Genomic DNA, 49,841 nt, shown 5'->3' with positions numbered 1-49,841 from the left:
TCAGCACTATTCAACGAGCTGGGCTATTCGTCAGAGGCTAGTCATCCTGAGCGTTCTGACCGCCCGCTTCGCTGCGACGCTTCTCTCTACGCGCTTTATTCATGCGCCCCAGTGCGAGCACCGGACCCGAAACCACGTAACACCCGAACAGTGCCAGCAGCATCACGGAAGGTTCGATCGAGATCAGCACGAACAGCAGGACGATTGCCAGCAGGAACACGAATGGCACCGGCCCCTTGAAGTCGATCTCCTTGAAGCTGTGATAGCGCACGTTGCTCACCATCAGCACACCGGCCGCTGCCACTACTACGGTCATCAATATCTTGAAGCCCAGCGATTCAGCGTCAAAGGTGTGGAACACCCAAACGCAGCCGGCAACCACCCCCGCCGCCGACGGACTCGGCAGGCCAACGAACCACTTCTTGTCGATGCTGCCGATCTGCACGTTGAAACGTGCCAGGCGCAACGCCGCACCGGCCACGAAGATGAACGCGGCGATCCAGCCAATCTTGCCGATGTCCTGCAGGATCCAGGTAAATGTCACCAGCGCAGGCGCCATGCCAAACGAAACCATGTCGGAGAGGCTGTCAAACTCTTCCCCGAAGGCGCTCTGAGTATTGGTCAGACGCGCGACTCGCCCATCCAGCCCGTCCAGCACCATGGCCACGAAGATGGCGATGGCGGCCTTGGCATAGTCTCCGTTGACGCCCGCGACGATCGAGTAGAAGCCGGCGAACAGCGCGGATAGCGTGAACAGGTTGGGCAACAAGTAGATGCCGCGACGGCGTATCCGCTTGCCGTTCTCGACCGTTTCCTCGATCACCTCGTCTTCGTCATCGTACAACGGAGACGTGGCGCCGATAGTAATGGTCTCGGGCTCTTGCTCGTGGTGGCGGTCATCCTGCGTCATGAAGCGAGTCCTTTATTGGCGAGTGCGCTCGGGCTTGATAGCCGGCTCATTCTACAGCCTAGCGGGAATCACGATAGATGCCCGCGTAAAACCCGATTCCACTGTACCAGCAATACGAAAACGGGGGCACGACCGTCGTCGCACCCCCGCTCCCTGCCTGCTGTCATCGAAAAGCGTTCAGTTCTTGCTCTTGTCGACCAGCTGGTTGGCCGTGATCCACGGCATCATTCCGCGCAGCTTGGCACCGACCACTTCAACCGGATGCTCGGCGGTCTGACGACGGCGGGCGTTCAGTGACGCATAGTTGCAGGCGCCCTCGGCGATGAACATCTTGGCGTACTCACCGTCCTGGATACGCTGCAGCGCCTTCTTCATGGCGGCGCGGGATTCGTCGTTGATGATCTCGCGGCCGGTGACGTACTCACCGTACTCGGCGTTGTTGGAGATCGAATAGTTCATGTTGGCGATGCCGCCTTCGTACATCAGGTCGACGATCAGCTTGAGCTCGTGCAGACACTCGAAGTAGGCCATTTCCGGTGCGTAGCCCGCTTCGGTCAGGGTTTCGAAGCCGGCCTTGACCAGCTCGACCGCGCCACCACAAAGCACCGCCTGCTCGCCGAACAGATCGGTTTCGGTCTCGTCCTTGAACGTCGTTTCGATGATGCCGCTACGACCACCGCCGATGGCCGCCGCGTAGGAGAGCGCAATCTCCTTGGCTTGGCCCGAGGCATCCTGATGGATGGCGATCAGATCCGGGATACCGCCGCCACGGACGAACTCGGAACGCACGGTGTGACCCGGCGCCTTGGGGGCGATCATGATGACGTCGAGATCGGCGCGTGGCTCGACCTGGTTGTAATGGATGTTGAAGCCGTGAGCGAAGGCGACGGTAGCACCCTCTTTCAGATTCGGCTCGACATCCTGCTCGTAAATCACTTTCTGGTTCTCGTCGGGAGCCAGCATCATCACCACGTCGGCGGTCTTGCACGCTTCGGCAACGCTTGCCACCTTGAGCCCGGCGCTCTCCGCCTTGGCAGCAGAGGAGGAGCCCTTGCGCAGGCCGACGGTCACATCGACGCCGGATTCCTTCAGGTTGTTGGCATGAGCGTGCCCCTGAGAGCCATAGCCGACGATGGTGACCTGCTTGGCCTGGATCAAGGATAGGTCACAATCTTTATCGTAATAAACGTGCATATGTCGAACTCCGAATCTGATGAGCGTATCGCTCGAACGTCTTGCTAAAACGGTCCTGCTAGAAACTGTCTCGCTAGAAGCCGTGCCGCTGGAACTGATGCGGCTAAAAAACATGTCAGCGTTGATAGCCATTGGCGACGTCTAGTGCGACGCGCTTCAAGACTCCGTCGATGACGAAATCAGAGCCTGGCGCCACGATAAGCCAGGCAATGTGTTGCGTAAAACGCTATATTTGCAACGCAACATCCCAATAAATGAAATAACGACGACTTGTATGGACTACCGCCCGCTCATCCAATTCCTGGCCCTGGCCGAACACCTGCACTTCGGCCGGGCAAGCGATGCCTGCCACGTCAGCCCGTCGACGCTGAGCCGTTCGATCCGCCAGCTGGAGGAAACGCTCGGCGTCATCCTGTTCGAGCGCGACAACCGCCATGTCACGCTGACGCGGGAGGGCCAGCTATTTCATTCCTACGCCCGGGAGACTCTGGAACAGTGGCAGGCGATGCAGTCCACGCTGATGGCGGAGACTCGCGAACTGGCCGGCGAGATCAGCATTTACTGCTCGGTCACCGCCAGCTACAGCTTTCTCTATCGATTGCTGAGCGAGTTCCGCCTGCGTCATCCGCGTATCGAAATCAAACTGCACACCGGCGATCCGGCGGACGCCATCGCCAGAGTTCAGGCCGAGCAAGAGGACATCGCCATCACCGCTCGCCCGCGCAGCCTGCCGGACGCACTGGCATTCAAACCGCTGACGACGTCGCCGCTGGTGTTCATCGCCCCCCGTGATGGCGCCGACTGGCTACCGGCCACGCCGGAAACGCCGACGCCTTCGCAGTGGAAAGGCGTGCCGATGATTCTGTCCGAATCCGGTCTGTCGCGAGACCACGCCGATACCTGGTTCCGGGCCATGGGCATCAGTCCGCGTATCTACGCCCAGGTCGCCGGCAACGAAGCGATCGTCAGCATGGTCGGGCTGGGGTTCGGGGTTGGCATCGTGCCGCGCATCGTGCTCGACAACAGCCCGCTGCTGGACCGCATCACGATCCTGCCGGTCAAGCCGGAACTGCCCCACTACGACGTCGGCCTGTGCGTGCTCAAGCGCCGCTTGAAAAGTGCGCTGATCGAGGCGCTATGGGCCCAGCTACCCAACTGACCCGGCCCCGACGCGCCTGAAAACGCAAAACGCCCGCCAGAATCGCTTCTGCCGGGCGTGGGTCTGGCGATGGATGGTAACTAGAGCGTGAGCAGCTTGTCGCCACGGGCAATGCCCGAAACGCCGGTCCGCGCGACCTCGAGAATGCCGATCGGCGCCATCGCCTGGACGAAGGCGTCGAGCTTGCCGGCGTCGCCGGTGATCTGCACGGTGTAGACGCTCGGGGTGACGTCGACGACCTGCGCCCGGAAGATATCCGCCGTGCGCTTGACCTCGTCGCGGGCCGCGCCCAGCGCCTTGACCTTGACCAGCATCAGTTCGCGCTCGATGTGATTGCCCTCGGTCAGGTCGACCAGCTTGACCACGTCGATCAGCTTGTTGAGATGCTTGGTGATCTGCTCGATCACCCGGTCATCGCCCACCGTGGTCACGGTCAGCCGCGACAGCGACGGATCTTCGGTCGGCGCCACGTTGAGGGTTTCGATGTTGAAGTTGCGCTGGGAGAACAGCCCCACCACGCGGGACAGAGCGCCGGGTTCGTTTTCCAGCAGAATCGAGATGATATGGCGCATCAGGTCCGCTCCGTCTTCGAAAGCAGCATGTCACGCATGGAGCCCAACGGCACCTGCATCGGATAGACGTGTTCGAATGGATCGACATAGATATCGAGGAACACGAGCTCATTGGTGTCGGCGAAGGCGCGTTCCAGCGCCGGCGCCAGCTCCTCATGCGTCTTCACCGTGATCGCGGTGAAACCGTACGCTTCGATCAGCTTGGCGAAATCCGGCAGCGACTCCATGTAGGAGTGAGCGTGGCGGGACTTGTAGTTCAGATCCTGCCACTGGCGCACCATGCCCAGCGAGCCGTTGTTGAGGTTGACGATCTTGACGCCGACATCGAACTGCTTACACGTCGACAGCTCCTGCATCATCATCTGGAAACTGCCTTCCCCGGTGAAGCAGACCACGTCGTCCTGCGGATAACCGAGCTTGACGCCCATCGCCGCCGGGAAGCCGAAGCCCATGGTGCCGAGGCCGCCCGAGGTGATGAAACGATTGGGCTTGGCGAACTTGTAGTACTGCGCCGCGAACATCTGGTGCTGGCCAACGTCGGTGGTCACGAACGCCTCACCGCGGGTGGCGCGATAGACCGCCTCGACCACCTCCTGCGGCTTGAGCGCTTCGCCCGGTTTCGAAGGCTCGTAGAGCTTGCCTTCGCGCTCGCCACGCCAGCCCTCGATGCTCTTCCACCACTCGCCCAGCGCCTCGGCGTTGGTCGCCTCGCGCTCCTGCACCAGGCTGATCATCTCGTTAATGACGCTGCCCGCCGCGCCGACGATCGGCACATCCGCCCGCACGGTCTTGGAGATCGAACTGGGGTCAATGTCGACATGCACGATCTTGGCCGTGGGGCAGAACTTCGAGGTGTTGTTGGTCACGCGGTCGTCGAAGCGCGCGCCGATGGCGACGATCAGATCGGCGTGATGCATCGCCATGTTGGCCTCGTAGCTGCCGTGCATGCCGAGCCAGCCCAGCGACTGCCGGTCGCCCTGGGGATAGCCGCCAATCCCCATCAGCGTGGTGGTGATCGGGAAGCCGAGCCGCTGGACCAGGTCGGTCAGTGCCTCGCTGGCGCCGCCGGTGACGACGCCACCGCCGGTGTAGAATACCGGCCGGCGCGCCTTGAGCATCATGTCGACGGCCTTCCTGATCTGGCCGCTATGCCCGCGAGTCACCGGGTTGTAGGAGCGAATCTTGACCTTCTTCGGATAGACGTATTCGTAGCGCTCGGTGGGCGCGGTCATGTCCTTGGGAATATCCACCACCACCGGGCCGGGCCGGCCAGTCGCGGCAAGATAGAAGGCCTTTTTTAGCACTTCCGGAATCTGGCTGGGGTGCCGGATCGAGAAGCTATGCTTCACGATGGGGCGGGTCACGCCGACGATGTCGGTTTCCTGAAAGGCATCCTCGCCGATCAGATGGCTGGCGACCTGGCCGCACAGTACCACCATTGGGATCGAATCCATGTAGGCGGTAGCGATACCGGTGACGGCGTTGGTCGCGCCGGGACCGGAAGTGACCAGCACCACGCCGGGCTTGCCGGAAGCGCGGGCATAGCCATCGGCGGCGTGGGTCGCGGCCTGTTCGTGACGAACGAGAATGTGTTGAACGCTATCCTGACGGAACAGGGCGTCATAGATGTGCAACGCCGCGCCGCCCGGATAGCCATAGATACGCTCGACGCCTTCGTCTTTCAGAAAGCGGGCGATCATATCGGCGCCGGAAAGTAATTCCACTGGTAAGTCTCCCCTGGAAGTTCGAGTGCCGCTTCGTGGTTCCGCTTCCGAAACCGGTCCGTGAGCGCCTGGCGCTATCCACGGAAACGAAGCTCAATCACGGCGGTAAGCCGCTGTCGACCTGCGGTCGACGCCTGATGCCATATCCTGGCGTCCTGGGCCCGGGGTGGGGACCCGCACTCATAGGAACCGCTCGCGCCATGGCGCTGGCAATTCCTGACACGGCAGATAGCCGCATCGGGGTTGGCGGGAACAGGCGTTTGGCCCGCGCCCTAGGTTTCTCAACAACGCTGAGAAAGAGATCCTTCGACAGGCGGGTAGAGGTCACTGGGAATCTACCCTTCACGCAGCGGCCGGGGATCGCCCGTGGATGACTGCGCCCACAATCAGGAACCGCATAGATTCCACCAGCACCCGGGGGCTGTCAACCTTCGACGCTAGCCAGCCGCTCTTCAACGGCAACAATGTCTGAACGCCGCCAGTATCGGCGACTAAAGTTGGATCGTTTTGCGCGGCGCCATCGAGTCATCCCTGCTGTACTGAATTCGACTGCTAACGCATGACTCGCCAATCAATCGGGGTAACGCGCATGTCTCCTATCGTGAAATGGTCCGCATTCGTCGCCATGGCAGGTTTTCTGTTTGGCTTCGATACCGCCGTGATATCCGGTGCGGATAGACCGATCCAGGAGCTGTGGGGGCTGAGCGATCTTCAGCATGGCCTGTTCATCATGTCGATGGCGCTGTGGGGGACGGTACTGGGTGCGATCTTCGGCAACTGGCCGACCGATCGCCTGGGTCGCCGCGCGACGCTGTTCATCATCGGCGTGCTCTACTTCGTTTCCGCCGTCGGTTCGGCGCTCGCCACCGACCCGTTCTGGTTCTCGTTCTTCCGTCTGATCGGCGGCTTCGGGGTGGGGATGTCCTCGGTCGCTGCACCGGCCTACATTTCCGAAATCGCCCCGGCCGAACGGCGCGGCAATCTGGTGGCGCTCTATCAGTTCAACGTGGTGTTCGGCATCTTCATGGCATATGTCTCCAATGCCATTCTCGGCAGCCTGCTCGGCGACGACGCCTGGCGCTGGATGGTCGGCGTCGAAGCCGTGCCGGCGCTGGTCTATACCCTGGCGCTGCTGAAGGTGCCGGAAAGCCCGCGCTGGCTGATCCTCAACCGAGGCGATACGAAAACTGCCGCCGGTGTGCTGAGCCAGATCGATCCGCAAAGTGACCCCGCAAAGCAGATCGAGGAGATCCAGGCCGCCGATCGCGAAGACAACAAGGTCCACTCGCGCTTCTTCTCGCGCCGCTACCGCTTGCCGATCACGCTGGCGTTTCTGATCGCGTTCTTCAACCAGTTCACCGGCATCAACTTCGTGCTCTACTACGCGCCTCGTATCCTCGAATCGGCGCAGCTGGGCGATAACGCCGCCCTGCTCTCCACCGCCGGTATCGGTCTGATCATGGTGCTCTTCACCATGCTCGGCATGGCCTTGATCGACCGTTTCGGCCGCCGCAAGCTCATGTACGTCGGCTCGGTGGGCTACATCATTTCGCTATCGATCATCTCGCATGCGTTCTTCACCGATAATCTCGGCGGCGCACTGATCCCGATTCAGCTGTGCCTGTTCGTGGCCGCTCACGGCATCAGCCAGGGCACCGTAATCTGGGTGTTCATCTCGGAAATCTTCCCCAACCGCGAACGCGCCAGGGGCCAGTCGCTCGGCAGCTTTACCCACTGGTTCTTCGCCGCCGTCATCACTCTGGTCACACCGTGGGTGCTGAGCGTGTTCAACGGCGGCCCGGTGTTCGCCTTCTTCGCCTTCATGATGGTGCTGCAGATCGTCTTCGTCGCCTTCCTGATGCCGGAAACCAAGGGCGTGTCGCTGGAAAAACTGCAGCAGAAGCTGTCGCCGCGCGGGGAATCAGGGGCTTGATGACGGATAACGAAAGGCGGATACGAAGGACAGACACGAAAGACAGACATGAAAAACCCGCGACGTTGAACGCCGCGGGCGGGAAAACGGTCAGGACGCGACCGTATGTCGAAATGAATCTCGCCAGTGAACCGGCCCGGCGTCGCAGCCGGGCCGATCGTCTTACTTGTCGAACACCAGATGATCGCCGTCGGCTCGGACGCGAATGGTGTCGCCCGGCACGAATCGACCCGACAGCAGATCCTGGGCCAGCGGATTCTCAATTCGGCTCTGGATCGCCCGCTTGAGCGGACGCGCGCCGAACACCGGATCGAAGCCGACCACTGCCAGCTGCGCCATCGCCTCGTCGCTGATGTCCAGCTTGAGATCGCGCTCGGTAAGACGGCTGCGCAGGCGGTCGAGCTGGATCGAGGCGATCGCCTGGATCTGCTCCTGCCCCAGCGAATGGAACACGACGACCTCGTCGATCCGATTGATCACTTCCGGCCGGAAGTGGTTGCCCACCACCGTCATCACCGCGTCCCGCATCGCCGAGTAGTCGCTCTCCTCGCCGCCCATGCGCTGGATCACGTCGGAGCCCAGGTTCGACGTCATCACGATCACGGTGTTGCGGAAATCCACCGTGCGGCCTTGGCCATCGGTCAGGCGGCCGTCTTCCAGCACCTGCAGCAGGATGTTGAACACATCTGGGTGCGCCTTCTCGACCTCGTCGAGCAGCAGTACCGAGTAGGGTTTGCGGCGCACCGCTTCCGTCAGATAGCCACCCTCCTCGTAACCGACATAGCCGGGAGGCGCGCCGATCAGACGAGCCACGGAGTGCTTCTCCATGAACTCCGACATGTCGATGCGCACCATCGCTTCCTCGGTGTCGAACAGGAAGTTGGCCAGCGACTTGCACAGCTCGGTCTTGCCCACGCCGGTCGGGCCCAGAAACAGAAACGAGCCGTTGGGTCGATTCGGATCGGAAAGACCCGCCCGCGAACGCCGCACCGCGTTGGCCACGGCAGTGACCGCTTCGTCCTGACCGATCACCCGCTCGTGCAGTGCATCTTCCATGCGCAGCAGCTTGTCGCGCTCGCCCTCGAGCATCTTGGCGACGGGTATGCCGGTCCAGCGCGAGACGACTTCGGCGATCTCCTCCTCGGTGACGTTGGAGCGCAGCAGTTGGTGCTGAGCGGGATCGGGGCCCTCACTATCGTTGACGGCATCGTTACTATCTGCGATCTGCTGCTCGAGCTTGGGAATCACACCGTACTGCAGCTCGGACATGCGTCCCAGATCGCCCAGCCGGCGCGCCGCCTCGAGATCAATGCGTGCCTGTTCGAGCTCCGCCTTGTACTGAGCCGCACCCTGGATACTCGCCTTCTCGGCCTTCCATACCTCTTCGAGGTCGGCGTATTCGCGGCCGAGCTCGTCGATCTGGATTTCGAGATTGTCGAGTCGCTTGCGGGAGGCTTCGTCGGTCTCCTTCTTCAACGCCTCGCGCTCCATCTTGAGCTGGATCAGGCGCCGATCGAGGCGGTCCATCTCTTCCGGTTTGGAGTCCAGCTCCATGCGGATACGCGAAGCGGCCTCGTCGATCAAATCGATCGCCTTGTCCGGCAACTGCCGGTCGGTGATGTAGCGGGTCGACAGCTTGGCCGCAGCGATGATCGCCGAGTCGGTGATATCGACGCCGTGATGGACCTCATAGCGCTCCTTGAGACCGCGCAGGATTGCGATGGTGTCCTCCTCGGACGGCTCGTCCACCAGCACCTTCTGGAAGCGACGCTCCAGCGCTGCATCCTTTTCGATGTACTGACGATACTCGTTGAGCGTGGTCGCGCCGACACAGTGCAGCTCGCCCCGGGCCAGTGCCGGCTTGAGCATGTTGCCTGCATCCATGGCACCTTCACCTTTGCCGGCACCGACCATGGTATGCAGCTCGTCAATGAACAAAATGACGCGCCCTTCTTCCTTCGAGAGCTCATTGAGTACGGACTTCAGCCGCTCCTCGAACTCGCCGCGGAATTTGGCACCGGCCAGCAGCGAGCCCATATCGAGAGACAGCACGCGCTTATCCTTGAGGCCCTCCGGCACTTCGCCGTTGACGATACGCTGCGCCAACCCCTCGACGATTGCAGTCTTGCCCACGCCGGGTTCACCGATCAATACGGGGTTGTTCTTGGTGCGGCGCTGCAGCACCTGGATCGTGCGGCGGATCTCATCGTCGCGACCGATCACCGGATCGAGCTTGCCCTCGGCAGCACGGGCGGTCAGGTCGAGCGTGTATTTCTCCAGCGCCTCGCGCTTCTCTTCGGCGTTGGCATCATCGACGTTGGCACCGCCGCGCAGCTCGCTGATCGCGCTCGCGAGTCGCTTGCGATCCAGCCCCGCCTGGGTCAGTACCTTGGTAAGCCCGTTTTTCATGTCCAATGCGGCGAGCAGCACAAGCTCTATCGCGATGTACTGGTCGCCGCGATTCTGAGCTTCACGGTCGGCCAGATTGAACAGCCGTGCCAGGTCCTGACTCATGCCGACGTTTCCATCGAACTGGCCGACTTCCGGAAGGTTATCGAGATAACCGACCAATCCTTGACGCAGACGGCTAACGTCGCCGCCGGACTTCTGTACCAAGCCTTTGATACCGCTATCGCGCATTTCGAGCAGGGCCATCATCAAATGCCCCGGGTCGAGCTGATTGTGCCCGCGCCCTACCGCCAGCGATTGCGCCTCGGCCAACGCGTTTTGCAGCTTGGTCGTCATGCGATCCATACGCATATCTTCTCCTCCAGAAACCGCCACAGGTCATGGCCTGACGGTTCAGTTGTTCATTAGTTGACACTTAAATGGAGGTATGTTGAAGCTTTTCAAGCATGGCGCATGAAAAATTCGCTGCGATAGAGCGCCACAGACGAATCAAATTCATGAAAAGCCTGGCCGACATTGAACTGGCGGCCGAGAGATGAGGTGATGTCAAAAAAGACAGCCGAGAACAACGACCGGGACGCGAGTCAGCGCAACCAGATGACGCTGGCCATTCGCCCCGTATGGCCGTCGTCGCGACGATGCGAGTAGAAACGCGTGTCGCAGGCGGTACAGAAATGCCCGCCGCTGATCGAGAGAACCCCGATGCGCTCCAGCCGTAGCCGGGCGAGGCGATAGAGATCCGCCATGTAGTGGTTCAGGCGATAGGGACTGCGCTCGAAAGCAATTTCGGCTTCGGGCTGCATCGCGACGAAGGCGTCGAAGACTTCAGGACCGACCTCGAACTGCGCATTGGAGATCGCCGGTCCCATCCACACCATCACCTCTTCCGGGTCGACGCCAAGCGCGGCCACGGTGGATTCCAGCACACCGCCGGCGAGCCCCCGCCAGCCGGCGTGGGCCAGCCCGACGCGACTGCCCTGCCGGTCACAAAAGAAAACCGGCAGGCAATCCGCGGTCAGAATGGCGCAGGCGTGCCGCCGATCGAAGGCGACCGCCGCGTCGGCTCGTGGCGGCTGCTGACGGTAGGCCGGCTGGTAGTTCTGCATGACACGAGCGCCATGCACCTGATCGAGCCACAGTAGCGGACGCTCGTCGCCGATTTCGGCAACCAGTCGGTCCCGGCAGCGAACCACGCTTTGCGGATCGTCCCCGACGTGGGCCGCCGGATTGAACGCCGCGAAGTCACCCCGACAGGGCCCGGTCTCGCGGGTCGTGACGAAAGCCCCCACCGTGCTTGGCGCGGTCCAGTCGGGCAGCAGCAACGTCGGCGCCTCGCGCAGCGATGATTCGGGCGCGGTCGTCAGTGTCGGCGAACAGGTTTCAGAACTCATCGATCCGACTCCCGATCCTCGCGCAATACATCCAGCAGCAGAAACATGTCGTCCGGCAAAGGCGCCTTGCACTCGACCGGCGCCCCGCTGACCGGATGCTGGAAGCGGAGTTTGTGAGCGTGCAGCGCCTGACGCGGAAATTCTCGCAGCACGGTCTTCAGCGACTCGCTACTGCCGGCCGGCATCTTCAGGCGCCCCCCGTAAACCGGATCGCCGATCAGCGGATAGCGAACGTGCGCAAGATGCACGCGGATCTGATGCGTGCGCCCGGTTTCGAGCCGGCAGCGGACGTGAGTGTGCGCACGAAAGCGTTCCTGGACCCGGTAGTGCGTGACCGCGGGCTTGCCCGCCTCGGTCACCGCCTGACGCTGACGATCCTTGGGGTGGCGGCCGATCGGCGCGTCCACCTTGCCACCCGCTGTCATCGCGCCGACCACGATGGCATCGTACTCTCGCGATACCGTTCGCGCCTGCAGCTGTGTCACCAGGGCGGTCTGTGCCGTCAAGGTCTTAGCCACCATCATCAGCCCGGTGGTGTCCTTGTCGAGGCGATGGACGATACCGGCGCGAGGTACCGCCGCCAGCGGTGCATGGTGATGCAGCAACGCATTGAGCAGCGTGCCATCGGGATTACCGGCAGCGGGATGTACGACCAGGCCAGCGGGCTTGTCGATGACCATCACGTCGTCGTCCTCGAAAACGATCGACAACGGGATCGCCTGGGGCTCCCAGCGGGTCTCTTCCTGGAGCTGGGTATCGAGCGCTAGCCGCTCGCCCCCGATCACCTTATCCTTGGGTCGCGCCTGCTGGCCGTTGATCGTCAGTTCACCCTGTTGAATCCACCCTTTCAGGCGTTCTCGCGAGAATTCGGGGAACATTTCGGCGGCAGTCTGGTCCAGACGTCGCCCGGCCAGATGTTCGGGTATGCGCTCGTCACGCTTTAGGATGTCGGCCATACGTGGGGGTCGGTTCCGTTTCGCCGGTACGTTTCGCCGGTGCGTTTCGTCGGCGCGTTTCGTCGGTACAAGGGTTTGCTTTATAGTGAGTCGGATTCGGCGGATTCTAGCACGGCCGCCAAGGAATGGTTGATACGAGGATGATGATGCGATTTTCTGCGCGATGTTCCGCTCTGGCCGCCCTGTTGGTGGCAGGCACCTTGCTCGCTGGCTGTGCCAGCAACGAGCCCGCCCCCGACCTGCAGGAACAGGATCTATACCAGCAAGCCCAGAGCTCCCTCGATGCCGGCCGTTACACGACTGCCGTCACCCAGCTGGAAGCCCTCGACACGCGCTTCCCGTTCGGACGTTACGCCGAGCAAGCCCAGCTCGAACTGATCTACGCCTATTATGAGGTCGAGGACTGGGAAAAGACTCGTGCTGCCGCCAGCCGGTTCATTCGTCTCCATCCGGATCATCCGCAGGTCGACTACGCCTACTACATGCGCGGTCTCGGGGCCTACCAGGCAGGTCGCTTCAGCCTCGAGAGCCTGGCCTTGATCGATATTTCCAAGCGCGACCTGGGCGCATCGCGGGATGCCTACGTCGATTTCGGCGAACTGGTGCGTCGCTTCCCCGATAGCGCCTACGCCCCGGACGCCCGTCAACGCGTCATCTATCTGCGCAACGTCCTGGCACGTCATGAACTGCAGGTTGCCGATTTCTATCTGCGTAAGGGTGCCTACGTCGCTGCCGTCGAGCGTGGCCGCTGGGTCATCGAGCACTATCCGAAGGCCGAAGCAACGCGAGACGCGCTGGCAGTCATGGTGGAGGGCTATCTCGGTCTCAACATGCGCGATCGCGCCCAGACCGTACTGCAGACGTTGATTCACAACGATCCCGACAACCGCCAGCTCGATGGCGATACCTTCGTGCCCAAGCACGTCGATGTCGATCCGCCGCTGACGCTGAAAGGTTAAACGCTACGAGCTACGCGAGAAAAAGCGCCGCTTGCCGACCAGGCACGCGGCGCTTTTCATCGAGCATGCATCCTGCTAGCTGCCCGGCTGCCAGCCATTGACGATGGGGTAACGGCGATCGCGGCCGAAGCCGCGCAGCGTCACCCGTACCCCGACCGGCGCCTGACGCCGCTTGTACTCGCTTCGGTCGACCAGCTTGACCACCTGATAGACGTCGTCGCGCTCAAAGCCCGCCTCGATGATCGCCTCGGCGCTCATGTCTCCTTCGATATAACGCTCGAGAATCGCGTCCAGCACGTCGTAGCCCGGAAGGGAATCGCTGTCCTGCTGATCCGGCGCCAGCTCGGCAGAGGGCGGACGCGTAATCACGCGCTCGGGGATGGCCGGCTCCTGAGCGTTGCGCCAGCTGGCCAGACGATAGACCCAGGTCTTGTAGACATCCTTGAGCGCATTGTAGCCACCGACCATGTCACCATAGAGCGTGGCATAACCCACCGCCATCTCGCTCTTGTTACCGGTGGTCTGGACCATCAGGCCCTTCTTGTTGGAAATCGCCATCAGCAGCACGCCGCGCACCCGAGACTGCAAATTCTCTTCCGTGGTATCCGCTGCCAGCCCATCGAAGCTCTCGGCCAACGTCGCGGTAAAAGCTTCGACCATGGGGGCAATCGGCATGACTTCGTAACCGACTCCGAGCATTTTTGCCTGTTCGGCAGCATCGGCCTGGGATATCTCGGCGGTGTAGTGATACGGCATCATCACTGCATGGACTCGCTCTGGCCCCAGAGCGTCGACCGCGATGGCCAACGACAGTGAGGAGTCGATACCGCCGGAAAGCCCCATGACGACGCCCTTGAAACCACTCTTGTTGACGTAGTCACGAAGCCCGGTCACGAGCGCGCAATACAGGTTTTCTTCGCCACCCAGCAGCGGCTCACGCTCACCGACCTGAGGCGCCCAGCCATTGTCCTCAAGGGTAAAGCGAACCGGCATCAACCCGACCTGCCAGAACGGAGCGCGCACGGCGACTTTGCCCGAAGCATCGAGCACCAGCGAGCCGCCGTCGAACACCAGTTCGTCCTGGCCGCCAATGGCATTGACGTAGACCAGCGGCTTGTCCACCTCCCGCGCTCGCTCGGCAAATAGACGCTCGCGCTCGGCGGGTTTGTCGAGATGAAACGGCGAGGCGTTCAGCGTTACCAGAATGTCGGCGCCCGCTTCGGCAGATTGACGCACTGGCACTCCGTCCCATAGATCTTCGCAAATCAGGATTCCGAGCTTGGCTCCCCGGTGCTCGATCACCAGGGGCTCGCGCCCCGGTTCGAAATAACGATCTTCATCGAAGACCAGATAGTTGGGCAGGGCCTGCTTGGCGTACTCGCCGCACCACTGCCCGCCCAGCAACGCGCCCGCCAGGTTGCGACGCTGACCGTCTCGCATGCCGGGATAACCCACGATGACCAATGTTTCCGGTGCGATCTTGCCGATCTTGCAGGCCATCTCCTCCAGCGCCTCTTCCAGGCGCGACTCCATCGCTCCACGCAGCAGCAGATCCTCCGGCGGATAACCGGTCAGGAACAGCTCGCTGAACACGACCACATCCGCACCGTGTTCGATGCGGGCTTCGCGGACCGCTTCGATCGCCGCGGCGGCGTTACCGGCGACATCACCCACCATTGGGTCCAGTTGCGCCATCACCAGGGTCAGATCTTGCATGAGTAAATTCGTCTCCAGACAGATGCGGCGCTCGGGCGCCTCGTTGGCTACCGCTCATTTTCGCGCATGCCATGCGCAGAGGCAAAACCCGACGCCGCTGAACGCACCGATCGATTCAGCTTGTTGGCCGGTAGGGTCCAGGATCGACGATGGGCTCGCAGCCAATCAGTTGATCGACCAGCAGTCGCGTAGCAGCTGGCGCCAGCACCAGGCCATTGCGATAGTGGCCGGCGTTGACATGCAGTCCCTCGAATCCCGGCACCGCACCGATCGTCGGCACGCCACCCGGCGAGCCAGGGCGCAGGCCTGCCCAATGGTGCTCCACCGGACACTCGGCCAAGGCGGGGATGATGGAGAGCGCGCTGGCATGCAGCGAGGCGTAAGCCTCCTCGGTCGTCCGCTTGTCGAAGCCGACCTCCTCGAGGGTCGATCCCGCCAGCACCCGGCCGTCTCCACGGGGAATCACGTAGCGCCCGTCCTTGAGAACGACCCGCTCGACCAGCCCCCGCGGCGCCTTGAACAGGATCATCTGTCCCTTGACCGGCCGAACCGCCAGTTCGACGCCGATATCTGCCAGCAGTGCTCGCGACCAGGCGCCGGCACAGACCACCGTCTGCCCGGCGCGGATCGCACCCTGCGACGTCGCAACGCCTTGGATGGCATCTCCCTCTCGAATCAATGCCGAGACCTCGACATCCTCATGCAGACTCACATTCGGCATCTGCAACAGCCGCGCCCGCAGCGCCTGGCCCAACCGCGGATTGCGAATGCTGCCGAGCGTCGGCATCCACAGAGCATCCTCGAAACCTGGCGCCGCATTGGGCTCCTTGGCATAGAGCACATCAGCATCGACACGTGCCAGCGGTTTGGCGACATCTCGGGCCCAGGCGAGCGCGTCGGCGACATCCTCGACGCGCAGGTAGAGCAGGCCCTTCTGGCGATATTCGGGATCGATACCGGTTTCCTCGAGCAGCCGCCCGGCCAGTTCGGGATAACGACCTTCGGACCAGCTGGACAATGCCGAAATCGCTTTCGAATAACGCCATGGATAGAGCGGCGAGACGATACCGCCGCCAGCCCAGGAAGCCTCGCGGCCACACGTGCCGCGCTCGACCAACGCCACCGAATGACCGGCATCGGCCAGTTGCAGTGCCGTCATCATGCCGATGACGCCTCCGCCCACGATCAAGAAATCCTGCATGCTGTCGATATCCTGATAAAAGGACGATTCTATCATTCGCCCAGAACCCGGACGCCGCAATGGTCTCTCGAGCTTCATCTCCGCAATCCCGTAATGACCGGCACTCCGCGAGACGGCGTCAACGAGGTTTCACGTTGATCGAACTGATGATCTGCGTCGTCATTCTCGGCATTCTGGCGAACTGGGCCGCGCCGGGGCTGGCGAACCTGAGCGCGCGCATGACGCTGGACAGTGAAGTGGAACGGGTATGGCAGTTGTTGCGCCGGGCAAGACAGGAAGCCGCCAGCAGTGGGCAGCCGACCTGGCTATGCGCCAGCCTCGATGGGAAACAGTGCAGCGACAAGGCGGGCTGGGGGCAGACGCTGTTGCTGTTCGTGGATACGAATGAAAGCGAAACCCTAGACGGCGACGAGCGGATCGTCACCATCAGCCAACCCGCCGGCAACCAGGTTTCCATCACCACCAATATTGCCAGTGGCCTTGGCTACACTCCGCTGGGCTTCACCCGCGGCCGCCAATCAGGCACCTTCACGCTAACCAACCCTGCCCTGACGAGTAATGGCAAGAAGATCATCGTCCACTTCGCGCGAATCCGAACCGAAGATATCAATGACAAGATCATCGATCCGGATGACGAGAGCGAGTCCAGCAGTACTAACGGCTAGGGCCAGCAATAATAACGGCTTGGATCAGCTACAGATGTCCGGGGCCGGAGAGCGATTGCCCTGACTGTCAAGGGTCAAGCTATCGCAGGGCTCATCAGCGTCGCCGTTCACACGTTTACCGGTGATGGTATAGCGCTGCCCTGAACTCTCGATATCCAGCGTCAGTTGATATTTGGCCGGTCCGCTCTCCGGCGACTGGCTGGGAGAGAGATCGACCGACGATGGCACCACCGAGTCGGCATCCGAGCCGTAGCTATACGTCTGCGAGTAGTGCCGTTCCAGCGCCAGTGCCAGCGACTGCATGGCGGCCTGAGCGTCCCGAGTCTGCGCTCGCTCGACGTAGCGTAGATAACTGGGGATCGCGATCGCCGCGAGGATGCCGACGATCACCACCGCGATCATCAGCTCGATCAGGGTAAAGCCTCGCGCTCGCGATAGGGACTGTTTCATTTTCCCCTACTCCAAAGTTCGCCAGGCCACGCGACCCATGCGTATGTTGTTCAAAGGCGTCTCGGCGATCTTTACGATCTGACCACCGGTACTCGCGCTAATTTTTTTTTCTTGCTGGCCACTTTCACTGATCGACACCTCTGGCGTGAAAATCGCGCCCTTCGTGGCCAGACCGATAGGCACGTAGCGGCTGCCTCCATCGGTATCGTTCGAGGGATCGTAGATGTCATCGTCATCGACCGTACCGTCTCCGTTCACGTCAAGCACTGGAGAGGGAAATGCCGAGCCATACCACGCATTCAGTTCGTAGAGGTAGCCGGAGTCCTCCGCACCACACATGCCATGCCCCGGGATCAATGAGGAAAAGAGGACTCGATTTCCCCGTAATAAGGGACCGTCGACGATACGCTCATCCCCTTCCAGATCCAGATACCACCCATTTTCAGGATAAGCTTCAGTGGATACGGTTTCGAGATAGCGGATAGGCGTCGAATTGCTGTCGGTATCATCCAGATGCGCGGAAAGGAATGCACGGCCATTTAGTGAGCTACGGGCCAGCGTATCTGCACGCAGGACGTTACCGAGGTCGTCGCGAATCGCGTAAAAGCTGTCGATCGTGCCGCGATCCTGAGAGGTCGGTAAGCCACTGGTTTCTTCGGCCCCGGTGCCGAAAAAGACCATCAGCCCACCGTCGGGATGATTGCCGATTTCCAGGGTGGAAGTGAGTATCTGGCGCTGACCACCGTTCTCTGCCGTAAACAGTAGATGGATTTTATCCTTCCATGTGTCGGCGTCACTCGAGGAGAGGTCAAATCGCCAGACATTCCCTTGGATGTCGGCGCCGTAGGCAAGATCCACTCGACCATTCTCATCACGATCGACCAGAGATACGGTCGTCATGCCATTGCTACCGGTATTGGCAATGGTCGGCGTCAAACGGACCACATCGGCAGCTTTCCAGCTTCCTTTGGATCCGCCATCGACATACAGGATGTAAAGGCTGGCTTTACCTGACTCGCTGAAATAACCATTCCCGAATACCACTGCATACCGGTCGTTCTCGAGGCGAACGATACTTGGCTGATTGTAGATATATCCCAGCTGCTGCTGATCACGCGCTTCGCCAAAGACGGCAACGTCGTCTTCCGGGCCGTACTCCCACAAGGCAATGTTCTCGGCATGGGCCTGGTCAAACTGCTCTGGATGAGTGACGTCCAGAGCGAACAGCCCTTTCCCCCCCGAACCGAGCCCGCTCGATAGCAGCGAGAACCACTCACCTCCACCTTTATCGCCGTGGCGTGCATCCAACACGGTTGGACTACCATCGACGTAATAACGATGCCGATAGTCAGGGTCGGCCAGTTCCGGTAGCGCAGTGAGCAGCAGCCCGGGAATATACGCCAACGTCTCCACCCCCGACAGCGCGTCAAAAGCATGTAACATGCCGTCGTTGCCGCCAACGTAAAGCATGGGCTTTCGCCCAGCCAAACCGGTTCGGAAATCGGCGTAACTGGTATCCCCTTCACCCGGCACGTAATAAGTATTCGGCTTGTTGACGAGATAAGGCTGAGAACCGATGAAGTCCCCGAGACGGGCACTTTCCTGTCCGTTGAACCACAAGCGATTGCGGAACCCACCTCCATTTCGCTGCTCGAGCTCGGTTTCGCCACGGACGTACCCGATCAAATTGCGCAGCGACGAAGTCATGTTCAGGCCCGCATCTTCAAACGCAGCAGCAGAGAAGGACATGCCCGTACCGGTATAGGGATTGCGGGTAATGATTTGACGACTAGCCGGTAACGGCAGCTTATTTCGAGCACTCCAGACTGTCGCCGTAGTGCCATCGTCTGCGATTTTGAAGCCTTGCACGTCACCCGACCAGCTATACTGATTGTTGTAGAGCGTCTGAAATAGATAGTTGTCGACATCGCCTTCATATCCCAACGTGACACCTGCACCGGTGCGGTTGGTATTGTTGAGCACCTGGTCAAGCAGTTCGCGCAATGAATCCGCGAGTTCACTAATACGGTTAACCTCGAAGTAGGCGCTAGGCGTACCGTCGTCTTCACGGTCATCATTGCCATATTTCGCTGCGTAATAAAGCGGTGGCTGAAGCTCCTGACCCGAATTACCAGAAACAAGATAGGATGCCGTAGTAGGACCATCACCATCGTTGCAGGAATCGGCACTCGGACAAAGAGAGACAGGGTATTTATTCTGGTAATTATTGATGCCCGAATGTACGTTGAACCCATCGCTCTGCTCCACCACGATCTTATCGCGTTGATCGCCAATCCCATACCGCCCGCTGGTACCACTGAGAATGTAGCCCAGACCCAATGTCAATGATGCCGCGGAACGCGTCACCTCTGTCGTTATAGAGAGCCGATCTCCTTGAAGCCGATAGTTCAGGTTGAGTTTGACATCCATGTCGTGATCGCCGCCGAACTCCGAATCCTCCCAATCGACCTTGAAGCTGCCACTGGAACCATCGTTAGCCTGCTCGACCACCTGGAAATTGACGATGGCGCATTTGCCATTAACACCGGGTGAAGTATTAGCGCATGCTGGAATCAGTGATACGTTCCGATCGTTCCCGATCGGGATTTTGACCACTGGCACATTGGACGCCAACTGCACGGCATAGGTATCGAGCGGTCGCCCGACATGATCATCACTGCTGTGAATGACTGTTTGAGTGTGTGCGAAGCGCGCCAGGCCTGCCACGTTGTAGCTTCCCTCAAGACCTGGAGCAGTGGGGCAGAGTCCGCGAGCGTCACCAAGATTACCTAACGTTTTGGCGGTACAAAATTTGTCGTTAATGGTATTTGCGCTAGCGACTGTCTGGCCAACGAAGTACGCGCCGGACAACTTCTCGTAACTGGGATTGCCGATGATGTTGGTCTGAGATTCGATCTGCGCCTTGGATATCGGTGAAGAACTCGGTTTTCCCAAGTCATCACTGTCGAACGATATCTCGCTGGCGTTGACCAGAAGCATCGAATGGGCTGCGCACCACTTGCCGTCGAGATCATTATCCCACACCGGAGAGGTTAGCCCCGGCACGTAAGCCGTCTCAACGCTTCCCGTTCCCACGGAAAAACTGTCGGTCGGCGAAGATTCGCCTGATATGTAGCGTAGCGCTTCCAGAGCAATCTCCGCCAACGGATTACCCCAGTTGGAGCAACTGCCGTTAGTGAACGAGCCTTTTCCCCAAGGGCAGTTATCACCGGAAGATGAATTATAGTTGCCATCCTGATAGCTATACTTGGCTATCCTGAATGCATCCAGATTACTAACGATCCCGGAATTATTTCGGTTAAATATTCCCGTAGCAGCATCGAACTCATTGCCAAAATTCTCGAAATTAGCGCGTAAGACGCCGCCTTGCTTGTTATTTTTATAGGAGCCCGTAAACATGCCAAACTCGATATCATTAGCATAATCGTGCAGCAGCCCCGTCGGCTTTGAATAGGCGGAATCCGGATATGAATTGCAGTTATCACTCTCGTCCGTGTTAGCGCAGACCTCGACTCGTGCCCGATACTCTTTGGAGTCGGAGGCATTCTTCTCAGGATAATCCTTCAAATTGGATCGTTCGTTCCGCCAAGGGCATTGCCATATCTCATTACCGGCCCAAAGAGGCCATCCTGATTCGCTGCCTCCCCCATCACCTGTGGCAACACGGATCAGAGGAGGATCCGTCACTGATCCCGAATAGATATTTTCCCGCGGGTGATAAGTCGTATTACAGAAAGTGACGGCTTTTGACCCATTAAACGGAGTGCTACTATTGATGACATTTTGATCGGAGATTATCTTGTTGAAGCTGTGCGAATCCATGGGGAGAAATGCACGTTCCAGAATCGTCGTCTCCGTAGAATTATCGCGGAATCGTTTGCCACCATACAAGGCCTTACGGATAATATCGATTCGAGTCATCGTGGCCCAATTGAGAAGATTTCCGCTCCACGATTTATTACCGCTACAACTGTAGCCTTTTTCTTTCCCGTTTTCTTTACCCTTATTCTTTTCGCTTCCATTCCCAGCGCCTCCGACACGCTTGAATGCCCCACCACCCAAGCTATTGTCATAATCATAGCAGCCGCGACTGTCGAAATAGCCGTAGTATTCGATATCGCTGCGGTAAGTAGAGTCGATCGTACCATCACCATCAAGATCCACCCAATCCGTATACGCCTTGTAAAACCATTGATGATCATTCGACATAACCAGCATGCTACGTGGCGACGCATCAGCCTGAGCGCTCAAAGGAGGATAATAAGGCACATTATCATCCGCTAACACCAAGCTATTCATGAGGCAGAAAACAGTCAGCACACCCCACTTTCTAATAGACATATCGTGCCTCCAGACGCTGTATGGCTCTACCGCCTGGCCCATAGCCAATGCTGAAAATACGGAAGAAATAACGCTGCTCCAGCTTTTCCTCGGATTGACCTTTAACGGCAGGATCGGCTTTCACATAGTTATCGATAAGCTCGGGGGCGATGCAGCCGATCAGATATCGTGGTGTGGGAATGAAGGTATCGCTATCATAAAGCGAAAAATCAGCCTCGGTTCCCAGGGTTTCCAGCGATTTCCAATGGGTGTCTTGCTCGAGCTCTGCCATAGTCGTAATACTGTAGCGTGCAGCGTCCTCGCTGCAGAACAGGGCCAACTCGCTGGTGTTATTGATACTGTTTTCCGCAGAGCGCTGCGCCGCTTCCGCCGCCTGGAAAGCAATCTGGCTGGCTGCTTCATTGGTCGCGAGCTGTTGTTGCATTCGCATTGCCTGGCTAACACCGAATGCCAATAGCGAAATCAGCGCCACCAGCACCAGTGTTATCAGCAGCGCCGCGCCACGCTGAGTGTCGTAACGTGTCATTGGGCGGCGTCCGGCAGGTTGCGCAGCGCTGTGGTGAGGCTGACCAACGACCTGGCCTTGCCGTCATCGAAATTCAGGGGGTTGCCCTCCCACTCGAATACCTGCTGAAAATGACTGCCGGTAGACTCGCTCGACGCCACTATCAATCTCATTTGAATGGCTCTGACCGTGCTCCAGTCATCAACTGTCGTGAGCGTCTGCCATTGATCGGAATCGTCCAGATAGCGCCATTGCAGTGCATCCACATCGTTGAGCAACGGCAGCGCATCGTGGGGTTCGCCGCTGTCGGGATAGACCTTGCAGCGTAGGGTCCGATCAGAGAGATAGAATCGCGTCATGGCGATCGAATTGGCGTCATTGCCTCCACTGCTCGGAAAGCTCGTACCATCACAGTTTACCAATGGCTGGTTGGCGAGCTCTGGCGCGCGGTATCGAATCCAGATGTCGTCGTCCTGCGAGGCAGCGACGAGCTGGGCTTTGCCGAAGTCGGGCATCTCGCCATTCGAACCATCAGAGGCGGGGAACGTTACGTCGAAATCTTCCCACCTATCGCTGTAACCGGTCATCCATAGCTGATTCTGAACCACGCTGAGGGCGAAGCGGCGGGCGTCCTGGACATCGACGTTGGCCATCGATGTTTGATAACTCTGCCGACTGGAAATCAGATAGCTGGTCACCATCATTACCAGCATCAACCCGATGGTCATGGCGACCATCAGCTCGATCAAGCTGATGCCACTTTGCGTGCGTGGTACCTTCATAACGCCGTCTCCACGAGGATGCAGCCACCGTCATCGATCTGCGCGCCATCCTGAGGGCGGCATTCGGTTGCTGGCGGGTCACTCGCCACCCGCTGCCATAGAATCGAGACGCTCGCCATGACCAGCTCATCGGTCGACCCTTCCAATTGCAGCTGGATCACGGCATTGGGCAACTGTTCACCGACCTGCGATTGCCATTTGCCGACCAGGTTGCACAACCATTGATTGGTCGCATCGCAACCGCTGAGCGCGTTACCGCTGATAGCGAGCTTTTCGGCCGCTACTGTGTCGGTTCGCAGCTGCTCGATGAGACTGCCACTCATGGCGACGGCTATCGAGCGCCAGCGTGCGTCGATTTCCTGCCGCTGCGTGAGCAACTGCAGACTCGCCACCCCCAGCAACGCAATGGCAAGAACAAGCAGCGCGATCAAGGATTCGATCAGCGTGACGCCGTGCTCACGCCTGCCAGGTCTGAGGCGCGACGCCGACAAGCGTCTGAACGATTCGGCAGCGAGACGTCGGGATTGGATGGCGGACACGCATGACCCCGCACCAGATAGGCGGCCGCGGCGGGGGCGACCGATAAGGGTTCAGCAACCCGTCGACGAATCACGACGGGTTACATTTAATTACCCTATATCGGCCAACAGCTAAGGGAATTTAGCGCGCGTTCAGCTAGCGCTGGTAATGACACGCTCGCGCAGTTCGCGAGGCATGGAGAAGGTGATGGTCTCGGCACGTCCAGACAGCTCTTCCGGGGCACTGGCGCCGAGTGCCTGCAGTTTGTCGATGACGCCTTTGACAAGCACTTCCGGCGCGCTGGCGCCCGCCGTGATACCGATGGTCTCGACGCCTTCGAGCCAGTTCGGCTCGATCTGATCGGCATCGTCGATCAGGTAGGCTGGCGTACCGATTCGTTCGGAGAGCTCTCGCAGCCGATTGGAATTGGAGCTGTTGACGCTACCGACCACCAGCACCAGTTGGGAGTCAGCTGCCAGTTCGCGCACGGCATCCTGGCGATTCTGGGTCGCGTAGCAGATATCGTCGTTGCGCGGACCCTGTATCTCGGGAAAGTGCTTGCGCAGCGCATCGATCACCTTGGCAGTGTCGTCCATCGACAATGTCGTCTGGGTGACGAACGCCAATCGTGAGGGATCGCGCACCGGTAGCTTGGCGACGTCATCTTCGTCCTCGACCAGATAGATCGAGCCGCCGTGACTATCGTCGTAACGCCCCATGGTGCCCTCGACCTCCGGATGCCCGGCGTGGCCGATCAGAACGCACTCCTGGCCGCGCTTGGCGTAGCGCAGCACTTCCATGTGTACCTTGGTCACCAGCGGGCAGGTGGCATCGAAGATCTTGAGACCGCGATTTTCGGCTTCCAGCTGCACGGCACGCGATACTCCGTGAGCGGAAAAAATCACGATGACGTCGTCGGGCACTTCGTGCAGCTCTTCGACGAAAATCGCCCCGCGCTCGCGCAGAGAATCCACCACGAAGCGGTTGTGCACGACTTCGTGACGGACATAAATGGGCGGTCCGAAGACGTCGAGCGCACGATTGACGATGTCGATGGCGCGGTCGACGCCGGCACAGAAACCGCGGGGATTGGCCAGCTTGATTTGCATGGGAACCTTTGACATGGCGACCTCGCTTGATACGCTCGAATCTGGTGGTGAAAACCGAATCTGGATTCAGTGAGTCGTCGCTGGCTTCACTGCCAGAATCTCCACCTCGAAGGTCAGGGTACGCCCTGCCAACGGATGATTGAAGTCGACCTCGACATGACGCTCGTCGACGCTGGCGATCACGCCTGGGACTTCGCCACCGGCAGCGTCGGCGAACGACATCACCGTACCCGGCTCCACCGCGTCTTCAAAGCTGTCACGGGACAGACGCTGTACGTTCTGCGGATTGTGCTGACCGAAGGCATGTTCCGGGGTGATCTCGTAGGCACCGGTATCACCTGCCGTCATTCCCTTGAGGGGCGCCTCGAAGCCCGGCGGCAGGTTGCCGTCGCCAAGCTGGAATGTAGCCGCTTGCTTGTCACGGGTCGAGTCGACCACTTCCCCGTCCTCGAGCTTGACCGTGAAATGCAGCGTGATCTCCATACCGTCGTCGATGCGATAGTCGTGATCGTCGTGGTGGCCGTTATCGCTCATGAGTCACCCTTGGTCGAAGAGGAATCAGCCGAAGTAGATTTATCAGCCGAAGTAGATTTGGCAGTCGAAGAAGGCTTGTCCCGGCTGGCGACGGGAGCGGCTTTCGGCCGGCGCGACTCGAGCAGCGACTGCAACACCAGGCCGATCGCGCCCAGCGTGATCGCAGTATCGGCGAGGTTGAATGCCGGGTAGTACCAGTCGCCCCAGTGGAACGAGAGATAGTCGACCACATAGCCGTGCGCCAGACGATCATAGAGATTGCCGATGGCACCGCCGATGACCAGCGTCAACGAGATCGCCGTCAGCGTCTCGCCACGCTTCAATCGTGATAACCAAACCGTCAGGCCGATACTGGCGCCGATGGCGATCAGCGCGAACAGCCAGCGCTGCCAGCCCGCGTGCTCGGCCAGAAAGCTGAACGCCGCCCCGGTATTGTGCAAAAGCGTCAGGTTGAAGACCGGCAGCACTTCCAACGGCCGGCCATAGTCGAGATGGGCCGTGGCCAGCGCCTTGACCCCGAGGTCGAGCACGACGACCACCAGCGATAGCCACAGCCAACGCAGCGGACGGTGCATTGGAGGTGTCCGCTCGGTGGATTGATAAGACACGGAATCAGGCAAAGCGGCGTACCTCACCCGGACCGTCCGGCAGATTGGCGATCGAGCGCGCCGACAGCGTCGGGTGGTCCGGGTTGGCGCCCACATCGGGACGACGCTCCCAACTACGTTCATCTTTCTCGTACGGGCTCATGCGAACCGCCATCTTAAGGCCATCCAGTTCGGTGGCCTTGGCCTCACCCGCCTTCTCCAGCGGCTCGAGCGTCGCCTCGGACGTGATCAACACGAAACGCAGCTCGTCCTCGAAGCGTGACAGCAGCGCATTCAGCGAGTCGTCTACATAGAGTGTCACTTCGCTATCCAGCGCGCCCTTGATGATGCCAGCGTTACGCGCATCTTCGAGCTGCTTGTTGACCGCTTGCTTGACCGCGATCACCCGCTCCCAGAACTGGCGACCCATTGCAGCGCTTCCACTCTGAGTGGCGGCCGTGTCTTCGGGCAGCGTGGCAAGCCCGTCGTAATAGGTCTCGAGGTGCACGCTCGACCCGCGCTCGCCGGGAATGTTCTCGTAGATTTCCTCGGCGGTGAACGACAGGATCGGCGCCACCCAGCGCGCGAGAGCCTCAACGATATGGTACAGCGCGGTCTGACAGCTGCGCCGAGCCAGCGAATCGGGCTGGGTGGTGTACTGGCGATCCTTGATGATATCGAGGTAGAAACCGCCCATGTCTCGTGCGCAGAAGTCGTGAACCTGCTGGTAGACATCACGGAAACGATAGTCGGCATAGGCCTTCTGAATACGCGCCTGCAAGTCGGCGGCGCGATCCACCGCCCAGCGATCCAGCGCCAGCATGTCGTCGAAAGCCACGACATCACGGGTCGGCTCGAAGCCGGCCAGATTGCCGAGCAGAAAGCGCGAGGTATTGCGAATCCGCCGATAGACGTCGGCGGTACGCTTGAGGATTTCGTCGGAGACCGCCATCTCGCCGGAATAGTCGGTGGAGGCGACCCATAGTCGCAGGATATCGGCGCCCAGCTTGTCCATCACCTGCTGTGGTGCGACCACGTTGCCCAATGACTTGGACATCTTGCGGCCTTTCTCGTCGACGGTGAAACCGTGGGTCAACAGCGACCGGTAGGGAGGATGCCCGTCGATGGCACAGCCGGTCAGCAGTGACGAGTGGAACCAGCCGCGGTGCTGATCCGAACCTTCGAGATACAGATCCGCGCACGGCCCCTGACCCAGCCCTTGGAAAACGGAGGCATGCGAACCGCGCAGCACGTGCCAGTGGGTGGTGCCGGAGTCGAACCATACATCGAGGGTATCGGTGACTTTCTCGTAATCGTCGGCCTCGTCGCCCAGCAGTTCGCTCGGCTCGAGCTTGAACCAGGCGTCGATGCCCTCCTGCTCGACGCGCTGGGCGACGGTTTCCATCAATTCGACCGTGCGCGGATGCAGCTCGCCGCTCGCCTTGTCGAGAAAGAACGGGATCGGCACGCCCCAGTTGCGCTGACGCGAGATGCACCAGTCCGGACGATTGGCGATCATCGAGTGCAGTCGCGCCTGACCCCAGGCGGGGATGAAATCGGTCGCATCGACGCCTGCCAACGCCTTGTCGCGCAACGTTTTGCCATCGGCGCCTTCGAGATCCATGCCTACGAACCACTGGGCCGTGGCACGATAGATGACCGGCGTCTTGTGACGCCAGCAGTGCATGTAGCTATGGGTGATCTTGTCGTGGGCCATCAGCGCGCCCGCCTCTTCCAGCTTGGAGACGATCTGCGGATTGGCCTTCCAGATCATCTGCCCGCCGAACAGGGGCAGATCGGCGGCATAGACACCGTTGCTCTGCACCGGATTGCGAATCTCGTCGAAACTCATGCCGTAGGCGCGGCAAGTGTAAAAGTCGTCCTCGCCATAGGCGGGCGACGAGTGGACGATGCCGGTACCGGCGCCCAGCTCGACGTAGTCGGCCAGATAGATCGGCGAGATCCTGTCGTAGCCGTCGTCCAACGCTGCCAGCGGGTGGCGAAAGGCAAGGTTCTCGAGACGCTCGCCCGGTGCGGTCGCGAGGGTCTTGCCGCTTATCCCAAAGCGTTCGAGGCTAGATTCGACCAACTCCTCGGCCAGCAGCAGCAGGCGCTCGCCGGTATCGACCAGCGCATAGGTAAACTCCGGATGGACGTTCATTGCCTGGTTGGCCGGAATGGTCCAGGGCGTGGTGGTCCAGATCACCGCAGCTGCCGGCTTGGGCAGCGAGTCGAGACCGAATGCCGCCGCAAGACCGGCATCGTCGACACTGGGGAACGCGACGTCGATGGCGTCGGACTGCTTGTCCTGATACTCGACCTCCGCTTCGGCCAGCGCCGAGCCGCAGTCGAAGCACCAGTTGACAGGTTTGAGACCCTTGAACACATAGCCGCCCTTGACCATCTCGGCCAGAGCGCGAATCTCGCCCGCTTCATTGGCGAAGTTCATGGTCAGGTAAGGGTTGCCCCAGTCCCCCTGGACGCCAAGACGCACGAAGCCTTCCTTCTGCACTTCGACCTGCGCCGCGGCATATTCACGACACAATGCTCGCGCCTCGTCGGCCGGCAGATGCTTGCCGTGAGTCGTTTCGACCTTGTGCTCGATCGGCAGGCCATGGCAATCCCAGCCAGGCACGTAGGGGGCGTCGAAACCGGCCAGATTTTTCGACCGGACGATGAAGTCCTTGAGCAGCTTGTTGACCGCATGACCGATATGAATGCTGCCGTTGGCGTACGGAGGGCCGTCGTGAAGTACGAACCGCTCCCGCCCCTGCCGGGTTTCCCGCAGCCTGGCGTAGAGATTCATGTCGTTCCACTGCGCAATTCGACCCGGCTCCCGCGCCGGCAGGTTGCCGCGCATAGGGAAGTCGGTCGATGGCAGATTCAACGTGTGCTTGTAGTCGCTCATGGATTTTCGGGTCCGCTCAAGGCTGTTTTGGCCCACTCAGGGCTGTGTCAGTCAGGCCGTTCAAGGCTATGTCGTTCGTCCGTGTCATTCGTCCGAGGCATCGGTGGATACCGGCCCCGAAGGAGCCTCAATGGTCGAGGTATCAGGCGGCAATGGTGCCGAAGCAAGGGGAAACTGCGCCTGTGGCAATGTCGCGGCACACAGACCTCCGCTATCGACGGCCTCAGCCTCGGCATCGGTCATTTCTGGCCCATGGGGCTCGGCCAGTGGGAACGTCTGCAGGGAAGCCTGCAAGAAATATTGCCGGGCACTATCGAGGTCACGGTGTATCTGGGTTACCAGCGCGCTGAAATCTTCGAACTTGGTTTCGCCACGCAGTCGTGCACAGGGCACGACGGTCAGCGGCCGACCGTACAGCTCGATTTCGCGGTCCAGCAGGTGCACTTCGAGCATCGGCCGGTCGGCGCCGACGGTGGGTCGCCAGCCGATATTGGCCACACCCGCCACCCATTCACCGTCCGGCAGACGCGTGGCGCAGGCGAACACGCCGCGCAGTGCCAGGGGCCGCGAAGTCAGCGGTATGTTGGCGGTCGGCACGCCAATGGTACGCCCCAGTTGACGATCGCGAACGACCCGCCCCTGATAGCCGTAGGGGCGGCCCAGCATGCGCGCGGCTTGAAAGAAATTGCCGCTGGCCAGCAGCGTACGCACTCGCGTGCTCGAGACGCGTTCGTCGTCGAGGGCGAAGGTGCGCGTATGATCGACGGCAAAACCCCGCTCCCGCCCCACCGCCTGCAGCAAGGTAAAATCACCCGAACGGTCGCAGCCAAAGCGGAAGTCATCGCCGACCACCAGATGCTTGACCTGCAACCCCTCGATCAACACGCGCTCAATGAATTGCCGTGCGGTCAGACTCCGCAGGGCGTCGTTGAAAGGCAGGCACAGAATGCGGTCGGCGCCGTGCGCCTTGAGCAGCGCCACCTTGTCGCGCAGGCGAGTCAGTCTGGGCGGCGCCTGATCGCCGGCGAAAAATTCTCGCGGCTGGGGCTCGAAGATCACCACCGTGACCGGCAGCCCCTCCGCCCGGGAGAGCGTGCGCAACTGTTCCAGGATGGCCCGGTGGCCAAGATGCACGCCATCGAAGTTGCCGATGGTGGCCACGCAGCCACGCAGCGTCTGCCGCTGGGTGGCATCGCTGGTGTGCGGCAAATTGTGCAAACCTCGGATCAGTTCCATAGGGTCTGTTCCCGTTTCAGCGCGAACCGCGTGGCTGCATAAAATAGAAGAGTGCCATTATAACCAAAGGGCTCGTCCCGTAACCAAAGCCCCCTGCTCCTGTCAGCCGCGCAGGCGGAAATCCCGCAACCGGATACCGCTCAGCGCCAGCCACCCAAAATAGACAACGACGCCGCCGATCACTAGCGCCGCCAGCATGCCGGCCCGGTGCAGTGCGTTCCACGTGACCCAAGTGTGCCAGTCGGGCGATAGCCACCAAAGGCCGATTCCCATCAGCAGGCAGCCACCCACGACCTGCATCGCGTAGCGCCCCCAGCCCGGCTGGAAACGGAGGACACCCTGCCGGTAAAGGCCTATTCCCAGCAGCCCGGCGTTGAGAAATGCCGACAATGCCGTGGCCAGTGCCAGCCCGGCATGGGCCAGCGGTACAATGAGCGCAAGATTCATGGCCATGTTGGCGAACATCGCGATGATGCCGATCTTGACCGGCGTCTTGGTGTCCTGCCGCGCGAAATAACCTGGCGCGAGAACCTTGATCAGCATGAACGCCAGCAGTCCCAGTGCATAGGCCCGCAGACTTCGGGAGGCCATGACCACGTCATGATCGGTCATCGCCCCGTAATGGAAAAGACTGATCAGTAGCGGCTCGGCCAGCAGAACCAACGCCAACGCCGACGGCAGGCCGATCAGCAGAACCATTCTCAGCGCCCAGTCGAGCATGCGCGCGAAGTGGTCTCGGGACTGGTCGGCATGACGCTTGGAGAGAGCCGGCAGGATCACCGTGGCGATGGCGATCCCGAAGACGCCCAGCGGCAGTTCTACCAGGCGATCGGAATAGTAGAGCCAGGAGACGCTGCCTGACGCCAGAAAAGAGGCCAGCACCGTATCCAGCAGCAGGTTGATCTGCGATACCGAGACGCCAAACAGTGCTGGCGTCATCAAACGCAAAATACGCCGCACGCCGGGATGCTTGAAGCGCGCCCGCGGGCGTGGCATCAACCCCAACCGCGCCAGGAACGGCAATTGGAACAGCAGTTGCGCCGCGCCGGCAATCAGCACGCCCCAAGCCAGTCCCAACGCCGGATCGCGCATCCAAGGGGTCAACCACAAGGCTGCGCCGATCAGGCAGACGTTGAGCAGGACCGGCGTGAAAGCGGGGATCGCAAAGCGCTCCCAGGTGTTGAGCACGCTACCGGCGAATGCCGTCAACGAGATCAACAGCAGATACGGAAACGTCAGTCGCAGCATTTCCGTCGTCAATGCCAACTTCCCCGGATCGGACTGGAAACCCGGTGCGAACAACCAGGCGAGCCAGGGCGCGGCGGCGATGGCCAGCGCCGTGATAAGCGCTAGCACCACGCTGAGACTGCCGGAGACCGCATCGAGCAGCTCGCGGACTTCTGCCCGCGTACGCTGAGTAGCGTACTCCGACAGTACCGGCACGAAGGCTTGGTTGAACGCCCCCTCGGCGAATAACCGGCGCATGAAGTTGGGGATCTTGAAAGCCACGAAGAACGCGTCGGCGCCACTGCCTGCACCCAGCAGCGCCGCGATCACCACATCCCTTGCCAGACCCAGCACGCGTGACAGAAGAGTCATCGTGCTGACGACCATGCCGGAACGCAGCAGGCCGCCACGAGAAACGGGCGTCGCCGTATCCGCCGTCATGGCGTCGGCTACCGAGTCATCCGGAAGGTTGTCTGCAGGTCCGTGCTGATCGCTCATTGAGAAGCCGTCAGAAAAAGCAGGTACAAAAAAACCGGCCGAAGCCGGTTTCTCGTCAAGCGCGTCCGGCTTAGGCAGCCAGCGCCTTGATTCGCTTGTTCAAGCGACTCTTGATGCGCGCAGCCTTCTTCTTGGACATGGCGTCCTTGTCGGCGATGCGATCGATGACCGGCTGTGCGGCCTTGAATTCGCTGTTCGCCTGAGTCTGATCGCCAGCCTGAATGGCCTTGATCACGCGCTTGATATAGGTCCGCACCATCGAACGCTGACTTGCGTTGTGCTGGCGGCGCTCTTCCGCCTGACGTGCGCGCTTACGCGCCTGCTTGGTATTCGCCACCGTCGCCTCCTTGGAGATATGGGCAGTCAATTCTGTAAGTTAAATCACCCAGGCCAGCCTCGAAACCGCTTCAGGCCAACCCTGAATGATTCGGCCGAATGTTCAATGACACCCGAAATTGAAACGTTTCGGAGCCACTTCCGACTGCGGCTTAAGCAGTCTTCAACGGGCCATGTCTGAGAGGATGCGGGAGTCTATCACAAGGCCCACGCGCGATACCAGCGCGAACTGCCCACTGGCCTTCACGCTCGGATCGCCACCGGCTCGAACTCAGATCACGACCAGATTATCGCGATGGATCAACTCCGGGGCTTCCATATAGCCCAGTATCTCGGCGATGCGCTGACTCGGCTGCCCGATCAGCTGGACCGCATCTGCACTCGAATAGTTGACCAGGCCCTTGGCAACGCGCGCGCCACGCTCGTCGACGCAAACCACCATGTCGCCACGCCGGAAAGCGCCGTGCACCTGCTTGACGCCGACCGGCAACAGGCTGGAACCCTGAGATCGCAACACTTCGACTGCACCCGGGTCCAGCGTCAGCGTGCCGCGCACCTGCAGCTGACCGGCGAGCCACCGCTTGCGCGCCGCCAGCGGTGCGTGATCGGGAGAGAGCAGCGTGCCCAGCGATTCGCCTTCGAGCAGCCGTGTCAGCACTTGAGACTGGCGCCCGCTGGCAATTGCCGTGACCGCGCCGGAACGGGCCGCGAGTCGTGCCGCGCGCAGCTTGGTCGCCATGCCGCCGCGACCCAGCACTCCACCGCCACCGGCCATGGCATCCAGCCCGGGATCGTCGGCCTGACCTTCGCCGATCAGGCGGGCCTGGGGATTTTGCCGCGGATCGGCGTCGAACAGTCCTTCCTGGTCGGTCAGGATCAGCAGCGCATCGGCCTCGAGCAGGTTGGCCACCAGCGCGCCGAGCGTGTCGTTGTCGCCGAAGCGGATCTCATCGGTGACGACGGTATCGTTCTCGTTGATCACCGGGATCACGTCGAGCTGAACCAGCGTTCGCAGCGCCGAACGCGCATTGAGATAACGTTTGCGGTTGGAGAGGTCGTCGTGTGTCAGCAGGACCTGGGCGCTACGCAGGCCGTGGCGAGCAAAATGCGTCTCGTAGCACTGCGACAGCCCGCTCTGGCCGACGGCGGCAGCAGCCTGAAGCTCATGAACGGCAGTCGGTCGTGTGTGCCATCCCAGTCGCACCATGCCCTCGGCGATCGAACCGGATGAGACCAGCACCACTTCGACCCCGCGCCGGTGCAACTCGGCCATCTGATCGACCCAGCCACCGATCGCCGACTCATCGAGCCCGCGACCGTCATTGGTCAGCAAGGCGCTACCGATCTTGACCACGACCCGCTTTGCGCCTTCGAGCACCACTCGCCCCACCTGCCGATCCGTCGTCATCCTCGCCTCCGCCAGGGAGCCAGCCGGGACATTGATCCTCCCGGCCAGTCACATTGCCAACGCGCTTCACATTGCCAACGCGCTCGATACAGCGATCAAGCCGCCGCCGTCAACGCGTGTATTCAACCTCGACATCATGATCGTCGTCATCATCGTCGCTCTCTTCGACCACCTCGCCACGTTTGACGCGCAGCCGGGTCTGATGCGCTTCCACCCGCTCCACCGACTCGGCTTCCATGCGACGACGCATCTCACGCTCGCGTTCGGCGGCCTCTTCATCCTCGTTTTCCAACTGGCGCTGCTCGGTCAGCCAGCGATGCGCCGCTTGCACCAATTCGCCGGTACCGTCGCTGGAAATCGCCGAAATCTGAAAGACGGGCCCCTGCCAATCGAGCCGCGAAACGATGTCCGTCACACGTGTCTCGCGCTCTTCCGCCGGCAACAGATCGAGCTTGTTGATCACCAGCCATCGCGGCAGTTCCGCCAGCGTGTGCGAGAACTGCTCCAGTTCCTGGGCTATCGCCTCGACGGCCGCAACCGGATCGGACTCGTCAAACGGTGCCGCATCGACGACGTGCAGCAGCAATCGCGTGCGGGTCAGGTGTTTGAGAAAGCGCAATCCGAGGCCGGCGCCATCGGAAGCGCCTTCGATCAGACCCGGCACGTCCGCCATCACGAAGTGCTCGTGGGTACCGAGCTTGACCACACCCAGGTTGGGCACCAGCGTGGTAAAGAGGTAGTTGGCGACTTTTGGCTTGGCGGCGGAAACCGCGCGAATCAACGTCGATTTACCCGCGTTGGGCATGCCCAGCAGCCCGACATCGGCCATCACCTTCATTTCCAGGCGCAGCTTACGCCGCTCGCCATCGGTACCCGAGGTAGTCCGGCGCGGCGCGCGATTGGTCGAAGACTTGAAGTGAATATTGCCCAGGCCGCGTCGCCCGCCCTGGGCGACCAGCACCACCTGCCCTTCGGCGGTGACATCGGCGATCACTTCGAGGGTCTCCTCGTCGATCACCGTAGTTCCTACCGGCACCTTGACGTGCAGGTCATCGCCGGCTCTGCCGCTCATCTGGCGCCCCTGCCCCTGATCACCACTCGCCGCCTTGTAGAAGCGCTGAAACTTGAAGTCGATCAGGGTGTTCAGCGATTCGTCGCCGATCAGGTAGACGTTGCCGCCATGGCCGCCGTCGCCGCCATCAGGGCCACCCTTAGGCACATACTTTTCACGCCGGAAGCTGAGACAACCGTTGCCGCCCCTGCCGGCTTCGACGGTGATCGAGGTTTCATCGACGAACTGCATGTCACTCTCCCGGCGGCAGGCGCCGCACGCGTGGATGCTGCAAAGCACTGTTGCAAAAGTACTGCTGCAAAAACGAAAAAGCCCCGCCTGGGCGGGGCTTTTCATACAAGGTTCGTGACGTCTCAGGCGGAGACTACACTCACGAACTTGCGGTTCTTCGGGCCTTTCTGTTCGAACTTGATGACGCCGTCATTCAGTGCAAACAGGGTATGGTCCTTGCCGATACCCACACCGGTTCCCGCATGGAAACGGGTGCCGCGCTGGCGAACGATGATGTTGCCGGCGATCGCCTTCTGTCCACCGTACAGCTTGACACCAAGACGTTTGGATTCGGAATCGCGACCGTTACGAGTACTACCGGCAGCCTTCTTATGAGCCATGGAGAAACCCTCTCTCTGGGGGAATGTTCCGCTTAAACGGAGATTCCGGTGATCTTGACTTCAGTGAACCACTGACGGTGGCCCTGACGCTTCATGTGATGCTTCCGGCGGCGGAACTTGATGATCTGCACCTTGTCACCACGACCGTGGGAAACGATTTCGGCAGCCACCTTGGCACCGCCGACCAGCGGCGCGCCGACTGTGATGTCGTCGCCATCGGCAACCAGCAGAACCTGGTCGAATTCCAGGGTATCGCCGGTGGGCACTTCCAGCTTCTCGAGCTTGAGTGTCTGACCTTCCTGCACGCGGTACTGCTTACCGCCGCTCTTGATAATAGCGTACATAACATTCTCCGGGAGCTCTTAGAGCCAAAGCTCAAATCGAGCCAAAGCTTATCGGTCCACGCTCATCGAGACAGAACGCTCTTTCATCGACCTGCGGCGAGTGGTGCCCCTTCCGGCAACCATCTGACAGGGAGCATGATGAGTTGGGCGGCGGATTATAACGACTACGTCGAGTCCAGGCAAGCATTCGCCGCCTGGTCTTCATCGACGGCCAACGCCGCGGCGGGCAACGCTCAGCGCTCGCCGGCTCTCGTCGGTTGACGCACCTGTGGGCGCCACCTAGCATACCCCCTCACATCGCCTCTCTCGGTCACCGGCTGTCAGCCCGCGACCGGCGTCGAGCGGCCCCACCCGCTTCATTGACAAGTCGCCCATGCAATCCAACGCTGCATCCATCCATGCATCGGTGGCTGAGGACTTCGCCGCCGTCAATCGCACGATCCTCGATCAACTGGCGTCGCGAATCCCTCTGGTCGAAGCCATCGGTCAGTACATCATCGAAAGCGGTGGCAAACGGCTACGCCCGTTACTGGTGCTGCTGGCTGCGCGTGCACTCGACTATTCCGGCGACAGGCACATCACCCTGGCAACGCTGATCGAGTTCATGCATACCTCCACGCTATTGCATGACGACGTTGTCGACGAATCCAGCCGCCGCCGAGGCAAGGCCACCGCCAATGATACCTGGGGCAACGCGCCGTCGGTGCTGGTTGGCGACTTTCTCTACTCGCGCTCTTTCCAGATGATGGTCGAGGTCGGTTCGATGCGAATCATGCAGGTGCTCTCCGGCGCCACCTGCGTCATTGCCGAGGGCGAAGTCCAGCAGTTGACCAACATCGGCAACGCCGACATCGCGGAATCGGACTATTTCGACACCATCCAGGGCAAGACCGCGATGCTGTTCGAGGCGGCGTCGCACAGCGGCGCGATCCTCGCCGAGGCCACCGCCGAGCAGGAACAGGCGCTACAGCTCTACGGCCGCTATCTGGGCCTTGCCTTTCAACTGATCGATGATCTGCTCGATTATCAGGGCGATGCCGAAACCATGGGCAAGAACGTCGGCGACGATCTCGCCGAGGGCAAGCCGACGCTGCCGCTGATCCATGCCATGCGCCGTGGGTCCGCCGAGCAGTCCGCCCTGATTCGTCAGGCGATCACCGATGGCGGCCTCGAACGGCTGGACGACGTGCTAGCTATCGTGCGGGAGACCGGCGCGCTCGAGTATACCCAGCAACGTGCCGAAGAGATGGCCGAGAAGGCCCGCAGCCAACTGCAGGTTCTGGCGCCGAGCCCCTACCGCGACAGCATGGAGACGCTGACGCGGGTGGCGGTGGAGCGCGACGTTTAAAAGGCGTGAGATCGGGCTTGCACCGCGCCCTTTGATGAGTATAATTCACCCCCGTCGAGCCGGCCCGAATGGCAACGGATCGATGATCAGATCGGAATATAGCTCAGCTTGGTAGAGCGCTGCCTTCGGGAGGCAGAGGTCGTAGGTTCGAATCCTGCTATTCCGACCACCGTATTCTAAAACGCCCGCTCAGGCTCTGCCTGGCGGGCGTTTTTCATGCTCGGGCCCAGCCGGTCGATTCGATTGGCGCGCGCTTTATGGCGATCCTTTTGGCGTCGCATCGCCCATCGTGACGCGTTCAGGGTAAACCCCAGTCACACTTAAGATTAATGGCAATGCCGGGCGCTTTCCCTAGAATCAAGACAGGCGACCTTCTTGGTATCGAGACAGGCATACCTTATCCAGAATAAAAGCAGGTCAGACTAGGATAAAAACAGGCTCAGGGTTGAAAACAGACGCGTCCTCCAGATCGATCCAGATGCACGCTGCTTAAAATAGACGATATCACTCTGAAAGCAGTCAGCATCGCTCACGGAAACAACGCCTACCGGCACGAACGATTGCCCTGAACGCCCACCGAGGACCGCCTCCTCAGGAGAACAACCATGTCGACATGGCCTCGCTCGCTCCCCGCCGCGTTCACTATCGCGCTCTTTGTCACTTTCAGCACCGCCAGCGCCCAGGATGACAAAGCGGCGGCGCCGCCATGGTCGGCAAAAGCCGTCGAAACGACTCAGGCCCAATGTCACGCCAACATGACCGCCAGCGGCATCGAAGGTCCCAAGGTCGAACGCTACTGCGAATGCGTGACGACAGCCCTGCAGGCTCGTTTCACCGCTGAAGAAGTCCGCAAGATGAAGCGAGAATACGACCCCGGTGATGGTGAAGACAGCCGCCCACCGGAGCTGGACAAGACTCTCGACCAGTGCTCGGCGGTGCTGGAGTCCCAATAAGATTCAGCAATCTCGCGCGCCGAACATACCGTTCGACATCCAGCTCCGGACTCTCGACGTCCTCGTCAACGAGCCATCCCGTCGAGACGACGCCATGATATGCATGTGTGCTCTCCGCACGACATACCGACACGATGCGCCAACGAGGCATGCGCTGGCAGCCTCCCCCGCCACTGATGCCGAGGATCCGGGTTCATGAACAATTCCATCCAACACGCCAGCCGGCATCGCGAGCGTCGCCATCGCCTTCCCGTTCGTCTGTGGCACTGGATCAATCTCTGGTGCCTGATCGTGCTGCTGATGAGCTGCTTGCAGATCTTCAATGCGCATCCGGCACTTTACTGGGGTAGCACCTCGAATTTCGATGATCCATGGCTGGAAATGTATGCCATCCGGGGCGCGGACGGCGATATACAGGGTCAGACGGCGCTGGGCCCATGGACTTTCGATACCACCGGCATACTGGGCTACTCCGGCAGCGGCGATCACGCCAGCGTACGAGGGTTCCCCGACTGGATCACTCTCCCGAGCTATCAGTTCCTGACCATGGGCCGACTATGGCATTTCTTCTTCGCCTGGCTGTTCGTCGGCGCTGGCGCGCTGTTCGTGCTGTACGCGCTTTTCAGCGGACACCTGAAGCGCGATCTGTGGCTGCCGGCTTCCCAGTGGCGCGGCCTGGGTCGCGATATTCTCGATCATCTGCGCCTGCGCTTTCATGCCACACGTATCGGCTACAACGGCCTCCAGAAGCTTAGCTATCTGGGGGTGCTGTTCGTGGCTCTGCCCCTGATGATTCTGACTGGCCTATGCATGTCGCCCACGTTCAACGCTGCTGCGCCCTGGCTACTCGACCTCTTCGGCGGTCGTCAGAGCGCGCGCTCGATTCACTTCATCGTCGCCGGCTTACTGGTGCTGTTCGTGATCGTTCATCTTTTGATGGTGTTGCTGAGCGGGCCTTTTCGTCAGGTTCGCGACATGCTCACCGGGGGCAGGCGCAACGTGACGCCCGTCGATAACGAAGGGAGCACACATCATGAAGGGAAATGACGCCTCATCCCGTATCTTCGGTCGGGGCCGTAGACGCTTTCTGCAACGCACGGCGCTGGGCGTGGCGACGCTGGGGCTGGCCGGTTGCGATCGTCTGTCCCAGAACGAACAGGTCGTGAAAACGCTGGGTCTCGCGGAGCGACTCAACTTGCGAGTCCAGCGTTTCCTGGCCGGCGAACGTGGCTTGGCACCGGAGTATCCGGCGTCGATGATCGACAGGCATTTCCGCCCCAACGGCTCCACCGATCCGCAGGCGTCACGCTATCGTCAGCTAGCCGCCTCTCAGTTCCGTGAATGGCGTCTGGAAATCGGCGGACTGGTCGACGAGCCCTTGTCGTTGTCGCTCGCCGAGCTGCAGACAATGCCGTCCAGAACCCAGATCACCCGCCATGATTGCGTCGAAGGCTGGAGCGCCATCGGCCAGTGGCGCGGCCCGGTATTGGCCGATCTGCTCGAGCGTGCCGGGGTGCGGCCGGAGGCACGCTATGTGGTGTTTCACTGCATGGATCAGCTCGGCGGCGAAGACTATTACTATGAGAGCCTGGATCTTAGCGAAGCGCGTCACCCGCAGACGATCCTGGCCTACTCACTCAACGATGAACCGCTACCGATCGCCAACGGCGCACCGCTGCGGCTTCGCGCAGAGCGCCAACTGGGCTACAAGATGGCGAAATATCTCTCCGGCATCACGCTGGTCACCGCTTTCGACGACATCGGCGGCGGCAAGGGCGGCTACTGGGAGGACCGCGGCTACACCTGGTATGCAGGAATATAGCCAACGCCCGCTACTGGCATCACCGATAGGCTTGACAATTTTCCACGATGAACTGAACTCAAACGGTCGGGGCTCTCAGAAAACTTAATCTTTATATCAGCCCCATACACGCCAGGAGCCGCATTCTCATGCCAATCACGCCTAATGCCATTCGCACGCTTCGCCAAGCGCTACTCGGCCTCACCATCGGGTGTCTCGCGACTAGCGCCCTGGCAGCTCAGGACATGCCCAAGAACCTGCGCGGCACCATCACCGAAGTCAGCGACGACGGCTTCACGGTCGAATCGACGACCGACGGTAGTAGCCATCGGGTAACGATCGGAGACAACACCCGGCTTGCAGCCGTCAGCGAGAGTAGCCTAGACGAGATCGAGAAAGGGACTTTCATCGGCACAGCCAACGTGCCCGGCGAAGATGGGCAGCCCGCCAAAGCATTGGAAATGGTGATCTTCCCGGACTCCATGAAAGGAACCGGCGAAGGGGATTATCCGTGGGACATGCCGCGCGGCGCCACCCAAGGTGGCTCTGGGGGTGAAAAACTCGGCGGTAGCGGTAGTGGCTCGACCATGACCAACGGCACCGTCAGTTCTACCGATGCCAGCGACGCTAAAAGTGATACCGGCGGCAAGATGGGCGGAGCTTCCAGCGGCTCGACCATGACTAACGGCACCGTGGATAACGCCGCCGACGAGGACGGCATGATGACGCTGACCGTCGATTACGGCGATGGCAGCAAGCAAATTCGAGTACCCAGCGACGTGCCCACCGTGAAGGTCAGCAAGGGTTCGAAGGATGATCTCGAGGAAGGCGCGGCAGTCTTCGTCGCCGGCGACCTCACGCAAGATCCGATCCAGGCCAAGGCGGTAATCGTGGGTCGTGACGGCACCGTACCGCCAATGTAAACGTCGACCACTCCGGTATCACCGCCGACCGGCATGTCTCAAACGTCGTCATGCGCCTCGCGCTGACGACGTTTCTTGTTGCGTCGATAGCGTCGCATCAGCGCCAGGAAAGCGGCCGTGGCCAGCATCGCGGCGAGCGTCGCGCCCTGCCATGGCCTGGCGTCGTCGCCCAGCACGGTCTCCAACGTGATGATCAGGATAAATCCCGCCGCCTGACTGGCAATCGCGACTCGGCGCAGATTATCTCCTCCACTCGCCCCCGCCATATGCTCTCCTCAAAGGCTCCGCTGCCCGGTTCCTGCCAACCACAGGGCCCGCCTTTCGTCAGCGCCCTGCTCCATGCCAACCGCCAGCCCTGCTCTCCGACTGCATCGCCGAGCGCGCGACTGGTCGTCCGTAGCTCTCTCGCGGTCTTCCGTACCTCTCTCGCTGGCGCAGTGTAACGCCGATCACGGACGACGCCGATACGTTCAACGCTTAAGGCCGCACGCCGTTTACGCTAGAATGCGTCGCCCATTCGATCCGTTCCCGTAGCGTACACACGACCGAGGCATCATGAGCGACTTCTCTCCCGGCCAGCGTTGGATCAGCGACGGCGAAACCGAGCTCGGGCTTGGTACCATCCTCACCGCCGACACGCGCAGCGTCACCGTGCTGTTCAGTGCCAGCCAGGAAACCCGTACCTATAGCGCCCGCCAGTCTCCGCTGACCCGCGTGGTCTTCGGCCCCGGTGATCGTATCGATACCGCCGACGGCTACCAGCTGATCGTCGAGCACATCGAAGAACGCGACGGCTGCGTGATCTACCATGGCCATACCGACGATGCCGAACCGGTCTCGCTCAGTGAAGCCAAACTCTCCGACACCATGCGCTTTCATCAGGCTCAGGATCGCTTGCTGACCGGCCAGGTCGATCGTAACGACTGGTTCGAGCTGCGCTATCGCTCGCTGCACCATCACCAGCGCATTGCACGTAGCCCCGCGCTAGGGTTGGCGGGCCCGCGTATCGATTTGATCCCCCACCAGCTCTACATCGCCGACGAAGTCTCCCGACGTCATGCACCCCGCGTGCTGCTGGCCGACGAAGTCGGGCTGGGCAAGACTATCGAAGCCGGGCTGATTCTGCATCGCCTGCTGCTCACCGGGCGCGCCAACCGAGCACTGATTCTGGTCCCCGCCAGCTTGACGCATCAATGGCTGATCGAGCTGCTGCGCCGCTTCTCGCTATCGGTCACGCTACTGGACGAGGCACAGAGCGAATCGTTCGACGAGGAAAACCCTTTCGAGAGCGGCCAGTGTATTCTCGCCAGCCAGCAGTGGCTGTTCGCCAATCCTCAGCGTCAGCGTCAGGCGGAAAGCTGCCAGTGGGATCTGCTGATCGTCGACGAAGCGCATCATCTCGACTGGACGCCGCAGGCGGAAGGCCCCGGCTACGCCTGCATCGAGCGGCTGTCACGACGTATCGCGGGGCTACTGTTGTTGACGGCGACACCTGAACAGATGGGCCTGGAGAGCCACTTCGCCCGACTGCGTCTGCTCGATCCCGACCGCTATCACGATCTCGAGCGCTTCCGTGAGGAAGAGACCGGCTATACCGCGGTCGCGGAAGCGGTCGAAGCGCTAGGGCGGCTGCCCGGAGACGCCGACGATCGCGAGCGGCTCGCAGCGATCATCGACGACAGCGACAGTCTGGCACTGCTCGAAACGCTACTCGACCCCGAAAGCGACACCGCGCAGCGCGATAGCGTACGACGACAGCTGCGCGAACAACTGCTGGATCGCCACGGCACCGGCCGAGTCATGTTTCGCAACAGCCGACGCCATGTCGGCGGTTTCCCGGCACGTCATCTACACACCGCCTCGCTGGAGATGCCGGCAGCTTATCGCGACCAGTTCACGGAGCTGCGTGAGGGGAACGACCATTTCGCTGCTCGACTGACCGCCGCGGAACTGAGCACCCATGAGGCGCGTCTCTATCCCGAGGCGGCCTATCGCGCGATGCATGACGCCGCGCTCCATGACGCCACGGCGCAGAGCGATACGCCCTGGTGGCGATTCGACCCCAGGGTCGAGTGGCTGCTGGGTCAGCTCGAGGCGCTGGGCAGCGAGCAGAAGGTGCTAGTGATCACTCACTGGCGCCAGACCGCCATGGATCTGGCCGAAGCACTGCGAACGCGGGCCGGCATTCAGGCACCTGTCTTCCACGAAGAGATGAGTCTGGTCGAACGTGATCGCGCGGCCGCAGCCTTTGCCGACGATGACGGCGGTTGCCAGGTACTGATCTGCTCCGAGATCGGCTCCGAGGGCCGCAATTTCCAGTTCTGCCATCACCTAGTGATGTTCGATCTGCCGTGGCACCCCGACCTGCTCGAACAGCGTATCGGACGCCTCGACCGGATCGGTCAGTTGCATCCGATCGACATTCACGTACCCGTGATCGAGAAAAGCCCCAGCGCAACGCTGCTGCGCTGGTATCACGATGGCCTCGCCGCCTTCGAGTCACCCCATGCGGCAGGGGGGGACGTGCTGGCGGCCTTTGGCGATGCGCTCCGCGAAAGTCTGGACGATAATGGGCTCACTGATAACGGCGGCCTCGACACGCTCATCAGCGAGACTCGCGCCTTCAACGACGCCCGCCTGGCCGAGCGTGAGGCAGGCCGGAATCGTCTGCTGGAGTGGAACGCCTGCCGCCCCGAACGCGCCGACGCCGTGATCAGCGCCGTGGTGGAGCAGGACAACGACAGCGCCCTGCCCCGCTACGTCGACCAGGCACTGGATGTCTTCGGGGTCGATAGCCGCGAGCTGGGCAACGGTCAGATACACTTGGCGCCCGGGGCGCACATGATCGACAGCCTGCCGGGGCTAGCCCAGGGTGACGAAGGGTTCACCGTGACCTACTCGCGCAGCCGAGCGCTGGCACGAGACGACATTCAGCGCCTGTCGTGGGAGCACCCGCTGATCACCACCGTGATGGAACGGGTACTCGACTCCAGTCTGGGCAACACGGCGCTTGCCCTGCTCAAGCATCCGAGCATTCCCGGCGGCCGCCTGATGCTCGAACTGATCTTTCGGACCCACTGCCCGGCACCGAAACGCCTGCAGCTGGGCCGCTTCCTGCCGGATACGGGGGTTCGGGTGCTGCTCGACGAAAGCGGCGCCAACCTGTCGGACAAGGTCACCTTCAGCGGTCTGTCGCGCAACCTTCAGCGGGTCAAGAAAGGCGTCTCGCGGGAGCTGCTAAAATCCCGCCATGACCAGCTGAGGGAGCTCCTCAAACGGGGCGAGCAGGAGGCCCAGCGCGAGCTGCCAACACTGACCGAACGCGCCCAGCAGCAGATGCGTGAGACGCTCGATCTCGAGCTGTCGCGGCTCAAGGCGCTGGCTCGACACAATGGCGCGATTCGCGACGACGAATTGCAGGCACTGAGCGATGAGCGTCACGCCCTAGACATCGCCATCGAAGGCGCCTCGCTGCGACTCGATGCCGTACGGGTAATCGTGACCGTCGACAAGGACGCGCGCTAGAGAAAGGCGGGCGCTCAGCGCGCGACGATTGCCGCCAGCGCCTCGTCCAGTGTGTGATAGCGGAAGGTGAAGCCGGCCTCCTGCAACCGCACCGGGCGCATGCGCGCGCCGGTCAGCAGCAATCGGGACATCTCGCCCAGGCCCAGCTTCAGTAACGATGCGGGTACACGAAACGGCGTCGGACGATGCAGATGGCGACCCATCGCCCGCGTGAACTCGGCATTGGTTACCGGCTGCGGCGCTGACCCATTGAACGCGCCGCTCAGGGTCTCTTCCTCGAGCAGGAATTCGATAGCACTCACGAGATCTTGGCGGTGAATCCATGGCATGTATTGGCACCCGTCTCCCAACTGACCACCGACGCCGAACTTGAAAGCCGGCATCATCTTGGCCAGCGTGCCGCCACCGGCATCCAGCACTAGCCCGGTCCGTAGGCACGCAACGCGCACGCCGAACGCCTCCGCCTTGAGCGCCTCACGTTCCCACGCCTGACACAGGCGATGGGCGAACTCGTCATGCGGCGAGGTCTGTTCGGTGACATCGTTGTCTCCCTGATCGCCGTAATAGCCCATGGCGGAACCGGACACCAGCACCCGCGGCGCCTGATCCCGATGCGCCAGCTGCTCGCACAGCGCGACGACATCCCGCGTCGCGTGACGGCGTGACTCGACCAGCCGTGTCTTCTGGGGATCGCTCCAGCGTCGGTCGGCGATCGGTTCGCCTGCCAAATTGACGATTGCCTCCGGCAACGCGGCAGCGAAGTCCGTGGCGTCATCACCGATCTGAACGCTGGAGGGCAACTTTTGCGCCGCCCGCTCCGGGTCCCGCGAAACCACCATCACCTCGTGGCCCGCCGCCAACGCGCGTTCGACCAGCATCCGCCCAACGAATCCCGTACCGCCCGTGATCAATAGACGCATCGTTGATGCCCTCCGTTATACCCATGTTGTACAATTTATCGCAGCCTATCGGCCCGCCGAACTCCATTTCGGCCCATTTTTCTACGATGCCTTGGCGCTTTCTTCGATATCGAAATCCGCAAGGATCGATCACCTCATATCAGGAGGCAGCATGACACATTCCGCCATGATCCTGCTGGCGCACGGCTCGAGTGACGCCCGCTGGCGTGCGCCCTTCGAAGCCCTGGAGCGGGATCTTCAGCCACGGGTCGAGAAACCCGTCGTGCTCGCGTTCATGGAACTGAGCGAACCGTCACTGGAGACGCGCGTCGCCGAGCTGACGGCTCGCGGCATCACTCATATCGAGGTGCTTCCGCTGTTCTTCGCGGCAGGCCGCCATCTCCGGGAAGATGTACCCGGCCAGCTCGAAGAGATCGCCCGCGACCACCCGGTCGACCTGCAGCTACTCGCTCCCGTCGGTCAACATCCGGCATTTGTCGACGCACTAGCCGGCATCGTCGAATCCCGTGCACAACATGGACAGATCTGACGCACCCATGACATAAAATTGTACAGATTGCTTGAACCGTACAATATATTGCCCCATTCTGAATGCATCGAGACAGTCGTCATCGTCTCGTCACGACTCGTCGAAGTCATTGTCTTTTAATTGAACGTTTCTGAGTCAATTGCCCTTGAGCCGAACGCTCATGTTTGCAGACGGGTATCAGGGAAGACTTTCCGATTACAGCCGTCGATCGTTATCGAGTACTGACAATTTCGAAACCCGTAGCAATGACTCGCAGCAATGATATGAATCATCCCATTCGACGAGACGGCGCACGCAGAGACCTCGCAGGAGGACTTGCATGACTTACAAGGCCTTGGATTCCAGTGCCGCGCCGCTCTACCCGATTCGTGAAGTATCGCGACTCACCGGCGTCAACTCCGTCACACTTCGCGCCTGGGAGCGCCGCTACGGGCTCATTCGGCCCCAACGTACGCCCAAGGGCCACCGCCTTTATGGCCGCGACGATATCGAGCGCGTCGAACGCATTCTACAGTGGCTCAACCGCGGCGTTCCGGTCAGTCAGGTACGCGAGCTGATCGATCAGCCGGAAGCGGTCGAAACTCCCGCTCCGCAGATGGGAGACTGGGCCAGTCAGCGCCAGCATCTGATCCACGCGGTCGAATCGCTCGACACCGGTCGCCTGGAAGTGCTGTTCAATCAGAGCTTGTCGCTCTATCCGGTCAGCTTGTGCATCGCCGAACTGTGGCAGCCCGTAATTGCCCATCTCGAAGAGCGCTGGGGCGATCAGTTTGGCGCCACGCTGCAACGGCGAGTGCTGGAATCGTTCCTGCGCACCCGTATCGGTACCCGCATCTATCACACCAATCAGGTCAGCAACGCAGGTGAAATCCTGGTTGCACGGCTACCCGACGACAGCAGCGGCTTCTGGGCCATGCTGATGGGCCTGGCGGCTTCTGCGGGGGGTTATCGGGTTCAACTCATCGATGGCGACATTCCGTTGAGCGAGTTTCCGCTGGCCACCGAACGCCTGGGTATCAAGGCGCTGCTGCTTGCCAGTAGCCATGCCGAGCGTAGCGATGTGATTCGTCGGCAACTCCCGCGGCTGGCGGAGCAGAGTGACGTGCCCGTGTGTCTGGTGGGGCCAGTGGCTCGCATACGTGCCACTGATTTCGAGAACACCCCGGTCGCGATCTTGGGTGAAGACATGAGCCAGGCTCTGAGTCGAATGCGTTCGGTCATCGACGCCGGCCACTGACCTCGCTGGCGGAAGGCCATGATGGTATCGATCACGGTTTCTCGCACGGCGAGTCGCTGAAGGTAATGACATGGGCACACGAACGTTGACGCAGGGAAGCGTCGATCACTCATTGGCAACAGGGACGTATCCATGGCAGTCACGACACCGGCGTCATCCACTCAGCTCGTATGGTTTCGCAACGATCTCAGGACACTCGATCACACCGCATTGAGCGCGGCTACCGAGAAAGGGCCGGTGATCGGCATCTTTCTGGCTTGTCGGAACCAGTGGCGTCGCCAAGGCCATGGAGCCAACAAGATCTCGTTTCTGCATCGCGGCGTTGTGGCGCTGCAGAGCGAATTATCTGCGCTCGACATCCCGCTGCTCTATCGTGACATCGGCGACTTCGACGCCGCACCGGGGTCGCTGCTGAAAGCTGCCCGAGACGTTGGCGCGCAGACGCTGCACTTCAATCGCGAATACCCTCTGGACGAGCGCTCGCGTGACGAAAAAGTCGCGGCTGAGCTTATTCAGGCGGGGCTGGGAGTGTTCGACTACACCGACCATATCGCGTTCGAGCCTGGCGACCTGCTCACCGGCCAGAACGAGTATTACAAGGTTTTCACACCCTTTTCCAAAGCCTGGCATCAACGCATCAGCGGCGAGCAGCTGGCGCTTCGTGATACGCCTTCCCGTCAGGCCAAACCGAGTGTCTCAGGCGACGACATTCCCGAACTTCCTCAGCAGGACCGCTCTGCGATTGTCCTTGCCGCATCGCCCAAGGTAGAGGATGAACCTTGGCCAGCGGGGCAGGAAGCCGCCGCCGATCGGCTGTCGCGATTCCTGCAGCAGCGTTCGCGCCGCTACGATAATGATCGCGACTTTCCCGCTCTGGCCGGTACCAGCGAGCTCTCGGCCTATCTTTCGGCCGGCATGATCTCCTACCGACAATGCCTTCAAGCGGTCATGGCGAACAACGGCGGCCATCTCGGCGACGGCGATGCCGGACTGACAAGCTGGACCAACGAACTGGTCTGGCGTGAGTTCTATCAACACATCGCCGTGGGTTTTCCCCGTGTCTGTCGTTATCGGCCGTTCAAATCCGATACCGACAAACTGAGCTGGCGTTACAGCGACAAGGATTTCGAGGCCTGGTGCGAGGGCCGCACCGGCTTTCCACTGGTCGATGCCGCCATGCGGCAACTGGTCGCTACCGGCTGGATGCACAATCGGCTGCGTATGGTTACCGCCATGTTCCTAAGCAAGCACCTGCTGCTCGACTGGCGCCGCGGCGAGGCTTTTTTCATGCAGCATCTGGTCGACGGCGACTTTGCCTCGAACAACGGCGGATGGCAGTGGGCCGCATCGACCGGCACCGACGCCGCACCCTATTTTCGGATATTCAACCCGACCACCCAGTCCCGGCGCTTCGATCCGGACGCCGAATTCATCACCCATTGGCTACCGGAGCTGGCCGCGCTACCGGTCAAGTCGCGCCACCTACCCAGCGCGGATCAGCGCCAGCAGACGGGCTACCCACAAGCGATCGTCGACCACCGGCGGGCTCGAGAGCGGGCTCTCGAGGCCTTCAAGAACTTGGGCTGACCTGTCGCCACGACTGCTGGCAGCGCCGCCTATAACGCTCGCCCATGATTTTGCTGGGGCCCTTGCCCTCTTCTATTGCCTGCGATCCAGGAGGCCATTGTGACGACACCCGAGATGCCCAGCACCGATTCGGTGACTCATTTCTGTGCTCGGTTTCAGCCACTGACGACGAGCGAACTGCCGGCGCTGGCCGAGTGCTACAGCCACGATGTGGATTTTACCGACCCGCTTCATCATCACGTCGGTCGTGAGCGCGTCATGGCTTATTACGCCGAACTGCTTCATGGCGTACAGCACTGCCACTTCGATTTTCATGATCGTCAGACAGTCGGCGACACGAGCTTTTTGACCTGGACCATGCAGCTGACGCATCCAAGATTGAACGGCGGCCGTACCGTCAACGTGGCCGGCTGTTCGCGGCTGCAATGGCAAGGTCAGCGTGTCTGCCTCCACCGCGACTACTTCGATGTCGGCGCCATGCTGTATGAACGGCTGCCGCTGCTGGGCTGGATGATTCGAGGCGTCAAGAAACGCCTGTAGTCGTCGTTTTACGGATACCGACATCGTCTACTGAAATCCGTCCACTGACACCGGCTATCGTTATCAGCCGTCGACAGCGGAGGCGCGTTTTCCAAGGGAAGGGGAAGAGTCATGGCGAGTCTATCGGGGTCCCGACGCATCTGGCTGACGGGGGCGACATCGGGCATCGGTGAAGCGCTGGCCAAGCGCCTGCTGGCCGATGGCCACCGCGTGGCGTTAACCGCGCGTCGAGAAGAGTCGCTCCAGGCACTGGCGGCCACCCATGATAACGCATTGGTGGTGCCCGCCGATCTCACCGATCGCGACGCGACGCGACGCGCCGGCAACGCCATCGACAACGCCTTTGGCTGCCTCGATATTGCCTTGCTCAACGCCGGTACCTGCGAATATCTGGACGTGAGCCAATTCGACGTCGATCTGGTCGAGCGGGTGTTCTCGACCAATTTTCATGGCACGCTTTACGCCATCGAAGCTGCCCTGCCACTACTGCGCCAGGCCAGAGGTGGTGACCGCCCCCCACTGTTAGCGGGCGTTTCCAGCGCGGCCGCTTACCTGCCGCTACCTCGGGCAGAAGCCTACGGTGCATCCAAGGCCGCGATCTCGCATTTCCTGGAATCCCTGCGTCTCGACCTCGCCGCCGAGTCGATCGACGTCAGCGTCATTCATCCGGGTTTCGTCGAGACGCCGCTGACCGAGCGCAACGATTTCTCGATGCCGATGCAGATCGACGCCGGCCAGGCCGCCGACTACATCATCGACGGTCTCGAGCATCGCCGACTCGACATCCATTTCCCCAAGCGCTTCACCTTCATGGTCAAGGCGCTCGGCATTCTGCCACCAGCGCTACGCCGGCGGTTCGGCTTGCGTATCGCCAATCGCGAGCGCGCCGGAGCCTCGTCATGATGCCGCCGGCCCAGCAGATCGTAGTGATCGGCGGCGGGATCGCCGGGATGACCGCAGCGCATTATCTCGCTCGCCGGCATCAGGTCTCGCTGTTCGAGGCTGACTCACGTCTCGGCGGCCACACCGCGACCATCGATGTCGACACCGGGGCCGAACAACACGCAATCGATACCGGTTTCATCGTCTACAACGATCGGACCTATCCCCATTTCGAGGCGTTGATGGCGTCGCTGGGGGTGTCGGGGCAGGCGACCGAGATGAGCTTTTCGGTCCACGAGACCGGCCGCGACTTCGAATA

43 protein-coding genes and 1 tRNA gene (1 of these 44 running past the window's edge) are annotated in these 49,841 nt (G+C 61.0%); 17 read left to right on the top strand and 27 right to left on the bottom strand.

Annotated elements, in window-relative coordinates; all coding sequences use genetic code 11:
* Positions 1 to 37: 37 nt before the first annotated feature.
* Both pssA and ilvC read right to left on the bottom strand, forming a co-directional pair.
* On the bottom strand, positions 38 to 910 hold the full coding sequence (gene pssA, locus DOM27_RS00525; protein ID WP_075561372.1) for a CDP-diacylglycerol--serine O-phosphatidyltransferase: 873 nt from the start codon (positions 908 to 910) through the stop codon (positions 38 to 40).
* A gap of 177 nt (positions 911 to 1,087) precedes the next feature.
* Complete coding sequence (gene ilvC, locus DOM27_RS00520) at positions 1,088 to 2,104, bottom strand: ketol-acid reductoisomerase (protein ID WP_075561371.1); 1,017 nt, start codon at positions 2,102 to 2,104, stop codon at positions 1,088 to 1,090.
* A gap of 274 nt (positions 2,105 to 2,378) precedes the next feature.
* On the opposite strand from ilvC, the gene ilvY reads away from it, so the two are divergent.
* Positions 2,379 to 3,263 carry an HTH-type transcriptional activator IlvY gene (ilvY, locus tag DOM27_RS00515; RefSeq protein WP_110654117.1) on the top strand — a complete coding sequence of 295 codons (885 nt, stop codon included), beginning with the start codon at positions 2,379 to 2,381 and terminating at the stop codon, positions 3,261 to 3,263.
* A gap of 80 nt (positions 3,264 to 3,343) precedes the next feature.
* On the opposite strand, the gene ilvN is transcribed toward ilvY, so the two are convergent.
* Positions 3,344 to 3,835 carry an acetolactate synthase small subunit gene (ilvN, locus tag DOM27_RS00510; RefSeq protein ID WP_075561369.1) on the bottom strand — a complete coding sequence of 164 codons (492 nt, stop codon included), beginning with the start codon at positions 3,833 to 3,835 and terminating at the stop codon, positions 3,344 to 3,346.
* A complete protein-coding gene (locus DOM27_RS00505) occupies positions 3,835 to 5,559 on the bottom strand; it encodes an acetolactate synthase 3 large subunit (protein ID WP_110654116.1) in 1,725 nt (574 codons plus the stop codon). Before DOM27_RS00505 ends, ilvN begins: the two co-directional genes overlap by 1 nt.
* Before the next feature lie 589 nt (positions 5,560 to 6,148).
* Between DOM27_RS00505 and DOM27_RS00500 the strand changes: the two genes are divergently transcribed.
* The gene (locus DOM27_RS00500; RefSeq protein WP_110654115.1) at positions 6,149 to 7,492 is read left to right on the top strand and encodes a sugar porter family MFS transporter; all 1,344 of its coding nucleotides are present in this window, start codon (positions 6,149 to 6,151) and stop codon (positions 7,490 to 7,492) included.
* 162 nt (positions 7,493 to 7,654) lie between these two features.
* On the opposite strand, the gene clpB is transcribed toward DOM27_RS00500, so the two are convergent.
* The 3 genes from clpB to rluD all read right to left on the bottom strand — a co-directional run bounded on the left by clpB (position 7,655) and on the right by rluD (position 12,248).
* Positions 7,655 to 10,252 (bottom strand): ATP-dependent chaperone ClpB, encoded by a 2,598-nt coding sequence (clpB, locus tag DOM27_RS00495; protein ID WP_110654114.1) that lies wholly within the window; start codon positions 10,250 to 10,252, stop codon positions 7,655 to 7,657.
* A 233-nt stretch (positions 10,253 to 10,485) separates the two neighbouring features.
* Positions 10,486 to 11,292, bottom strand: coding sequence for a peptidoglycan editing factor PgeF (gene pgeF / locus DOM27_RS00490; protein WP_110654113.1), 807 nt, complete (start codon positions 11,290 to 11,292; stop codon positions 10,486 to 10,488).
* On the bottom strand, positions 11,289 to 12,248 hold the full coding sequence (rluD, locus tag DOM27_RS00485) for a 23S rRNA pseudouridine(1911/1915/1917) synthase RluD (RefSeq protein WP_110654112.1): 960 nt from the start codon (positions 12,246 to 12,248) through the stop codon (positions 11,289 to 11,291). Before rluD ends, pgeF begins: the two co-directional genes overlap by 4 nt.
* Before the next feature lie 146 nt (positions 12,249 to 12,394).
* On the opposite strand from rluD, the gene DOM27_RS00480 reads away from it, so the two are divergent.
* Positions 12,395 to 13,207, top strand: coding sequence for an outer membrane protein assembly factor BamD (locus tag DOM27_RS00480; RefSeq protein ID WP_110654122.1), 813 nt, complete (start codon positions 12,395 to 12,397; stop codon positions 13,205 to 13,207).
* Between the two features lie 75 nt (positions 13,208 to 13,282).
* Here DOM27_RS00480 and DOM27_RS00475 read toward each other — a convergent pair whose 3' ends face one another.
* Together DOM27_RS00475 and thiO are read right to left on the bottom strand one after the other, a co-directional pair.
* A complete protein-coding gene (locus tag DOM27_RS00475; protein WP_110654111.1) occupies positions 13,283 to 14,923 on the bottom strand; it encodes an NAD+ synthase in 1,641 nt (546 codons plus the stop codon).
* 115 nt (positions 14,924 to 15,038) lie between these two features.
* On the bottom strand, positions 15,039 to 16,124 hold the full coding sequence (gene thiO / locus DOM27_RS00470) for a glycine oxidase ThiO (RefSeq protein WP_110654121.1): 1,086 nt from the start codon (positions 16,122 to 16,124) through the stop codon (positions 15,039 to 15,041).
* Positions 16,125 to 16,183: 59 nt separating this feature from the next.
* Between thiO and DOM27_RS00465 the strand changes: the two genes are divergently transcribed.
* Positions 16,184 to 16,789 (top strand): GspH/FimT family pseudopilin, encoded by a 606-nt coding sequence (locus DOM27_RS00465; RefSeq protein WP_110654110.1) that lies wholly within the window; start codon positions 16,184 to 16,186, stop codon positions 16,787 to 16,789.
* A 24-nt stretch (positions 16,790 to 16,813) separates the two neighbouring features.
* On the opposite strand, the gene DOM27_RS00460 is transcribed toward DOM27_RS00465, so the two are convergent.
* From DOM27_RS00460 to rplU, 16 genes are all read right to left on the bottom strand, one after another.
* The gene (locus DOM27_RS00460; protein ID WP_110654120.1) at positions 16,814 to 17,239 is read right to left on the bottom strand and encodes a type IV pilin protein; all 426 of its coding nucleotides are present in this window, start codon (positions 17,237 to 17,239) and stop codon (positions 16,814 to 16,816) included.
* A 6-nt stretch (positions 17,240 to 17,245) separates the two neighbouring features.
* Positions 17,246 to 21,601, bottom strand: coding sequence for a pilus assembly protein (locus DOM27_RS00455; RefSeq protein ID WP_157956679.1), 4,356 nt, complete (start codon positions 21,599 to 21,601; stop codon positions 17,246 to 17,248).
* A complete protein-coding gene (locus DOM27_RS00450) occupies positions 21,591 to 22,127 on the bottom strand; it encodes a pilus assembly PilX family protein (RefSeq protein ID WP_110654108.1) in 537 nt (178 codons plus the stop codon). Before DOM27_RS00450 ends, DOM27_RS00455 begins: the two co-directional genes overlap by 11 nt.
* On the bottom strand, positions 22,124 to 22,888 hold the full coding sequence (locus DOM27_RS00445) for a PilW family protein (protein ID WP_110654107.1): 765 nt from the start codon (positions 22,886 to 22,888) through the stop codon (positions 22,124 to 22,126). Before DOM27_RS00445 ends, DOM27_RS00450 begins: the two co-directional genes overlap by 4 nt.
* A complete protein-coding gene (locus tag DOM27_RS00440) occupies positions 22,885 to 23,427 on the bottom strand; it encodes a type IV pilus modification PilV family protein (RefSeq protein ID WP_157956678.1) in 543 nt (180 codons plus the stop codon). The genes DOM27_RS00445 and DOM27_RS00440 overlap by 4 nt, the downstream gene beginning before the upstream one ends.
* Before the next feature lie 132 nt (positions 23,428 to 23,559).
* Complete coding sequence (gene ispH / locus DOM27_RS00435) at positions 23,560 to 24,531, bottom strand: 4-hydroxy-3-methylbut-2-enyl diphosphate reductase (protein ID WP_110654105.1); 972 nt, start codon at positions 24,529 to 24,531, stop codon at positions 23,560 to 23,562.
* 51 nt (positions 24,532 to 24,582) lie between these two features.
* A complete protein-coding gene (gene fkpB, locus DOM27_RS00430) occupies positions 24,583 to 25,050 on the bottom strand; it encodes an FKBP-type peptidyl-prolyl cis-trans isomerase (RefSeq protein ID WP_110654104.1) in 468 nt (155 codons plus the stop codon).
* Entirely contained in the window at positions 25,047 to 25,625 is a 579-nt protein-coding gene (gene lspA, locus DOM27_RS00425) for a signal peptidase II (RefSeq protein ID WP_110654103.1), read from the bottom strand. The genes fkpB and lspA overlap by 4 nt, the downstream gene beginning before the upstream one ends.
* 37 nt (positions 25,626 to 25,662) lie before the next feature.
* Complete coding sequence (ileS, locus tag DOM27_RS00420) at positions 25,663 to 28,545, bottom strand: isoleucine--tRNA ligase (RefSeq protein ID WP_110654102.1); 2,883 nt, start codon at positions 28,543 to 28,545, stop codon at positions 25,663 to 25,665.
* An 84-nt stretch (positions 28,546 to 28,629) separates the two neighbouring features.
* Complete coding sequence (gene ribF / locus DOM27_RS00415; protein ID WP_110654101.1) at positions 28,630 to 29,781, bottom strand: bifunctional riboflavin kinase/FAD synthetase; 1,152 nt, start codon at positions 29,779 to 29,781, stop codon at positions 28,630 to 28,632.
* A 102-nt stretch (positions 29,782 to 29,883) separates the two neighbouring features.
* Complete coding sequence (gene murJ, locus DOM27_RS00410; protein ID WP_110654119.1) at positions 29,884 to 31,449, bottom strand: murein biosynthesis integral membrane protein MurJ; 1,566 nt, start codon at positions 31,447 to 31,449, stop codon at positions 29,884 to 29,886.
* Positions 31,450 to 31,576: 127 nt separating this feature from the next.
* Complete coding sequence (gene rpsT / locus DOM27_RS00405; protein ID WP_075561351.1) at positions 31,577 to 31,843, bottom strand: 30S ribosomal protein S20; 267 nt, start codon at positions 31,841 to 31,843, stop codon at positions 31,577 to 31,579.
* Between the two features lie 270 nt (positions 31,844 to 32,113).
* A complete protein-coding gene (gene proB / locus DOM27_RS00400) occupies positions 32,114 to 33,250 on the bottom strand; it encodes a glutamate 5-kinase (RefSeq protein ID WP_110654100.1) in 1,137 nt (378 codons plus the stop codon).
* 109 nt (positions 33,251 to 33,359) lie between these two features.
* Positions 33,360 to 34,553, bottom strand: coding sequence for a GTPase ObgE (gene obgE, locus DOM27_RS00395; RefSeq protein WP_110654099.1), 1,194 nt, complete (start codon positions 34,551 to 34,553; stop codon positions 33,360 to 33,362).
* A 122-nt stretch (positions 34,554 to 34,675) separates the two neighbouring features.
* Positions 34,676 to 34,933: a 50S ribosomal protein L27 gene (gene rpmA, locus DOM27_RS00390; RefSeq protein WP_075561348.1), complete on the bottom strand. Its 258-nt coding sequence runs from the start codon at positions 34,931 to 34,933 to the stop codon at positions 34,676 to 34,678.
* Between the two features lie 32 nt (positions 34,934 to 34,965).
* Positions 34,966 to 35,277, bottom strand: a complete 312-nt coding sequence (rplU, locus tag DOM27_RS00385) for a 50S ribosomal protein L21 (RefSeq protein ID WP_110654098.1) — start codon at positions 35,275 to 35,277, stop codon at positions 34,966 to 34,968.
* A 373-nt stretch (positions 35,278 to 35,650) separates the two neighbouring features.
* Here rplU and ispB point away from each other — a divergent pair, with 373 nt between their 5' ends.
* The 6 genes from ispB (at position 35,651) to DOM27_RS00355 (ending at position 40,302) form a co-directional block, all read left to right on the top strand.
* Positions 35,651 to 36,625 carry an octaprenyl diphosphate synthase gene (ispB, locus tag DOM27_RS00380; RefSeq protein WP_110654097.1) on the top strand — a complete coding sequence of 325 codons (975 nt, stop codon included), beginning with the start codon at positions 35,651 to 35,653 and terminating at the stop codon, positions 36,623 to 36,625.
* 92 nt (positions 36,626 to 36,717) lie between these two features.
* Positions 36,718 to 36,794 (top strand) — tRNA-Pro (locus DOM27_RS00375).
* A gap of 436 nt (positions 36,795 to 37,230) precedes the next feature.
* The gene (locus DOM27_RS00370; RefSeq protein ID WP_110654096.1) at positions 37,231 to 37,578 is read left to right on the top strand and encodes a hypothetical protein; all 348 of its coding nucleotides are present in this window, start codon (positions 37,231 to 37,233) and stop codon (positions 37,576 to 37,578) included.
* A gap of 195 nt (positions 37,579 to 37,773) precedes the next feature.
* Entirely contained in the window at positions 37,774 to 38,625 is an 852-nt protein-coding gene (locus DOM27_RS00365) for a cytochrome b/b6 domain-containing protein (protein WP_110654095.1), read from the top strand.
* Entirely contained in the window at positions 38,612 to 39,400 is a 789-nt protein-coding gene (locus DOM27_RS00360; protein WP_110654094.1) for a molybdopterin-binding protein, read from the top strand. The genes DOM27_RS00365 and DOM27_RS00360 overlap by 14 nt, the downstream gene beginning before the upstream one ends.
* A 128-nt stretch (positions 39,401 to 39,528) precedes the next feature.
* On the top strand, positions 39,529 to 40,302 hold the full coding sequence (locus tag DOM27_RS00355; protein WP_110654093.1) for a metal ABC transporter permease: 774 nt from the start codon (positions 39,529 to 39,531) through the stop codon (positions 40,300 to 40,302).
* A gap of 38 nt (positions 40,303 to 40,340) precedes the next feature.
* On the opposite strand, the gene DOM27_RS00350 is transcribed toward DOM27_RS00355, so the two are convergent.
* Positions 40,341 to 40,568 carry a hypothetical protein gene (locus tag DOM27_RS00350; protein WP_110654092.1) on the bottom strand — a complete coding sequence of 76 codons (228 nt, stop codon included), beginning with the start codon at positions 40,566 to 40,568 and terminating at the stop codon, positions 40,341 to 40,343.
* 289 nt (positions 40,569 to 40,857) lie between these two features.
* On the opposite strand from DOM27_RS00350, the gene rapA reads away from it, so the two are divergent.
* Positions 40,858 to 43,827, top strand: coding sequence for an RNA polymerase-associated protein RapA (gene rapA, locus DOM27_RS00345; RefSeq protein WP_110654091.1), 2,970 nt, complete (start codon positions 40,858 to 40,860; stop codon positions 43,825 to 43,827).
* Between the two features lie 14 nt (positions 43,828 to 43,841).
* Here the strand turns inward: rapA and DOM27_RS00340 are convergent, their stop codons facing one another.
* On the bottom strand, positions 43,842 to 44,747 hold the full coding sequence (locus tag DOM27_RS00340; protein WP_110654090.1) for a TIGR01777 family oxidoreductase: 906 nt from the start codon (positions 44,745 to 44,747) through the stop codon (positions 43,842 to 43,844).
* Between the two features lie 151 nt (positions 44,748 to 44,898).
* Between DOM27_RS00340 and DOM27_RS00335 the strand changes: the two genes are divergently transcribed.
* From DOM27_RS00335 to DOM27_RS00310, 6 genes are all read left to right on the top strand, one after another.
* On the top strand, positions 44,899 to 45,276 hold the full coding sequence (locus tag DOM27_RS00335; protein ID WP_110654089.1) for a sirohydrochlorin chelatase: 378 nt from the start codon (positions 44,899 to 44,901) through the stop codon (positions 45,274 to 45,276).
* 319 nt (positions 45,277 to 45,595) lie between these two features.
* Positions 45,596 to 46,513, top strand: a complete 918-nt coding sequence (locus DOM27_RS00330; protein ID WP_110654088.1) for a MerR family transcriptional regulator — start codon at positions 45,596 to 45,598, stop codon at positions 46,511 to 46,513.
* 132 nt (positions 46,514 to 46,645) lie between these two features.
* Positions 46,646 to 48,100 carry a deoxyribodipyrimidine photo-lyase gene (gene phrB, locus DOM27_RS00325; RefSeq protein ID WP_110654087.1) on the top strand — a complete coding sequence of 485 codons (1,455 nt, stop codon included), beginning with the start codon at positions 46,646 to 46,648 and terminating at the stop codon, positions 48,098 to 48,100.
* A 99-nt stretch (positions 48,101 to 48,199) separates the two neighbouring features.
* Positions 48,200 to 48,640, top strand: a complete 441-nt coding sequence (locus DOM27_RS00320) for a nuclear transport factor 2 family protein (protein ID WP_110654086.1) — start codon at positions 48,200 to 48,202, stop codon at positions 48,638 to 48,640.
* A gap of 111 nt (positions 48,641 to 48,751) precedes the next feature.
* Entirely contained in the window at positions 48,752 to 49,543 is a 792-nt protein-coding gene (locus tag DOM27_RS00315) for an SDR family NAD(P)-dependent oxidoreductase (protein ID WP_110654085.1), read from the top strand.
* Positions 49,540 to 49,841: the start of an NAD(P)/FAD-dependent oxidoreductase gene (locus tag DOM27_RS00310; RefSeq protein ID WP_425353277.1), read on the top strand. The gene runs 1,027 nt beyond the window's last position; the window shows 302 of its 1,329 coding nt (coding positions 1-302); it begins with the start codon at positions 49,540 to 49,542; its stop codon lies off the right edge, out of view. Before DOM27_RS00315 ends, DOM27_RS00310 begins: the two co-directional genes overlap by 4 nt.

Source organism: Salinicola halimionae, assembly GCF_003206065.1.
In the GTDB taxonomy this organism is placed as follows: domain Bacteria; phylum Pseudomonadota; class Gammaproteobacteria; order Pseudomonadales; family Halomonadaceae; genus Salinicola; species Salinicola halimionae.
This window is presented reverse-complemented; position numbering and strand designations above follow the sequence as displayed.

Excerpts from the sequence above, each read along its gene's own strand:
- pssA (WP_075561372.1), bottom strand. The coding sequence starts at position 910 with ATGACGCAGGATGACCGCCACCACGAGCAAGAGCCCGAGACCATTACT.
- ilvC (WP_075561371.1), bottom strand. The coding sequence starts at position 2,104 with ATGCACGTTTATTACGATAAAGATTGTGACCTATCCTTGATCCAGGCC.
- ilvY (WP_110654117.1), top strand. The coding sequence starts at position 2,379 with ATGGACTACCGCCCGCTCATCCAATTCCTGGCCCTGGCCGAACACCTG.
- ilvN (WP_075561369.1), bottom strand. The coding sequence starts at position 3,835 with ATGCGCCATATCATCTCGATTCTGCTGGAAAACGAACCCGGCGCTCTG.
- DOM27_RS00500 (WP_110654115.1), top strand. The coding sequence starts at position 6,149 with ATGTCTCCTATCGTGAAATGGTCCGCATTCGTCGCCATGGCAGGTTTT.
- clpB (WP_110654114.1), bottom strand. The coding sequence starts at position 10,252 with ATGCGTATGGATCGCATGACGACCAAGCTGCAAAACGCGTTGGCCGAG.
- pgeF (WP_110654113.1), bottom strand. The coding sequence starts at position 11,292 with ATGAGTTCTGAAACCTGTTCGCCGACACTGACGACCGCGCCCGAATCA.
- rluD (WP_110654112.1), bottom strand. The coding sequence starts at position 12,248 with ATGGCCGACATCCTAAAGCGTGACGAGCGCATACCCGAACATCTGGCC.
- DOM27_RS00480 (WP_110654122.1), top strand. The coding sequence starts at position 12,395 with ATGCGATTTTCTGCGCGATGTTCCGCTCTGGCCGCCCTGTTGGTGGCA.
- DOM27_RS00475 (WP_110654111.1), bottom strand. The coding sequence starts at position 14,923 with ATGCAAGATCTGACCCTGGTGATGGCGCAACTGGACCCAATGGTGGGT.
- thiO (WP_110654121.1), bottom strand. The coding sequence starts at position 16,124 with ATGCAGGATTTCTTGATCGTGGGCGGAGGCGTCATCGGCATGATGACG.
- DOM27_RS00465 (WP_110654110.1), top strand. The coding sequence starts at position 16,184 with ATGGTCTCTCGAGCTTCATCTCCGCAATCCCGTAATGACCGGCACTCC.
- DOM27_RS00460 (WP_110654120.1), bottom strand. The coding sequence starts at position 17,239 with ATGAAACAGTCCCTATCGCGAGCGCGAGGCTTTACCCTGATCGAGCTG.
- DOM27_RS00455 (WP_157956679.1), bottom strand. The coding sequence starts at position 21,601 with ATGTCTATTAGAAAGTGGGGTGTGCTGACTGTTTTCTGCCTCATGAAT.
- DOM27_RS00450 (WP_110654108.1), bottom strand. The coding sequence starts at position 22,127 with ATGACACGTTACGACACTCAGCGTGGCGCGGCGCTGCTGATAACACTG.
- DOM27_RS00445 (WP_110654107.1), bottom strand. The coding sequence starts at position 22,888 with ATGAAGGTACCACGCACGCAAAGTGGCATCAGCTTGATCGAGCTGATG.
- ispH (WP_110654105.1), bottom strand. The coding sequence starts at position 24,531 with ATGTCAAAGGTTCCCATGCAAATCAAGCTGGCCAATCCCCGCGGTTTC.
- fkpB (WP_110654104.1), bottom strand. The coding sequence starts at position 25,050 with ATGAGCGATAACGGCCACCACGACGATCACGACTATCGCATCGACGAC.
- lspA (WP_110654103.1), bottom strand. The coding sequence starts at position 25,625 with ATGCACCGTCCGCTGCGTTGGCTGTGGCTATCGCTGGTGGTCGTCGTG.
- ileS (WP_110654102.1), bottom strand. The coding sequence starts at position 28,545 with ATGAGCGACTACAAGCACACGTTGAATCTGCCATCGACCGACTTCCCT.
- ribF (WP_110654101.1), bottom strand. The coding sequence starts at position 29,781 with ATGGAACTGATCCGAGGTTTGCACAATTTGCCGCACACCAGCGATGCC.
- murJ (WP_110654119.1), bottom strand. The coding sequence starts at position 31,449 with ATGACGGCGGATACGGCGACGCCCGTTTCTCGTGGCGGCCTGCTGCGT.
- proB (WP_110654100.1), bottom strand. The coding sequence starts at position 33,250 with ATGACGACGGATCGGCAGGTGGGGCGAGTGGTGCTCGAAGGCGCAAAG.
- obgE (WP_110654099.1), bottom strand. The coding sequence starts at position 34,553 with ATGCAGTTCGTCGATGAAACCTCGATCACCGTCGAAGCCGGCAGGGGC.
- rpmA (WP_075561348.1), bottom strand. The coding sequence starts at position 34,933 with ATGGCTCATAAGAAGGCTGCCGGTAGTACTCGTAACGGTCGCGATTCC.
- rplU (WP_110654098.1), bottom strand. The coding sequence starts at position 35,277 with ATGTACGCTATTATCAAGAGCGGCGGTAAGCAGTACCGCGTGCAGGAA.
- ispB (WP_110654097.1), top strand. The coding sequence starts at position 35,651 with ATGCAATCCAACGCTGCATCCATCCATGCATCGGTGGCTGAGGACTTC.
- DOM27_RS00370 (WP_110654096.1), top strand. The coding sequence starts at position 37,231 with ATGTCGACATGGCCTCGCTCGCTCCCCGCCGCGTTCACTATCGCGCTC.
- DOM27_RS00365 (WP_110654095.1), top strand. The coding sequence starts at position 37,774 with ATGAACAATTCCATCCAACACGCCAGCCGGCATCGCGAGCGTCGCCAT.
- DOM27_RS00360 (WP_110654094.1), top strand. The coding sequence starts at position 38,612 with ATGAAGGGAAATGACGCCTCATCCCGTATCTTCGGTCGGGGCCGTAGA.
- DOM27_RS00355 (WP_110654093.1), top strand. The coding sequence starts at position 39,529 with ATGCCAATCACGCCTAATGCCATTCGCACGCTTCGCCAAGCGCTACTC.
- DOM27_RS00350 (WP_110654092.1), bottom strand. The coding sequence starts at position 40,568 with ATGGCGGGGGCGAGTGGAGGAGATAATCTGCGCCGAGTCGCGATTGCC.
- rapA (WP_110654091.1), top strand. The coding sequence starts at position 40,858 with ATGAGCGACTTCTCTCCCGGCCAGCGTTGGATCAGCGACGGCGAAACC.
- DOM27_RS00340 (WP_110654090.1), bottom strand. The coding sequence starts at position 44,747 with ATGCGTCTATTGATCACGGGCGGTACGGGATTCGTTGGGCGGATGCTG.
- DOM27_RS00335 (WP_110654089.1), top strand. The coding sequence starts at position 44,899 with ATGACACATTCCGCCATGATCCTGCTGGCGCACGGCTCGAGTGACGCC.
- DOM27_RS00330 (WP_110654088.1), top strand. The coding sequence starts at position 45,596 with ATGACTTACAAGGCCTTGGATTCCAGTGCCGCGCCGCTCTACCCGATT.
- phrB (WP_110654087.1), top strand. The coding sequence starts at position 46,646 with ATGGCAGTCACGACACCGGCGTCATCCACTCAGCTCGTATGGTTTCGC.
- DOM27_RS00315 (WP_110654085.1), top strand. The coding sequence starts at position 48,752 with ATGGCGAGTCTATCGGGGTCCCGACGCATCTGGCTGACGGGGGCGACA.